At 57.2% G+C, this 54051-nt stretch carries 50 protein-coding genes, 2 pseudogenes and 1 other annotated feature; of the genes and pseudogenes, 37 read left to right on the top strand and 15 right to left on the bottom strand.

Translation table 11 applies throughout. The annotated features are described in order from the left end of the window. Positions 1 to 490: 490 nt before the first annotated feature. Positions 491 to 1459, top strand: a complete 969-nt coding sequence (locus tag G485_RS0109085) for an endo-1,4-beta-xylanase (protein WP_027092309.1) — start codon at positions 491 to 493, stop codon at positions 1457 to 1459. A gap of 279 nt (positions 1460 to 1738) precedes the next feature. On the opposite strand, the gene G485_RS0109075 is transcribed toward G485_RS0109085, so the two are convergent. Further along, complete coding sequence (locus G485_RS0109075; protein ID WP_027092308.1) at positions 1739 to 2383, bottom strand: cupin domain-containing protein; 645 nt, start codon at positions 2381 to 2383, stop codon at positions 1739 to 1741. Positions 2384 to 2567: 184 nt separating this feature from the next. Between G485_RS0109075 and G485_RS0109070 the strand changes: the two genes are divergently transcribed. From G485_RS0109070 to G485_RS0109045, 6 genes are all read left to right on the top strand, one after another. Further along, entirely contained in the window at positions 2568 to 3023 is a 456-nt protein-coding gene (locus G485_RS0109070) for an S-ribosylhomocysteine lyase (protein ID WP_027092307.1), read from the top strand. 19 nt (positions 3024 to 3042) lie between these two features. Continuing rightward, positions 3043 to 3813, top strand: a complete 771-nt coding sequence (locus G485_RS0109065; RefSeq protein WP_027092306.1) for an SDR family NAD(P)-dependent oxidoreductase — start codon at positions 3043 to 3045, stop codon at positions 3811 to 3813. Between the two features lie 52 nt (positions 3814 to 3865). After that, positions 3866 to 4696, top strand: coding sequence for a MetQ/NlpA family ABC transporter substrate-binding protein (locus G485_RS0109060; RefSeq protein WP_035155404.1), 831 nt, complete (start codon positions 3866 to 3868; stop codon positions 4694 to 4696). Between the two features lie 84 nt (positions 4697 to 4780). Then, a complete protein-coding gene (locus G485_RS0109055) occupies positions 4781 to 5956 on the top strand; it encodes an aminotransferase class I/II-fold pyridoxal phosphate-dependent enzyme (RefSeq protein WP_027092304.1) in 1176 nt (391 codons plus the stop codon). Further along, the gene (locus tag G485_RS0109050; protein ID WP_027092303.1) at positions 5953 to 6975 is read left to right on the top strand and encodes a methionine ABC transporter ATP-binding protein; all 1023 of its coding nucleotides are present in this window, start codon (positions 5953 to 5955) and stop codon (positions 6973 to 6975) included. Before G485_RS0109055 ends, G485_RS0109050 begins: the two co-directional genes overlap by 4 nt. A 53-nt stretch (positions 6976 to 7028) precedes the next feature. Continuing rightward, the gene (locus G485_RS0109045; protein WP_051318130.1) at positions 7029 to 7631 is read left to right on the top strand and encodes a methionine ABC transporter permease; all 603 of its coding nucleotides are present in this window, start codon (positions 7029 to 7031) and stop codon (positions 7629 to 7631) included. Positions 7632 to 8142: 511 nt separating this feature from the next. Here the strand turns inward: G485_RS0109045 and G485_RS0109035 are convergent. After that, positions 8143 to 9042, bottom strand: coding sequence for an AraC family transcriptional regulator (locus G485_RS0109035; RefSeq protein WP_240489103.1), 900 nt, complete (start codon positions 9040 to 9042; stop codon positions 8143 to 8145). 164 nt (positions 9043 to 9206) lie between these two features. Here G485_RS0109035 and G485_RS0109030 point away from each other — a divergent pair, with 164 nt between their 5' ends. The 6 genes from G485_RS0109030 (at position 9207) to G485_RS0109010 (ending at position 13758) form a co-directional block, all read left to right on the top strand. Continuing rightward, positions 9207 to 9533 carry a hypothetical protein gene (locus G485_RS0109030; RefSeq protein ID WP_027092300.1) on the top strand — a complete coding sequence of 109 codons (327 nt, stop codon included), beginning with the start codon at positions 9207 to 9209 and terminating at the stop codon, positions 9531 to 9533. A gap of 25 nt (positions 9534 to 9558) precedes the next feature. Further along, entirely contained in the window at positions 9559 to 10410 is an 852-nt protein-coding gene (locus G485_RS0109025) for a sugar phosphate isomerase/epimerase family protein (RefSeq protein WP_027092299.1), read from the top strand. Between the two features lie 36 nt (positions 10411 to 10446). Continuing rightward, the gene (locus G485_RS0109020) at positions 10447 to 11466 is read left to right on the top strand and encodes a Gfo/Idh/MocA family protein (RefSeq protein ID WP_027092298.1); all 1020 of its coding nucleotides are present in this window, start codon (positions 10447 to 10449) and stop codon (positions 11464 to 11466) included. A 24-nt stretch (positions 11467 to 11490) separates the two neighbouring features. Next, positions 11491 to 11622, top strand: a complete 132-nt coding sequence (locus tag G485_RS31220) for a hypothetical protein (RefSeq protein ID WP_276203345.1) — start codon at positions 11491 to 11493, stop codon at positions 11620 to 11622. Positions 11623 to 11790: 168 nt separating this feature from the next. After that, entirely contained in the window at positions 11791 to 12435 is a 645-nt protein-coding gene (locus tag G485_RS0109015) for a GntR family transcriptional regulator (protein ID WP_027092297.1), read from the top strand. Between the two features lie 144 nt (positions 12436 to 12579). Continuing rightward, positions 12580 to 13758 (top strand): helix-turn-helix domain-containing protein, encoded by a 1179-nt coding sequence (locus G485_RS0109010; RefSeq protein WP_027092296.1) that lies wholly within the window; start codon positions 12580 to 12582, stop codon positions 13756 to 13758. Between the two features lie 52 nt (positions 13759 to 13810). Here the strand turns inward: G485_RS0109010 and G485_RS0109005 are convergent, their stop codons facing one another. From G485_RS0109005 to G485_RS0108990, 4 genes are read right to left on the bottom strand one after another with little or no spacing between them, the layout of a single operon-like run. After that, positions 13811 to 14719: an RraA family protein gene (locus G485_RS0109005; RefSeq protein ID WP_027092295.1), complete on the bottom strand. Its 909-nt coding sequence runs from the start codon at positions 14717 to 14719 to the stop codon at positions 13811 to 13813. Between the two features lie 52 nt (positions 14720 to 14771). Further along, a complete protein-coding gene (locus tag G485_RS0109000) occupies positions 14772 to 16160 on the bottom strand; it encodes a mandelate racemase/muconate lactonizing enzyme family protein (RefSeq protein ID WP_027092294.1) in 1389 nt (462 codons plus the stop codon). A gap of 30 nt (positions 16161 to 16190) precedes the next feature. Continuing rightward, complete coding sequence (locus tag G485_RS0108995) at positions 16191 to 16973, bottom strand: SDR family NAD(P)-dependent oxidoreductase (RefSeq protein ID WP_027092293.1); 783 nt, start codon at positions 16971 to 16973, stop codon at positions 16191 to 16193. Beyond that, on the bottom strand, positions 16970 to 17770 hold the full coding sequence (locus G485_RS0108990) for an SDR family NAD(P)-dependent oxidoreductase (RefSeq protein WP_027092292.1): 801 nt from the start codon (positions 17768 to 17770) through the stop codon (positions 16970 to 16972). The genes G485_RS0108995 and G485_RS0108990 overlap by 4 nt, the downstream gene beginning before the upstream one ends. A 254-nt stretch (positions 17771 to 18024) precedes the next feature. Between G485_RS0108990 and G485_RS0108985 the strand changes: the two genes are divergently transcribed. The 8 genes from G485_RS0108985 (at position 18025) to G485_RS0108960 (ending at position 26308) form a co-directional block, all read left to right on the top strand. Continuing rightward, complete coding sequence (locus G485_RS0108985; RefSeq protein WP_027092291.1) at positions 18025 to 18951, top strand: carbohydrate ABC transporter permease; 927 nt, start codon at positions 18025 to 18027, stop codon at positions 18949 to 18951. Beyond that, positions 18948 to 19778 carry a carbohydrate ABC transporter permease gene (locus tag G485_RS0108980; protein WP_027092290.1) on the top strand — a complete coding sequence of 277 codons (831 nt, stop codon included), beginning with the start codon at positions 18948 to 18950 and terminating at the stop codon, positions 19776 to 19778. The genes G485_RS0108985 and G485_RS0108980 overlap by 4 nt, the downstream gene beginning before the upstream one ends. A 34-nt stretch (positions 19779 to 19812) precedes the next feature. Continuing rightward, a complete protein-coding gene (locus tag G485_RS0108975; RefSeq protein ID WP_027092289.1) occupies positions 19813 to 21141 on the top strand; it encodes an ABC transporter substrate-binding protein in 1329 nt (442 codons plus the stop codon). A 282-nt stretch (positions 21142 to 21423) separates the two neighbouring features. Beyond that, positions 21424 to 22398 (top strand): mannonate dehydratase, encoded by a 975-nt coding sequence (locus G485_RS0108970; protein ID WP_027092288.1) that lies wholly within the window; start codon positions 21424 to 21426, stop codon positions 22396 to 22398. Positions 22399 to 22887: 489 nt separating this feature from the next. Next, entirely contained in the window at positions 22888 to 23313 is a 426-nt protein-coding gene (locus tag G485_RS29800; protein WP_156922216.1) for a hypothetical protein, read from the top strand. A 313-nt stretch (positions 23314 to 23626) separates the two neighbouring features. After that, entirely contained in the window at positions 23627 to 24367 is a 741-nt protein-coding gene (locus tag G485_RS29795; RefSeq protein WP_156922214.1) for a hypothetical protein, read from the top strand. Then, the gene (locus tag G485_RS0108965; RefSeq protein WP_027092287.1) at positions 24364 to 25638 is read left to right on the top strand and encodes a hypothetical protein; all 1275 of its coding nucleotides are present in this window, start codon (positions 24364 to 24366) and stop codon (positions 25636 to 25638) included. The genes G485_RS29795 and G485_RS0108965 overlap by 4 nt, the downstream gene beginning before the upstream one ends. Positions 25639 to 25645: 7 nt before the next feature. After that, positions 25646 to 26308, top strand: coding sequence for an ABC transporter ATP-binding protein (locus G485_RS0108960; protein ID WP_027092286.1), 663 nt, complete (start codon positions 25646 to 25648; stop codon positions 26306 to 26308). 135 nt (positions 26309 to 26443) lie between these two features. Here G485_RS0108960 and G485_RS0108955 read toward each other — a convergent pair whose 3' ends face one another. Further along, a complete protein-coding gene (locus tag G485_RS0108955; protein ID WP_051318128.1) occupies positions 26444 to 27238 on the bottom strand; it encodes an AraC family transcriptional regulator in 795 nt (264 codons plus the stop codon). 118 nt (positions 27239 to 27356) lie between these two features. Between G485_RS0108955 and G485_RS0108950 the strand changes: the two genes are divergently transcribed. Beyond that, the gene (locus G485_RS0108950) at positions 27357 to 28703 is read left to right on the top strand and encodes a glycoside hydrolase family 30 protein (RefSeq protein WP_027092284.1); all 1347 of its coding nucleotides are present in this window, start codon (positions 27357 to 27359) and stop codon (positions 28701 to 28703) included. Positions 28704 to 28785: 82 nt separating this feature from the next. Here the strand turns inward: G485_RS0108950 and G485_RS0108945 are convergent, their stop codons facing one another. Next, a complete protein-coding gene (locus G485_RS0108945) occupies positions 28786 to 29010 on the bottom strand; it encodes a hypothetical protein (protein WP_156922212.1) in 225 nt (74 codons plus the stop codon). Between the two features lie 183 nt (positions 29011 to 29193). On the opposite strand from G485_RS0108945, the gene G485_RS31430 reads away from it, so the two are divergent. Continuing rightward, positions 29194 to 29301: an ABC transporter ATP-binding protein gene (locus G485_RS31430; protein ID WP_420805742.1), complete on the top strand. Its 108-nt coding sequence runs from the start codon at positions 29194 to 29196 to the stop codon at positions 29299 to 29301. Positions 29302 to 29394: 93 nt separating this feature from the next. On the opposite strand, the gene G485_RS25710 is transcribed toward G485_RS31430, so the two are convergent. Next, positions 29395 to 30345: a helix-turn-helix domain-containing protein gene (locus tag G485_RS25710; protein ID WP_051318127.1), complete on the bottom strand. Its 951-nt coding sequence runs from the start codon at positions 30343 to 30345 to the stop codon at positions 29395 to 29397. A gap of 122 nt (positions 30346 to 30467) precedes the next feature. Between G485_RS25710 and G485_RS0108930 the strand changes: the two genes are divergently transcribed. Beyond that, the gene (locus tag G485_RS0108930) at positions 30468 to 31826 is read left to right on the top strand and encodes a glycoside hydrolase family 30 protein (RefSeq protein WP_035155398.1); all 1359 of its coding nucleotides are present in this window, start codon (positions 30468 to 30470) and stop codon (positions 31824 to 31826) included. Between the two features lie 102 nt (positions 31827 to 31928). Here G485_RS0108930 and G485_RS0108925 read toward each other — a convergent pair whose 3' ends face one another. The 3 genes from G485_RS0108925 to G485_RS25705 all read right to left on the bottom strand — a co-directional run bounded on the left by G485_RS0108925 (position 31929) and on the right by G485_RS25705 (position 35074). Continuing rightward, positions 31929 to 32753, bottom strand: a complete 825-nt coding sequence (locus tag G485_RS0108925) for a carbohydrate ABC transporter permease (RefSeq protein WP_027092281.1) — start codon at positions 32751 to 32753, stop codon at positions 31929 to 31931. Between the two features lie 13 nt (positions 32754 to 32766). Continuing rightward, positions 32767 to 33657 carry a carbohydrate ABC transporter permease gene (locus G485_RS0108920; RefSeq protein ID WP_027092280.1) on the bottom strand — a complete coding sequence of 297 codons (891 nt, stop codon included), beginning with the start codon at positions 33655 to 33657 and terminating at the stop codon, positions 32767 to 32769. Between the two features lie 73 nt (positions 33658 to 33730). After that, on the bottom strand, positions 33731 to 35074 hold the full coding sequence (locus G485_RS25705; protein ID WP_051318126.1) for an ABC transporter substrate-binding protein: 1344 nt from the start codon (positions 35072 to 35074) through the stop codon (positions 33731 to 33733). A gap of 191 nt (positions 35075 to 35265) precedes the next feature. Between G485_RS25705 and G485_RS0108910 the strand changes: the two genes are divergently transcribed. The 8 genes from G485_RS0108910 (at position 35266) to G485_RS0108875 (ending at position 46233) form a co-directional block, all read left to right on the top strand. Beyond that, positions 35266 to 37098: a cache domain-containing sensor histidine kinase gene (locus G485_RS0108910; RefSeq protein ID WP_027092279.1), complete on the top strand. Its 1833-nt coding sequence runs from the start codon at positions 35266 to 35268 to the stop codon at positions 37096 to 37098. Further along, complete coding sequence (locus G485_RS0108905; RefSeq protein WP_027092278.1) at positions 37076 to 38674, top strand: response regulator; 1599 nt, start codon at positions 37076 to 37078, stop codon at positions 38672 to 38674. The genes G485_RS0108910 and G485_RS0108905 overlap by 23 nt, the downstream gene beginning before the upstream one ends. Before the next feature lie 18 nt (positions 38675 to 38692). After that, positions 38693 to 40699 (top strand): beta-galactosidase, encoded by a 2007-nt coding sequence (locus G485_RS0108900; protein WP_027092277.1) that lies wholly within the window; start codon positions 38693 to 38695, stop codon positions 40697 to 40699. A 494-nt stretch (positions 40700 to 41193) separates the two neighbouring features. Continuing rightward, positions 41194 to 41595 (top strand): Rrf2 family transcriptional regulator, encoded by a 402-nt coding sequence (locus G485_RS0108895; RefSeq protein WP_027092276.1) that lies wholly within the window; start codon positions 41194 to 41196, stop codon positions 41593 to 41595. A gap of 98 nt (positions 41596 to 41693) precedes the next feature. Beyond that, a complete protein-coding gene (locus G485_RS0108890) occupies positions 41694 to 42341 on the top strand; it encodes an MBL fold metallo-hydrolase (RefSeq protein WP_027092275.1) in 648 nt (215 codons plus the stop codon). 24 nt (positions 42342 to 42365) lie between these two features. Further along, positions 42366 to 43490 (top strand): AbrB family transcriptional regulator, encoded by a 1125-nt coding sequence (locus G485_RS0108885; protein ID WP_027092274.1) that lies wholly within the window; start codon positions 42366 to 42368, stop codon positions 43488 to 43490. 38 nt (positions 43491 to 43528) lie between these two features. Continuing rightward, positions 43529 to 44098: an isochorismatase family protein gene (locus tag G485_RS0108880; protein ID WP_027092273.1), complete on the top strand. Its 570-nt coding sequence runs from the start codon at positions 43529 to 43531 to the stop codon at positions 44096 to 44098. Positions 44099 to 44206: 108 nt separating this feature from the next. Beyond that, positions 44207 to 44438, top strand: a binding site (T-box leader). A gap of 262 nt (positions 44439 to 44700) precedes the next feature. After that, on the top strand, positions 44701 to 46233 hold the full coding sequence (locus tag G485_RS0108875) for a 2-isopropylmalate synthase (protein WP_027092272.1): 1533 nt from the start codon (positions 44701 to 44703) through the stop codon (positions 46231 to 46233). 233 nt (positions 46234 to 46466) lie between these two features. Here the strand turns inward: G485_RS0108875 and G485_RS28915 are convergent, their stop codons facing one another. Further along, positions 46467 to 46643, bottom strand: coding sequence for a YjfB family protein (locus tag G485_RS28915; RefSeq protein ID WP_084423218.1), 177 nt, complete (start codon positions 46641 to 46643; stop codon positions 46467 to 46469). A gap of 637 nt (positions 46644 to 47280) precedes the next feature. Here G485_RS28915 and G485_RS0108865 point away from each other — a divergent pair. From G485_RS0108865 to G485_RS25695, 4 genes and pseudogenes are all read left to right on the top strand, one after another. Continuing rightward, the gene (locus G485_RS0108865; protein ID WP_027092271.1) at positions 47281 to 48357 is read left to right on the top strand and encodes a bifunctional 3-deoxy-7-phosphoheptulonate synthase/chorismate mutase; all 1077 of its coding nucleotides are present in this window, start codon (positions 47281 to 47283) and stop codon (positions 48355 to 48357) included. A gap of 290 nt (positions 48358 to 48647) precedes the next feature. Beyond that, positions 48648 to 49556, top strand: a complete 909-nt coding sequence (locus tag G485_RS0108860; RefSeq protein ID WP_027092270.1) for a LysR family transcriptional regulator — start codon at positions 48648 to 48650, stop codon at positions 49554 to 49556. Positions 49557 to 49679: 123 nt separating this feature from the next. Further along, positions 49680 to 50676: pseudogene (locus tag G485_RS25700) on the top strand (5-methyltetrahydropteroyltriglutamate--homocysteine S-methyltransferase); the annotation flags it as partial. A gap of 161 nt (positions 50677 to 50837) precedes the next feature. Beyond that, a pseudogene (locus tag G485_RS25695) lies at positions 50838 to 50978 on the top strand (VOC family protein); the annotation flags it as partial. A gap of 157 nt (positions 50979 to 51135) precedes the next feature. Here G485_RS25695 and G485_RS0108845 read toward each other — a convergent pair. Further along, positions 51136 to 51348: an alpha/beta-type small acid-soluble spore protein gene (locus G485_RS0108845; protein WP_027092269.1), complete on the bottom strand. Its 213-nt coding sequence runs from the start codon at positions 51346 to 51348 to the stop codon at positions 51136 to 51138. 135 nt (positions 51349 to 51483) lie between these two features. Between G485_RS0108845 and G485_RS0108840 the strand changes: the two genes are divergently transcribed. Continuing rightward, positions 51484 to 52338 (top strand): ATP-dependent DNA ligase, encoded by an 855-nt coding sequence (locus G485_RS0108840; RefSeq protein ID WP_027092268.1) that lies wholly within the window; start codon positions 51484 to 51486, stop codon positions 52336 to 52338. Positions 52339 to 52408: 70 nt separating this feature from the next. Here G485_RS0108840 and fabV read toward each other — a convergent pair whose 3' ends face one another. Then, the gene (gene fabV, locus G485_RS0108835; RefSeq protein WP_027092267.1) at positions 52409 to 53599 is read right to left on the bottom strand and encodes an enoyl-ACP reductase FabV; all 1191 of its coding nucleotides are present in this window, start codon (positions 53597 to 53599) and stop codon (positions 52409 to 52411) included. Positions 53600 to 54051 lie beyond the last annotated feature (452 nt).

Genomic DNA, 54051 nt, shown 5'->3' with positions numbered 1-54051 from the left:
TTCTAAAGTAGAGTCGCGTCACTTTAGTAGAAATCATACCGTGGCTTCCCTTGTCAAGAAGCTCGGCGCAATTTTACACCACTACTTGAGACTATAACTCGGAATTTCGATGCGATGGATGATGGAGATCCAACCGTACCTCCGCAATTCAGCTGCGAAGAATGTGGAGGAGGCATGTACCCGGAATATTACGAGGGAATTCATGGTTACGAGTACAGGATTAGCGATGTAAGAAAATAGCCGGGTATAAGTTTTTCTCCCACACCCGGCCATTTTACACGTATGAACTCAGTTGAACGAACTTAAAAGGACGCCGCCAGGCGTTTTTCTTATCGAATTCGATGGAGAATTCCGCCAAACGCAGTCCATAAAGCTTTGTAAAACACCTATAGTTATCAAAGGAACAACTATAGTTTTTAAAATACAGTCCTCTCTCGCCTTATTCTATAATTGGAAATGTAAGCGATTAAAAAACAAAGGAGGAAAGATGATGTTCAGGTCTAAACTCATGATTTGGTGCAGCGCCATCGTGTTGCTCGGTTCCGTTCTCACGTCCGTGGCGGCGGGGACGGCGCATGCGGGGATCGCCACCGGCAGCAAGTTTCTCGGCAATATTATCGCCAGCAGCGTGCCTTCCAACTTCGCGACCTATTGGAATCAGGTGACGCCGGAGAACGGGACAAAGTGGGGAACCGTCGAAGGGACGCGGAACAGCATGAACTGGACCCAGGCGGACACGGCTTACAATTACGCGAGAAGCAACGGGTTCCCGTTCAAGTTCCATACGCTCGTATGGGGCAGCCAGGAACCGGGCTGGATCAGCGGACTGTCGTCGGCCGACCAGAAAGCCGAGGTGACGCAATGGATTCAGGCGGCCGGCCAGCGCTACGGCAACGCCGCTTTCGTCGACGTCGTCAACGAGCCTTTGCACGCCAAGCCTTCCTATCGCAACGCCATCGGCGGAGACGGATCGACCGGCTGGGACTGGGTAATCTGGTCGTTCCAGCAAGCCCGGCAGGCTTTTCCCAACTCGAAATTGCTCATCAACGAGTACGGCATTATCAGCGATCCGAACGCGGCGGCCAACTACGTTCAAATTATTAACCTGCTCAAGAGCAGGGGGCTGATCGACGGGATCGGCATTCAATGCCACCAGTTCAATATGGACACGGTGTCGGTCAGCACGATGAGATCCGTTCTGAGCACACTGGCTGCGACGGGCTTGCCCATCTACGTCTCGGAGCTCGACATGACCGGCGACGACAGCACGCAGCTGGCAAGGTACCAGGAGAAATTCCCGGTTCTGTGGGAAAACTCGGCGGTCAAAGGCGTTACGCTGTGGGGCTATATCGAAGGGCAGACGTGGAAATCCGGCACGCACCTGATCACGAGCTCGGGCGCCGAACGTCCCGCTCTGAAATGGCTGAAGCAATATTTGGGAGGCTCGGGCGGCGGCTGAGGTTCTGGCGGCGGCGTTTACGCCGACTTCGAATCGGGCACCGACGGCTGGAGCGGCAGCGATATCGTCGGCGGACCGTAGTCGACGACCGCCTGGAGCGCGAAAGGCTCCAGATCGCTGCAAGCGGACATTCAGATGTCGAGCGGCAGCCAGCATTATAATGCTTCGGGGCAAACCTCCGTTTACGCAGACAACGTCTATCTGTGGAGCTAAGGCCTTTCTCGAATTCAACCTTGCCAAAAAAGAGAGTTCCGCTGCTGAAGCGGAACTCTCTTGTCTTTAATACCAGCCGTTCCCGATCGTCGGCCATTGCGGGGCGCTCGGACTCGGGTAGTACCCTTGGTTCCCGTATGCCGGGGCGGCCGATGCGTCGCCGCGCGTCTGTCCCGGTTTGCAATCGGCCGGCGGACCGATGAAGACCGTGTCCTTGATCGGAGCCAGCGTATCCTTCACCTTGGCTTCATTCAGACAATACGTATGCGCGAACACGTTGGCCGGCGTTAAACGAAGCAGGTCCGAACCGCCGATAAATTCGGGAATCGGAGCGTCGAAGACGGCCAGCAAGTGCGTGTTGTCGACCGATGCGATCTCGTAGTGCCACCAGCCTTGGGGAACGTTCGCCACTTGGCCCGGCTGAATCGGGAAGCTGCGAAGCTCTCTGGTAAACGGGTTGATGAGGGAGACGACAGCCGCTCCGGATATGCAATAAACCAATTCGGATGCGTTCTGGTGGTAGTGAGGCTCGATGACGTTGGACTTGCTCAGGTAAATGTCCAGCAGCGACACGTTGCCGAGCGTATTCAACTGTTGAATGGACAAGGCGTTAATATAGTTGCGGCTATCTTTTCTAAAAAAGGTATTGTTGCTTAAGTCGTACGAAAATTGCGTGTAAGGCGACGTGTAATCCATGTAAGAGACAGCCAAAAGTGTTCCTTCCTTTCATCCGGGGGAATAGGCATTCATTTATGGCCATTCTATGTTCTCTTCCCCGAAAAGGTGTGCGGTTGCTCCGGCGCTTAATTATAATTAATCACATAAAATTAGTTTACTTATTATTCCGGGTGTGATACTGTGTATTAAAAAAGAGAAAAGGAAGGGTTGAGAATGGATGGCAAAGGTAGAGAGCTTCGAGCTGGACCATACGAAGGTTAAAGCGCCTTATGTCCGTTTGGCGGGAACCGAACGCAACGGGAAGGGCGGCACGATTCAGAAATACGATCTGCGCTTGCTGCAGCCGAACGAGGATGCGCTGCCGACGGCGGCCGTACATACGCTGGAGCATCTGCTCGCGACCTATTTAAGGGACGAGCTGGAAGGCATCATCGATATTTCCCCGATGGGCTGCCGAACCGGATTTTACATGATTATCTGGGACGAGCACGAGCCTGCCGACGTCGCGGCCGCGCTGACGAACGTTCTGAACAAGGTGCTCACTACCGACACCGTGCCGGCCGTGTCGCCGCTGGAATGCGGCAATTACAAGGATCACTCGCTGCATAGCGCGAAGGAATACGCCAAGCTGGTTCTGCGATCGGGCATAAGCGACGATCCTTTCCGTCCATGAGGCTGAGGAGGGGAACGGCGTGCTGACCATCGATTTTACGGGCCGGACGCTCGTCGTGACGGGCGGTCTGTCCGGCATCGGCAAAGGCATCGCGGACCTGTTCCTTCGGGCCGGAGCCAACGTCGTCGTCGGGGATTTGGCCGCCCCGGCGGAAACGCGGCGCGTTCATGAGAGGCTGGTGCATACGAGAACGGACGTTGCGTCGGAAGCGGATGCCAAGGAGCTCATTCGGACGGCGGTCGATTCGTTCGGCCAGGTCGATTTTCTCGTCAACAACAGCGGCATCTCGACGATGGATTACGCCGTCGACATCAAGGAAGCCGATTGGGACAAGGTGATGGACGTCAACGCGAAGGGCGTCTACCTCGTGTCGCAGGCGGGAGCCAGGCAAATGCTGCGGCAAGGGAAGGGCGGCCGGATTATCAACATCGCTTCGCAGGCGGGCAAGAACGGCTATCGCTGCATGGGCAATTACTGCGCCTCCAAGCATGCGGTAATCGGATTTACGAAGGTGATGGCGCTCGAGCTCGCTCGCGATGGAATTCTCGTCAACGCCGTCTGTCCCGGCATCGTCGAGACGGACATGAAGCGCCGCGAACGCGAGGAAGGGGCGCTTCTGCGAGGGATGACGGCCGAGGACATTCTGGCCGAAGACCGGTCCCAGATTCCGCTCGGCCGTACGGCGGAGCCGGAGGATGTCGCGAACGTCGTGCTTTTCCTGGCAAGCCCGCTCGCGTCTTACATGACTGGACAGGCCGTAAACGTGACGGGCGGCATGACGATGCATTAAGCCGTAAATCAAGCGAAGTCAGACAACAGAAGGGTAGAGGGAGAGAATCAGGATGAAAACAGGCAAATGGACTTATTCCGTATTGACGCTCGTAGCGGCCGCGCTGATCGTCGCCGGCTGCGGCGGCTCGAAGGACGCTGCCGGAGACGGCAAGACGCTACGCATCAGCTTCAACCCGGGGCCCTACAGCGACCAATTCAAGAAGGGCGTCGCGCCTTACCTGGAGAAGAAGGGCTACACGATCAAGTACACGGAATTCACGGACGGCATTCAACCCGACGTGGCGGTATCCAAGGGCGAGATCGACGCGAACGTGTTCCAGCATTCGCTCTATTTGCAATCGATCAACGAGCGGGAGAACATCGATCTCGTAGGGGTCGTGCAAGTGCCGACGCCGCCGATGGGGCTGTATTCGAAGAAGCATACGAGCCTCGAGGACGTGCCGGACGGGGCGACCGTCAACCTGCCCAACCAGCCGGTCAACGAGCTGCGCGCGCTCAACATCCTGAAGGCGGTCGGCTGGATCGAGCTCAAGGACAACATCGACCCGCTGAAGGCGTCCCTGAAGGACATCGTCTCCAATCCGCACCATCTGAAGTTTCTCGAGACGGACCCGGCGCAAGCCCCCCGGGCGCTGGAGGATGTCGATTTCGCCTTGATCCAGGGCAACTACGCGGTGGCCAACAACATCAAGATTACGTCCGCGCTGCAGCTTGAGGACATGACCGACCCGTTCATCAACGTCGTCGCGGTCGACAGGAAGAACAAGGACAAGCCTTTCGTGCAAGATTTGATCGATGGCTACCATTCGCAGGAGTTCCAGGACTACATTCGTTCGAACCCCGATTACGAGGGCTACAAGCTGCCGAGCTACTTTAAATGACGCCGGCCGGTCCGCCGATGAGCGCGATTCGCGCGGCGGCGGACCGATCGGCTTCTTGGCATCGTATGCGAAAGGAGACCCGAAGTGGATTTCAAACCTTCCGACATCGTAACCGCGCTTCCCGGCAACTTTTTTCATTCCATTAACGAGCGAATCGCCTACTACCGCGGACAGGGCGTCGACGTCATCGATATGGCCAGCGGCAATCCCGACCGGCCGACGCCGCAGCCGATCGTCGAAGCGTTGAAGGAGGCGGCGGATAAGCGGGAAAATCAGGGCTACACCCCGTTCCACGGCAAAGCGGAGACGAGGCGGGCCGTTGCCGCTTTCTACAAGCGCGAGTACGGCGTCGAGCTCGATCCGGAGACGGAAGTCGCCATCTTCAGCGGCTCCGCCATCGGCATCGTCGGCATCCCGCAAGCGCTGCTGAGCCCCGGCGACGTTCTGCTGACCGCCGATCCCGCTTACCCGGCGTATGCCGCCGCCGCCCAGCTGGCGCGCGCCCAGTTTTACGCCATTCCCGTGCGCGAAAGGGACGGTTATCTGCCCGACTACCGGACGGTGCCCGACGAGGTCGCGAAGCGAACGCGGCTGCTCGTGCTGAATTACCCCAACAATCCGACGGGGGCGATCGCGACGCCGGAATTTTTCGAGCGCAGCGTCGCCTTTGCGGCGGAGCATGCTTTTCCGGTGCTGCACGACTTCGCCTACGGGGCGTTCGGCTTCGATGGCCACAAGCCGCCGAGCCTGCTGCAAACGCCGCGGGGCAAGGAGTACGGCGTAGAGACGTATACGGCGTCGAAAACGTACAATATGGCCGGATGGCGGTTCGGCTTCGCGGTCGGGAACGCGTCCGTGATCGGCGCGTTCAAGCATTTTCACGCGCAAGCGTACAGCACGGTGTTCGGCGCGGTGCAGGACGCCGCCGTCTCGGCCATGCTGGGGTCGCAGGAAGCCGTGAAAGAGTTGGGCCGGCTATATGAAGCGCGGCGCGACTTGCTCGTGGCGGAGCTGCGTCGGATCGGCTGGAACGTGCGGCCTCCGGGCGGCTCCTTTTTCGCTTGGTTCCGGGTGCCGGAAGGCTATTCGTCCGCTTCCTTTGCCGATGCGCTGCTGGAGCGGGCGCACGTCGCCGTCGCCCCGGGAGAGGGCTTCGGCGCCTCGGGCTCCGACTACGTCAGAGTCAATTTGCTGAACGACGAGACGAGGATCAAGGAAGCGGCGGAGCGGATCGCCGCCTCGGGGGTGCTGCGGACATGATCGAACTGAGGGACGTATACAAAACCTTCGAACGCAAAGGGGTGTCCCACGAAGCGCTTCGCGGCGTCAATCTCAAGGCGGAGAAAGGCGATATCTTCGGCGTCATCGGCTTCAGCGGGGCCGGCAAGAGCACGCTGATCCGGCTGATCAACCATTTGGAGAAGCCGACGAGGGGCCATGTATTCGTGGACGGCGAGCCGCTCGACCGGTACGGTGTCAAGCAGCTTCGGGAAGCGAGGAAGAGGATTGGGATGATTTTCCAGCATTTCAATCTGCTTGAGACCCGGACGGTATTCGACAATGTCGCGATTCCGCTTGTTCTGCTGAAGAAGAGCAAGAAGGAGATCCGCGAGCGCGTCACAGAGCTATTGGAGTTTACCGGGCTGAGCGACAAAGCCCGCAACTACCCGAAGGAGCTGTCCGGCGGGCAGAAGCAGCGGGTCGGCATCGCCCGGGCGCTGGCGAGCAATCCCTCCATCTTGCTCTGCGACGAGGCGACCTCGGCGCTGGACCCCCAGACGACCCGTTCGATTCTGGATTTGCTGAAGCGGATCAACGAACAATACGGCATTACGATGCTGGTCGTTACGCACGAAATGTCCGTCATCCAGCAAATTTGCAACAAGGTCGCCGTCATGGAGAACGGGGAAATCGTCGAGCAGGGCAACGTGCTGGACGTGTTCGGCGATCCCCGCCATCCGACGACGCAAAATTTCGTGCGCACCGTCATTCATAACGAAGTTCCGGGAAGCGTGCTGCAGACGCTGAACGCCGAGCCGGAGAGCAGGCTGTTCAAGCTGAAGTTCGTCGGTCCGTCGGCTTCGGAGCCGATCATCGATGGCTTGATCCGGCGGCACGATCTGAAGGTCAACATTTTGTTCGCCAACATGACCGAGATTCAGAAGACGACGCTCGGCCATATGATCATCCAGCTTGACGGAGCCGCTCCGGTCATCGACCGGGCGGCCGAATATCTCGCCGGACAGGGCGTTCAAATCGAGGAGGTGAAGTCGCTGTGAACACGTCGATTACATCCGACCAACTGTTCCGCGCGCTTAAAGAGACGTTGACAATGGTGGGGTTCTCGCTGTTTTTCGCATCGCTCATCGGCATCCCGATCGGCATCCTGCTCGTCGTTACCCGTCCGGGCGGCATTCTGGCGAACAAGTGGGTGTACGGCATTCTGAATCCCGTCATCAACGTCGTCCGGTCGCTGCCGTTCATTATTTTGCTCGTCGCCATCATCCCGTTCACGAGGCTGATCGTGCATACGTCGGTCGGGACAAGCGCCGCGATCGTGCCGCTCATTCTGTATATCGCGCCGTACATCGGCAGGCTCGTCGAAAACTCGCTGCTGGAAGTGAACCCGGGCATTCTCGAAGCCGCGGAAGCGATGGGGGCGACGCCTTTCCAGGTCATTTGGTATTTTCTGCTGCCGGAAGCGTTCGGCTCGCTCATTCTGACGATGACGACCGCGACGATCGGCCTCATCGGCGCGACGGCGATGGCCGGGACGGTCGGCGGAGGCGGCATCGGCGATCTGGCGATCTCGTACGGCTATCAGCGCTTCGATACGTTCGTCATTCTCGTGACCGTCGCCATCCTGGTCGCGTTCGTGCAAGGCATTCAATCGGTCGGCAACCGGCTGGCCCGCAAGGCGCGCCGGGAATCGTAAGGACGGGCCGCCGCAAGCAGGCGCAAGACCTCCGGGCCTGAAGGGGAAATCCCGCAGGGCGAGGAGGTCTTTTCCGCCTCGTCGAGGGCTTGGCGGGAAAGTCCTTTTTTGCGGCTGCATAGCCGTTTGCACAGGAGATGCTCGAGTTCGTCGAACATCTCGCCGCAGCATCGCGCGCTCCGGGCGCCGTTGCTCGAATTGATCGAGCATCTCGCCGCGAAGGGCGCCGCTCTATCGTCTAGCGAAGAGAGCCGAATATTTCGGCTGCGGACGTTCGGCAAGCTCGCTCTCGGACAGCGACTCGAACTTGGACGGCAGAACGTCAATCCAATGATTTACGCGTTCCAATGCCGATTCCAAGGCCACTTTGCCCCACCTCGCTTATTTTCCTAGATCATAGCATGACGCGGCCGTCTCCGGAAGCGATTCCCAAGCAAGCCGGAGTTCGCTCGGGCGAGGCGCCATCCGGTTTTGCCGTGCCACTGCTGAGCCTACTCCTATGGCCGTGCGGCTACAGAATCCGCGACAGCTTCCGGTATTCCCGCGGAGAGATGCCCTCATGGCGGCGGAAAATCCGGCTGAAATAGTGAATGTCGCGATACCCGACCCGTTCCCCGACCGTCTCCACCGGCAGATCGGTTTCCCGCAGCAGCCTTCTCGCTTCCCGATGGCGGATCGAGCCGACGAATTCGCCCGGGGGCATTCCCGCTACCTGCTTGAACAGCTTCGCCATATGATCCTCGTTCATGCTCAGCCGTCGCGCCAGCTCCCGGTTCGTCCAGGCTTCCGCGGGATCGGCTTCGATTTGCTGCATCAACGCGGCGATTTTGGGGCCGTGAACGGAAGCGCCCTCCGCTGCCTCCCGCGCCGACCGGGAACGAAGCAGCAGGGACAGGACGTTCAGCATAAGCGCTTTGCACGCGAGCTCGTAGCCGGGAGGCCGCATCGTAAACTCGTGCACGATCTGTTCCATAAGCTGCACGCAGGCCAAAGAAGGCGTATAGACCGGCGTCTCGGACAACGGAGCGAACGACTCCGCCACCGCCTCCTCGCCGAATTTGTCCAGTTGCACAGCCTCCTCGTTCACGACCATGTCCGCCTCGGTCTGGATCGCGAGCTCGTCGAAAAAGTCGAAATGAATGCCGAGGAATTTGGCGTATGGCGACGAGACGACTTCGTTCCGGTGGTAGACGCCCGAAGGCAAGAAGACGAGCTGGCCGGCCGCCAGGGCATGGCGCTCGCCGTTCATCGTCGTCGCCGCTTCGCCCTGGCATACGTACAGCAGCTCGAAGTCGTAAAGCCGGCGAAGGTTGAGCGCTCCGGGAGGCAGCGTCTGGAACTGCGCGTAGTGAATGCTGGGCGACCATTCGCGGAATCCGGCGCGTCTCCGCCGCGGAAACGATTGATCGATGGAAGCCAGGACCGTCCCTCCCCTGCCCGTTCTTTCTCATCTAACCGGAATTGTGCAACTAAACTCTTTTTTTGCTAAATCTTTCATCGTTGTGAGTCATTATAATCTAAATTAAGCCAAAGGAAAAACCATTTTGGGCTCGCATGCGAAGTGGAGACGGAATAATGCAAAAAGATGCCGATCCGGCGATTTATTATTGCAGCTCCGTTCCGGCGGATTGGGACGGGGACGATCCGAACGCCTTGCCCTGGCATTCGTTCGGCGCGATCGAGCTGCGCGACACGGTGAACGGCAAGCCGCCGGAGGAAGCGGCGGCCGTTCGCGCCCGCTGGCGACCGGACGGGCTGTTCGTCCGGTTCGAATGCGAAGACGGGCATGTCGTGTCCGATTTCCGGCGCAGCGCGTGCGCGAATACCAGGCGCGGCGGCCGACGGGCGCGGTCAACTTTCATATCCCTTCCGCGTTCGGGACGTTCGTTTTCGTATAACTAAATTGGCGACAAGGAGCGTACAACACATGAAAAAAGGCATCAACATCTGGTCCTTCGGCGAAGGCAAGGCGATCGCGGATTGCATCCGCCTCGCGAAGGATGCCGGCTTCGAAGGCATCGAGCTGGCGCTGAACGAGTCGGGCGAGCTCGGCCTGCAGACGACGGAGAAGGAAGCGCGGGAGATCGCCGCGCGGCTGGAGGATGCCGGTCTGGACATTTGCGGGCTGGCGACGGGGCTGTATTGGTCGTATTCGATGACGAGCGAATCCGCCGCGATCCGCGACAAGGCGATGGATATTTGCAAGAAGCAGCTCGAGCTGGCGGCCGCCTTCGGCGTCGATGCGATTCTGGTCATCCCGGGCGCGGTTGGGGTCGACTTCATTCCGGACAGCGAAGTCGTCGATTACGACAAGGCTTATGACCGGGCGCTCGAAGCGATCCGCAAGCTCGCCCCGGAAGCGGAAGCCGCGGGCGTCTCCATCGCCATCGAGAACGTCTGGAACAAGTTTCTGTTGTCCCCGCTCGAGCTGAGAGCGTTTATCGACGCGGTCGGCTCCCCTTCCGTCGGCTCCTACTTCGACGTCGGGAACGTCGTCCACTCCGGCTATCCCGAGCAATGGATCCGCATTCTCGGACCGAGAATCAAGAAAGTGCACTTCAAGGACTACCGGAGACAGGCGGGAGGTCTGCACGGGTTCGTCGACTTGCTGGCCGGGGACGTCGATTATCCCGCGGTCGTGGCGGCGCTGCAGGACGTCGGCTACGACAAGTATGTCATCGCGGAGATGATTCCGGCGTACGCTCGCCATACGGAGCAGATCATCTACAACACTTCGGCGGCGATGGACGCCATTCTGGGCCGCGTTCAAAGGTCTTGATTCAATCCAATTCAACCGGGGGAGGACTTACCTTTTATGCTGAGAGTCGGCTTGATCGGATTCGGCTTCATGGGCCGCATGCATTTCGACAACTATGTGCGCTTGATGGAAGAGGGCTATCCGCTGCAGCTCGCGGCGATTTGCGACGTGCAGATCGAGCGGTTGAAAAACGGCAAGGCGGACGGCAATATGGCGACGGAGCGGGACGTTTACGACTTGTCGGCGTTCCGGTTGTACGACAAGATCGAGAATATGCTGGAGAGCGAAGAGCTGGACATGGTCGACATCACGCTCCCGACGCCGCTGCATGCCGATATTGCGTGCCAAATGCTTGAGCGGGGACTGCACGTTCTGTGCGAGAAGCCGGCGGCGCGCCGTTCGGCGGACGCATTCCGGATGGCGGAGACGGCGAAGCGGACGGGCAAGAAGCTGATGATCGGCCAATGCCTCCGCTTCTGGCCGGCTTACGAATTTTTGAAGGAATGCGTGGAGGACGGGCGTTACGGGCAAGTGAAGGCGGGCTATTTCTACCGCGGCTCCGGCGCGCCGAAAGGCTGGTTTCTGGATCGGGAGATGGGCGGCGGCTGTCTGCTCGACATGCACGTTCACGACGCGGACATCATCCATTGGCTGTTCGGCAAGCCGGAGAAGGTGTCGACGCTCGGACGCAATGTCATTCCGGGCAGCGGCTACGACATCGTGTCGACGAACTACAGCTACGGAGACGGCAAGGTGCTGAACGCGCAGGCGGACTGGACGCTCGAGGGCGACTACGAATTCGAGATGACGTACCGCGTCAATTTCGAGCGGGGCAATCTGCTGTTCGCGCGCAACGAAGTGAAGGTGAATCCGCAGGATGAACCCGGGTTCGTCGCCGAGCTGTCGCCGGATTCGGGCTATTACCGGCAAATCCGCTACTTCGCGGACGCGATCGTTCACGATCGGCCGATCGAAGTATGCACGCCGGAGAGCGCCGCCGGCACGCTGGAAATTATCGAAGCGGAGCAGCTGTCCGCCGATCGGGGCGGAGCGTGGGTCGAGCCGGCTCGTTCCTAGGTTGCGAGACGCTATTCCGCTAATGTGGCTCAACTTCTGAGCCACTTTCGCATGCTGCGCCGCGATCCCGCCAAAGTAGCTCAACTTCTGAGCCACATTCGCCAGCCGCGCCGCCATCCCGCCGCCAAGCGGGGGAAAAACCCGGCGCTCGCCTAAACGCGGCACGTAAGAGCTCGCCTCAAGCTCACCTCAACCGTCCGTCTTACGGACCATCGGAACGCTCGGGGATACGTTCTTGACGAACGGATTCCCGTTTCTTTAAGATGAACGTATTGAAAGCCCTTAACGGGCGGCGCGTTGGGAAAGGAGAGGTTCGAACCCCGAATGGATACCGTCGATTGGACCCGGAACCCCACTTCGTTGAGCGAGCACGTTTACTTGTCGTTGAAACGCAAAATTTTGAAGGGCGACCTGCCGCCCGGCCATCGGCTGCTCGTGCTGGACATCGCCAAGACGTTCGACGTCAGCCAGGCGCCCGTCCGGGAAGCGTTGGAGCGTCTGAAGCAGGAAGGCCTGATCGTGGGCAAGATGAACAAGGGGTCGGCCGTATCCGAAATTACGCTGAAGGAAATCCGCGACATTTACGAGCTGCGCCAGCTGATCGAAGGGCACGCGCTGCGGGCGGCGATGAGCAAGATGACGCCGGAAGATATCGGCTATCTGGAGCGCATTCTCGTCGATATGAAGCACGCGGTCGACGATAACGATTCGTACCGGCTGGTGGAGCTGGATATGCAGTTTCACGGTTTTTTTTACTTGCGCAGCGGCAACGACCTGTTCCTCGACATCTGGAACAGCATCAAGACGAAAATCATGCGCTTCATCTCGGTGACGAACCAGGACCATACGGGCTACAGCATCCCGAACTCCCATGCGGAACTGCTCGACGTCATCAAAACCGGCGATGTCGAACGGGCCGAGGAGAAGCTTGTCCGGGGGCTGGATTTTTATAAAAACTACACGGGTTAAAGGGTAAAAAAGTCCGTGTTCAAACGGGCGGCGCTCTCGTATAATATGGATTATCGATAATCGATAAAATTGCGGCAATCGGCTCGGCTTAGACTCATGCGATGCATCCTCGATTTTCATTTTTGCGAATAGGGGAAATGAAGCATGCAGGTTAGCGAACTGTTGTACAAGGACGATGTCATTCTGACGCTGGTCCGGAACCGGCTGCTGACGGAGCTGGTGTCCGAAGAGGAAGGAAGCGCGTCGTTGCCCAAGGAGCGGCTGAACGATTTGCGCGTGCATATGTCCTTCGCTTTTCCGACGCTGGCCGTCATCGAGCCGTCCGGCGCCTTCGCCGGCGAACGGGAGAGACGCAAGTACGCGGAGCAAATCGGCGACTACTTGCAGGAGGCGGCGGCGGAGGAATGCGACGTGTTCCTCGACGAAGAAGGCCGGGTCGGCCTGCTGTTCTCGTGGGTGTCCAAGGACGCGCTGGAACGGATCCATGCCCGGCTGAGCGGGCGGTTCGCCCGTCCGATCAGCTTCGGCGTGGGGCTGCCCTGCGGCAAGCTGCCCGACGTGCACGTCTCCTACCGTCAAGCGCTGCGGGCGTTGGAAGACCGCTTCTATAAAGGCGTCGGGAAAGTCGTCTATTACAACGAGCTGGGCAGCTACCGGCGGCTGGGCGAGTATCCGATCGCCAAGGAACGGGAGCTGTTCGAGCGAATCCGGAGCGGCGAGGGGCGTGCGGGCATCGGGGAGGCGGTGGAAGATTTTTACGATTTTCTGCTGCAAGACGGGCCGTTGGACCGGCAAAATGTCGACGAGATGACGATACGCCTGCTCATCGGCCTGGAGAAGCGAGGGGTTGCCGAGCTTCAAGAGGAAAGCGCATACAGAGGGTATAAAGGGTGCGACATTTTGCCGATCGTCAAGATGGAAACGCTTCACGAGATGAAGGCGTACGTATGCGAGCAGCTCGAGAGGCTGCGGGAACGACTGCTGCCCGGCCATGCGGAAAACCGCCGCGTCATTATTCAAAAAACGATCGAATACTTGAAGCAGGACTTCGAGGTCGCCACGCTTCACAATACGGCGCGCAAGGTGCATATGACGCCGACCTATTTGAGCTCGCTGTTCAAGAGCAGCACGGGCAAGACGTTCATCGAGCAGCTGACGGACATCCGGATCGAGAAGGCGAAGGATATGCTGAAGGGCACCCATCTGAAAAATTACGAGGTGGCGGAAAAGGTAGGCTACAAGGATTCGCGGTATTTCAGCCAGATTTTCAAGAAGAAGGTCGGGCTGTCGCCGAGCGAATACCGGGAATCGGCGGCGAAGTGAAGAGAGGAACTGGGTTCCTCTCTTTGCCCATCTCAGGTAAGCGCGGCCCGGCTTAAAGCCGCACGTCGTCGCCCGAAGGCCCGCGAAGGGCGGCCTTGCGCGCTTCCTCGAGCTCGCCCTCCCAAGTGAGGTGGCGGTAGCCGGCCGCCTCCGGGGCGCTGCCGAACCAGCCGAGGAAGTCCTCCCACAGAGGCACCGTCCAAGACGCGTCGATCTGCGCCGTCGTGTAGACGCCTTCCTTCAGGCGGATAAAGCCGAAGACGTCGCGCACCTGGGCTTTCTCGGCCTGCACGACGGTCAGCTCGGCCAGATGCGGCGGAATGAAGATGACGCCGGACGGCGTGCCGAGCACGACGTCGCCGGGCAGGCAGACGGCCCGGCCGATGCGGGCCGGCACGTTCATGCCGACCATCGTGCAGTCGGCGATCGCCGTCGGGTCGCTGCCTCGGTAGTAAACGTTGATGTTCTCGATGGAGACGATCTGCTGCAGGTCGCGCACACCGCCCCAGATGACCGCGCCGCCCCGCTTCGTGCGGGTGGAGATGGCGGTGGAGAGGTTGCCGCCGACGTACGTTCCCTGGAAAATTTTATCGAACATATCGACGACAACGACGTCGTCCTCGCCGATCGAGTCGATGACCCACTGGTTGAAAAAGCCTCGCCGCCCTTCCTCCTCGTGGCCGTACTTCATCAGCGTGTCGTGCAAATCCGGCCGCTTCGGAACCATGACGGCGGTCACGGCGCGCCCGACCATTACCTTGTTCGGATGGACGACCTTGAAGTCGCCTTCGAACTGGTTCGTATAGCCCCGGTTCCACAGCGGCCCCCAGGCTTCCTCCAGCGTAATGTTGCGCATCCGGCGCAAAATGTCGGCGGGCACCTTCGGCCGGCCGTTCGCGAACCGTTCGCCCTCCCACAACGGCGTAAGCTGCACGATGTCTTCCGCATGGTCGAATTTCATCCGGCTATCCCCTTTCATCTTGGATGGTTGGTTGCCGCGATCCGCCCTTCCGTCAGCTCCACAGGCGGTCGTTGCCCCAATAATCGTTCCAATCGTCGGTCGCTTCCCACAAGCCGGGAATGCGCGGGTGCAGATGCTGCGCGATCACTTCGTCGTTCAGCGCTTCGATGCCGAGGCCCGGGGCGTCCGGCACGGCGATGTAGCCGTTCGAGACGAGCGGCTTCGGCAGCTTGGAGACGATGAGATCGTCCCACCAGTCGACGTCGACGGAATGGTATTCCAGCGCGAGGAAGTTTTCCGTCGCGGCGGCGGCGTGAACGGCCGCCAGGCAGGCGATAGGGCTTTCCGCCATATGGATCGCCATCGCGACGCCGTATTCCTGCGCCATGTCGCCGATTTTTTTCGTCTCGAGAATACCGCCCGCGGTCAGCACGTCCGGATGGATGACCGAGACGCCGCCGGAGGCGAGCAAGGGGCGGAAATTTTCCTTCAGGTAAATATCCTCGCCCGTGCAGATCGGGGTCGTCACCGACCGCGCCAGCCGCACGTACTGCTCCGTGTACTGCCAAGGAATCATGTCTTCCATCCAGGCCAGGTTGAACTTGTCGATCCGCCGCCCGAGCTTGATGCAGTCCTCGACGCCGATATGGCCGAAATGGTCGATGGCGAGCGGCACTTCGTAGCCGATGACGGCCCGCACTTCCTCGACGTATTGCTCCAGCATGTCGAGCCCTTTCTCCGTCACATGAATGCCCGTGAACGGATGGGCGACGTTGTAAATGTCGTAAAGCCGGCTGCGCGCTTGCCGCAGCTCCCACTCGCTCAGGCCGCCGCTGCGCTGGCCTTCGTACCACGCTCTCGAGAGCGACCGCATCTCCTCCAGAAAGCCGAGAGGCGCGCTCAACGTGCCGGGCTCGTGAATGATCTGATTGATGCCGAGGTCCATTTTCAGAAACGTAAAGCCTTTGTTCATCCGCTCCTTCAGGGCTAGCCCCATGTGCGTCCCCGTGTCTTTGCCGCCGACGTCGGTATCGCAATACATCCGGATGCGGTCGCGGAACTTGCCGCCCAGCATCTGATGGATCGGGATGTTGTACGCCTTGCCGGCCAAATCCCAAAGCGCGATCTCGATGCCGCTGACGCCGCCTCCTTGGCGCGCATGGCCGCCGAACTGCTTGATGCGCCGGAACAGCTTGTCGATGCGGCACGGATTCTCGCCGAGCAGGCGGCTCTTGAGCATGAGGGCGTACTGTTTGTCCGCGCCGTCGCGCACTTCCCCGAAGCCGACCAGCCCCTGGTTCGTGTAGACCTTGATCAGGCTGCAATGCATGGGCGCCCCGGCGATGTCCGCGAAGCGGATGTCGGTAATCCGCAGCTCCGACGGGCTCGAATGCGTGTTCACATGGGCCAGCGTGCTCTCATAAGTCTCTGGACTCGACATGGCTCGAACTCCTTTGCTCGCGTTATTGGCTTACAGAAGCATGCTCCCGCCATCGAGCCGGATGGCGGCTCCGGTCAGAAAGACCGCCTCGTCGGAAACGATGTAGGCGACCAGACTCGCCACGTCCGACGGCAAACCGACCCGGCCGAGGGGAAATTTCCAGCGGACGTCGCGCTTCTCGCGCCTGGCCCGCTCGGCCAGCTCCGGCGGAACGAACGGCCTCGTCTCCTTCGTTCCTTGCCTGCCGACGTTCACCGCGCCCGGCTCGATCGCGTTGACCGTAATGCCGTACTTGCCCAGCTCGATCGCGGCCTCCCGGGTGAGCATTTTGATGCCGCCCTTCGTCATCGCGTAGACGGTATCGAAATCGGTCGGCCGCTTGGCGTGAACGGACGAGATGTTGACGATGCGCCCGGAGCCTCTCGCTTTCATGGACGGGATGACGGCTTGCATGCATTGCCAGTAGCCTTTCAAGTTGACGTTCATCTGCCGGTCGTAGCTGTCGTCGTCGTGCTCGAAATTGTAGTTGAGCTGCAGGGCGGCATTGTTCACGAGAATGTCGACGCCGCCGAAATGCCGCTCGACCTCCCGCGCCATCGCGTCGATCTCCGCCTTGACGGCCACGTCGGCCCGAACGATGATCGCTTCGCCGCCCAGCTCCTCGATTCGCCGCACCGTCTCCATGGCGCCCGAGGCGCTGGCGTGATAGGAGACGGCAACCTTCGCTCCGCGTTCCGCAAGACCGACGGCAACGCCCTGGCCGATGCCCGTTCCGGCGCCGGTTACGAGCGCGACCTTCCCCGCGAGGCTCATGATGCGTCTCCGGCGGTTTGCGGCTTGTTCGTTTTGAAGTCCAGGTAGTGCATCAGGAAGCCGCCGTCCATCCGAATGTCCGCTCCGTTCAGGTAGCGCGCGTCGTCCGATGAGAGGAACGTTACGAGCTCCGCCAGATCCTCGTGCGTGCCGAGGACGCCGCTCGGCACTTTGTAGCGGTACGAATCGTACAGCAGCGACAGCTCGCTGCGGAACGTCTCGTCGTCGCCTTCGACCGGGCCGAATTCGATCGAGTGAACGCTGATTCCGTGACGCCCCAGCACGACGGACGCTTCGCGCGCGAGCATTTTGACGGCGGCTTTGGACGCGCTGTACGCGAAGGAGGAGCCCGTCGGCTTCTCGGCATGAATGGAGCCGACGAAGACGATTTTGCCCGACCGTCTGGCCTCCATCCGTTTGCCCGCCGCCTTCGCGCAGACGAACGCCGTCTTCGCGTTCGCGTTCATCACGTCCAGGAACGCCGTCTCCTCGCCGGACTCGACGGAGATCGGTACAACGCGGTTGCCGTTGTGCACCAGCACATCGACGGGACCGAGCTCCCGCGCAGCCTCGTCCAGCATCCGCTCCGTCTCGGAGCTCCGGGTCAGGTCTGCGGCGGCGACGAACGCCTTCGTTCCCGCTTGCCGAACCCGCGCGAGCTGCGCCTCGATCCCCTTGCCGCCCGAAGCGCTGCTTAGCAGCAGCGAAGCGCCTTCCGCCGCCATCCGAAGCAGGAGCGCTTGGCCGCTCGGACTGTCGGCATCGGTAATCCAAACGACTTTGTCAGTGAGCCTCAAGATCGATCCTCCTTTTTCCCGATAGGGCCGCTTCTGATCGCATGTACATCATACCGACGGCCGAAGGGAGGCGGCGATGCGGTAAATTTACGATTTTGTTTGATTATTTTGCGAAAAAAACAAACAAAATCATAAATTTTTCTCCTTAAAACGTGAAAGCGCTTAATGTTATTTTATTGCCATGCTTCAAAACCAAATAAGGAAAGGGGGCCGAGGCGCATGGGGTAAATCGGACAGACGCCGGTACGGCCGCCGTGCCGCTGGCAAGCGCGGGAGCGGCGGCGAGGCGCGGCAAGCGATACGATTGGGCCGGCTATGTCTTCATCTCGCCCTGGCTGATCGGATTTCTGCTGCTGACGCTGTGGCCGATCGGGCAATCGTTCTATTTGTCCTTCACCGATTATTCGCTGCTCAGCGAGCCGGTCTGGGTCGGAACGGCCAACTATGCGAAAATGTTCGGCGGCGACCCGACGTTCGAGAAGTCGCTTAGCGTCACGTTCGCGTTCGTTCTGTTCTCCGTGCCGCTCAAGCTGCTGTTCTCGCTGCTCGTCGCGATGCTGCTCAGCCGCAACGTGCGCGGGATGAACGCGTACCGGACCGCGATCTACTTCCCGTCGCTGATCGGAGGCAGCATCGCCGTCGCCGCGCTGTGGCGGAACATGTTCGGCAAGGACGGCTACATCAATCATGTGCTTGCCTGGTTCGGCATCGAGGGCACCGGCTGGATCTCGAATCCGGACACGGCGCTCGGCACGCTCATTCTGCTCAACACGTGGCAGTTCGGCTCGACGATGGTCATTTTCCTGGCCGGGCTGAAGCAAATTCCTCAAGAGCTGTACGAATCCGCCGCCGTCGACGGGGCCAATCCGATCCGCAAATTTTTCCACATTACGCTGCCTATGCTCTCTCCCGTCATGTTCTTCAATCTCGTGCTCGGCATTATCGGCTCGTTCCAGATGTTTACCGCCTCCTTCGTCATTACGCCGCGGGGCGGTCCGATGCAATCGACTTATGTGTACGCCGTCTTCCTGTACGAGAAAGCGTTCAAGCACTACCAGATGGGCTACGCCTCCGCACTGGCGTGGGTGCTGCTGCTCATCGTCGCCGTTCTGACCGCGCTGAATTTCCTGGCATCCCGCTATTGGGTGTTCTACGAAACGGACGGGGGGAAGGGAAAATGACGATTCGCTCCTCGCGCCTGCTTCATCATCTGTTTCTCACCCTGTTCTCGCTCCTCATGTTGTACCCGGTCATCTGGTGGATCGGCGCTTCCTTGAAGGACACCGCGGAGCTCAGCCTTCCGACGCTGTGGCCCACCACTCCGAGATGGGAGAACTATTCGGAAGGATGGCGGTTCTCCAGCGACTACACGTTCGGCCACTTCTTCGCCAATACGCTGCTAATGGAAGCGGCCAATCTGGCCGGAGGCGTGCTGACGGCGGCGGCCGTGGCCTTCGGCTTCGCGCGTCTGAACTTTCCGCTCCGCGGCTTCTGGTTCTCGATCATGCTGCTGACGCTCATGCTGCCGGGGCAGGTGACGATCGTGCCGCAGTACATTCTGTACAACAAGCTAGGCTTCGTCGACAGCTATGTTCCGCTTATATTGCCGCACTTCTTCGGCGGCGGCGCGTTCTTCATCTTCCTGCTCGCGCAGTTCATCCGCGGCATTCCGCGCGATCTCGACGACGCGGCGAAGATCGACGGAGCTTCCGTGTACGGGATATTCGGACGGATCATTCTTCCGCTCATCAAGCCGGCGCTCGTAACGGTCGCGATTTTCACCTTCGTCTGGAGCTGGGACGATTTCTTCGCGCAGGTGCTCTATTTGAGCTCGGTCGAGAAGTTTACGGTCGGTCTTGCGCTGCGGATGTTCATCGACCAGTTCGAAATCGCCTGGGGCAAGCTGCTCGCCATGTCGCTGCTCTCGGTCGTTCCGTCGGTCGTCATCTTCTTCTTCGCGCAGAAGCATTTCGTCGAGGGCATCGCGACGACGGGCATGAAAGGCTGATCGATTCATTCCATCGAAAGGGGAGAAGGAAAGGATGAAATTGTGGGTCAAAGGTCTGCCTCTGCTGCTTGGTTGCATGCTCGTCTTCACGGCGTGCGGCGGCGGAGGCAACGGAGGGAACGCGTCGAACGGAGGGGCAAGTCCGGACTCCGGCGGCGACGGGCAAGCGTCCGGGGGCAAAACGGTCGAGCTCGGCATCACATGGTGGGGGCCCGACGAGCGGCATCAGGCGACGCAAGCGGCGCTGGACCTTTATACGAAGCAAAATCCGAACGTCAAGTTCAAGCCGGAGTATATGGCCTGGGACGCCTATTGGCAGAAGCTGCCGACGCTGGCGGCTTCCAAGTCGGTGCCGGACATTCTGCAGATGGACGCGGCCTACATTCAGGACTACGTCTCCCGCGGCATTATGGAGGACTTGTCGGACGTCGATCTCAAGGGCATCGTGCCGGACAACATTCTCGAGAACATCAAGATCGACGGCAAGCTGTACGGCATTCCGCTCAGCCACAACGCGCAAGGGCTCGCTTACAACAAGGCCGACCTGGAGGCGGCGGGCATTCCCCTGCCGAAGCAGGGCTGGACATGGGAGGAGTACTTCCAGTGGGCGCGCGACGCGAAGGCGAAGCTGCCGGCCGACAAGTACCCGATCGGCGATCCTGCGAACGCGTGGGACTGGTTCCAATGGTATCAGGCGTCGCAAGGCAAAGGGGCGATTATGTCCGACGGGGGCAAAACGTTCAATCTCGACAAGGAGCTGTTCGTGAAATTCCATACGGAGCTGTCCAAGCTGCGCCAGGAGAAAGTGCTGCCTCCGCCCGACATGTCGCTCGCGTTCCTCGAGAACGATCCGCAGGCGGACCCGATGGCGTCCGGCAAAGTGATGACGCGCGGGGCGACGGTCGGCTCCGTCTCGGCGCTGGAGCAGCTGATGCCGGGCAAGGTGGCCGTCGTGAACGTGCCGAACGGGCCTTCCGGCGGCGGCTGGGCGCAGTCGACGATCTTCCTGGGGGTCAGCGCGAACTCGAAGCATAAGGACGAAGCGAAGAAATTCGTCAAATGGTTCATCACCGATCCCGAAGCCGGCAAGGCGCTCGGCCTGACCCGAGGCATTCCGATCAACGAGGCGATCTACAAGGAGCTGGAGCCGAATCTTCAGCCAAAGGACAAAATCAGCAAGGAACTGGCCGAAGTCGCTTCGCCGAAGGCGATGCCGTTCTACCCGGCGGGCCCGGGCTTCACGGAGTGGGTCGACTTCTACAAGACGACGATGGAAGCCGTTATGTTCGGGCAGAATTCGATCGAGGACGCGTACAACGAGATCAACAAGCTGGGGCAGGATATCGCGGCGAAGCAAAAATAACGGCGTCGGCGGGAAGCGGGAAGGGGCCGTCCGGTGAATGAGCTGGGCGAACGGCGGAGCTTTGCCTGGCTGCTAACGCAGTGGAGTGCGGGGCCGCAGCTGCGCCGGGCAGCGCGGAATAGAGGCTGCGGGGCCATGCCGGGTTGCGAGACGTAGCGCGGTCTATACGATCTGGTTGCAGAGCCGCACCGGTCTGCAGAGCCACCCCCGGCTGTCCGGCCCTCGCGTCGGCCGGGCGGCCTCTTGTCCGCCTTATCACCAATTGGGGAGGGATTGAAGCGCATGCAATTGGCCGAATTTTTTCCGTCGCGTCCGAATCGTCTTTGGCACTTGGCCAAACAGATGGGGATCGGCTATGCCGTCGGGCCGCTGCCTTGGGAGGAGAAGGAGCCCTGGGGATTCGAAGCGTTGCTTCATATGAAGCGGAGGTTTGAGGATTTCGGCTTGCGGCTGACGGTCATCGAATCGATGCCGCCGTCCAACCATATCAAGCTCGGCACGCCGGAGCGGGACGCGGAGATCGAGACGTTCCAGCGGTTCGTCGAAAACATGGGCGCCCTCGGCATCGAAGTGCTCTGCTACAATTTCATGGCCCAGTTCAACTGGTTCCGCACGTCGACGACGACCCGCACCCGCGGCGGCGCGCTCGTGTCCAGCTACGACCATTCGCTCATGCGGGACGCTCCGCTGACGGAGGCCGGCATCGTGACCGAAGAGCGGCTTTGGGACAATTTGAAGTATTTTCTGGAGCGAATCGTGCCTGTCGCCGAGCAGGCGAAGGTGAAGCTCGCGCTTCATCCGGACGATCCGCCGATCTCCCCAATCCGCGGCGTCTCGCGGATTTTGCGCAGCGCGGACGCGTTGCAGCGGGCGATCGATCTCGTGCCGAGCCCGTACAGCGGCATTACGCTGTGCCAAGGCACGTTGGCGACGGCGGGGGAGGACATCCCCAGCGTCATTCGCCGGTTTGCGGGGCAGAACAAGCTGTTTTTCGTCCATTTCCGGGATGTGCGCGGAACGCCGGAGAAGTTCGAGGAGACGTTCCACGACGACGGCCAGACCGACATGCTGGAAGCGATGCGCACTTATTACGAGGTCGGCTTCGACGGGCCGGCCCGGCCCGATCACGTCCCGACGATGGAAGGTGAGGACAACGCCAACCCGGGGTACGAGCTGCTCGGGCGGCTGTACGGCGTCGGGTACATCAAAGGATTGGTGGAAGCGGCCTACGGTCGGGGACGGACGTTGGGCCGGTGAGCACGGTGGAGTTGTGAAAAGAGCGGCGTAGCGAGTTAATTTGGAGGGCTAACAGTAAGTAAAATAGCAAGATAAGCTGAACAGCAGCCTAGCCTAGGGTATTCAGGCGAAAGACAGCGTGGAAGTGGGGAGAGCAGTCCGAAATGCCTCGCAATTTATTGCAACTTAGACATGGCGAAGGCGAAAAAATGAAAAGGGGAGGCGATCTGATCGAGCGGGGGAAACAAGCAAACACTGGATTGGGTGAATAACGGTTTTTTAGCCGATGTTTTGAAAAGGGACTTTTTTAACTCTCACCCCTCTTCTTAATATTTTAGGTTAATTTTAACAAAACTAGTAATTTAGCACTATGGGTTCACGGTTTTCATTTGGTAGAATAAACATAAAAGTCTACATTTCTTTACCAAATGAGATATTGTTCCATTTAATTGATTTGAATAGCTGGCCAGCTTTCAAATATTAAAAATTGCGAAAGGAAGATCAGTAAGAATGAAAGTTAAGAAAACAATACCTTCTTTAGTTATTTCTTTTGGTCTTGTGTTTGGATTTTCATCGGCAATTTCTTTTGCTGCACCCCTTGATCGGGGAGTACAAGGTGGCTGGTCAGAAATTGATGGGTATTTTACCGTTGGCTCCTCGAACCATTTTGCAGCTTTGTCTTCTGACGAACCTGATTCTCACACTGGAACAGTTGAATCAAGAGAGAGAGGAAACGTAATTGAAGAACGTGTAGTCGGCGAAACCTATTGGGATGGAATTTACCATTATACTCGTGCAAGATTTGAAAATATTTTTACTGGATCTGCAAAAGCTGATAGTGGAAGGATCTATGGATGGGATCATACAATTGCTTACAGCAGTTGGTTAGGCGATCCAATAGAATTCGTAGGAAAAACATATTATGGAAAGGGATAAAGATTGAACAAAACGCAATAAATATCCTAATTGTATTGAAATTACTAGGCGAGGAGAAAGAGAGAGAGATAATTGCACAATTATCTCTCTCCTTGTGCAGTGCATGAAAAGATTCGTTTACAGGACCCCAAAACGCGTCAATGGATATTTAGTACTGCTAACCGGTTTAAATGTTCTATTTATTTTTTTGTTTTGGTGGAATTCTTATTCCGATTTTTTGAATATGATAAATAACGGATACATCAACAAAAAATCTATTTCATTTAGTATAGATGCTCTAAACTATCCCCTTAATAATGAAATCGGCAAGTTCATGTTAATTCAAAATGACGTAGAAAACCCCAATGTTAAGTATATTTGGTACAATGGAAATGTTAGATTTCCACCTTTAGAAAGAATACTAACGAGAAGTGATGACGAAGATGATTTCGCCATTATTGGAAAAAGAGCGAACATTGAGGATCTTCCTTCAGGATACAAAATATTGGGGTATTTTAACACCCCATATTCAAATAAATTAAGTTCTGCTATTTGGTTGGTATCAACGAAAAATAATATTGATTTACAAAATGGAAATAATTTTGTTTTTAATTCACCAAATATTGACGTGCGGAGTGCGTTTGAAAAATTCATTAATAATAATGTAGTAAAAGAAATAAAACCAGAATATTATGGGTCGTATCTTCTTCAGTCTAATAAAACATCAATTAAACTTACTAATATTTCACTTTGTTTAATTGGTCTTTTAAATATCGCCGTTAGTACCTTATGGATAATAAAAGATAAGAATTTAATATCTATTCTCTATTTTTACGGTTTTTCAATTAATCAATTATTTAGGATCGAAATATTAAGAAAGGTTTTTCCTATTATTTTTATTTCAACACTTCTAATATGTCTTGCTTGGGTGGTGCAATTCTTAATTTATCCCTTATGGGATCAAGAATGGATTCTCAAATTCATCATGGCGTTAATCGGAAACTCTTTGTTCTTATTGGCATTTGTTTTAAAAACAATACTTTATCTGGTGAAAAAAGGTGGTAATAAGATTTGAAGGCTTTCATCACAATGTTAAGACAAAATAAGTTTCTTAGTTTCGTAAATATAGCAACTACAGTTGTTTTCTCAATTTTGCTGTTAACTATGACAATAATTCTTAATCAATCGAACATTGAAATTAAAGCCTCTCGAAATTTCGAAGATAAGCACCTTTATAAACTCTCAGATACTCTTTTGAATGAAAAGGAAGCCGAATTCCTTTCCAAAAAAGATAACTTTACAACTTTGAATCACTTTGCAAATGATTTATTAACGACCGCGAAATTTACCTATTATTCCGCTATATGGCAACCTATCGAAGTAGCTGACTTCAAAGGCGATCAGATATTTGATCCATATTATGAATTCAATCAAGAACAGCCTCCCGTTGTGATTAAAAACCGGATTTATAAATCCGTTAAATCCATGCAGGTTAATGAAAATGTACTAAAATTAAATAATATTCAAATTCGAAATGGCAAGACATTCGATTCAAATGATTTTAATTACGATGAAGAAAAACAAACTATCCCGTTGATTTTGGGATATGAGTACAGTAAATATTATAAAGTTGGAGATATTGTTGATATTTATTATTATGCAAAGCCTTTTAAAGGTATTATCGTTGGCATTATAGATTCCTCTCAAAAAATTATGACCTACAGTGAACCTGAGGTTGTTTTAGATAGATACATACTCCTTCCCATTATGAAATTTACAGATAGACAAGTGCTTGCTAGTCTGAATGATATTTTTACTAGAGCATCCTTATTAAGTAGGATAAATGGCATTGTTATTTCAGATCTTTCTCCACTTGAAATACGCAGCACATTAAATGATATTTCTTCGACTCATAACTTTAGGGATTTCGATGTTATTGGAGCAAATAGTTTGGGGATAAACACCGTTGTAAAAATGACCCAAATCCATACAAGTAATTTATTGATATTTGTAATAAGTGTTTTAATAATCACGACTTTAATATTTATATTAACTTTAATCTTGACAATTAAAAACAATTTAGAAACCTACACCGTTTTATTGATAAGTGGTTTGAGCATCAATAAAATCAAGAATTTTATTAGTTTAAAAGTTTTGATTAATATTCTGTTGGGATTAATTTTTTCAAGTTTATCCTTCTTTATAGTTTTGGGTGATTTAATTAGGCTCTTACCTATATTTGTAGCAATTAATCTAAGTTGGGTAGTCATTGTTTTAATTGTAATTAACATAGCCTGTAGTAAAATTATGGAACGATTTGATATCATACAAAAGCTTAAAGGATGATGTGCTCATGACTCTTATACTAAAAAGTATTAAAAAGGAATATAAAGGGCGCTTGATTTTTGAAAATGTTAATTTGGTTACTGATAGAGATGGTGTAACCATCGCGATAAATGGGAAAAGTGGTATTGGTAAAACCACATTGCTTAATATTCTTGCAGGGATTGAGAAGCAAACGTCCGGAACCTATCAATTTAATGGTTTAGTTATTGATACAAAAAGTCTAAATGAGTTAGGCCGATTTAGAAGTTCAATCGTAGGCTATATACCTCAAACTAGTCCAATGATTCCGAAGTTAACAGTAAGGGAAAACATTTGTGTACCCTTATGGTATCAAAAAAATATTTCTAAAGAATTCGTTAACCAAAAAATAGTGGAACTAAGTCATCTCTTCGAAATCAGTCACCTTCTGAACGAAAAAATTGAACGTTTATCCGGCGGAGAAAGACAGCGCGTAGGTTTAGTTCGAGCTTTTTTAAAAAAATCTGAATTGATTGTCGCAGATGAACCTACAGCTGCATTAGATGACGAAACAGCATTAAAAGTATTCGATTATTTTAATTTGCTAAAAAAAGATGGTATAACGATTATTATTGCAACTCACAGCAGTTTGATAGCCGGTCAATGCGATATTACATACACATTAACCAAAAGCGGACTTATAGGAGTGTAAAGCTACTCGTTTTTAGGTGTTTCTCATGCTAAATAAACTCGTAAACTTGTTTGCTCATGACTACAATGTGTTCATAGCGCCTCTTACTCATCCGGCTGTCTCCAAGGTTGCAACCTTGGAGACAGCCTCTTCGCATTACGCCCTCCTCCGGTACTGGCCGGGGGAGATGCCGTAGCGTTCCCGGAACACCCGATGGAAATAGGTGTAGCTGCCGAACCCGGCATCCTCGGCGATGCGTTCCAGCGTGAACTGGCTGTTGTCCATGAGCCGGACGGCATGAGCCAGCCTGACCTGTTGCGCGTACTTCATGATGGACAGGCCGAATCTCGACTTGAACAGGTGCACCGCCCGTGTCACGCTAATGCCGGCCTGGGCGGCCACATCCTCCAGCCGCAGCGGCGATGTCGCGTGAGCCTCGATATAGCTTTTCATCTTCAGCGCGTGCAAGTCGGACGCCGAGGAGGAGCAGGGCGACTCCTCAATGGCCCGGTCGATCAGATTGCACAGCGCCTTGAACAGCGCCTCCGCAATTTCGGTACTCCCGCCGTCCAGTCTTCTTTTCTCCAGAATCAGCTGTTCCCAGACGCTCAGAATTTGGCCGTTGTCCGCAATCCGCGTCTTGTGGGGGCGTTCCCGCCGGTCCCACCATCCGTCGACCCAATGGCCGGTGCACATGACATAATAGTCCCCGCTCGGACCGAGCCGGCTCTCGGCCCCGCCGATCCGCAGGTCGTATATTTCGCCGGGACGGAAGAGCAGCAAGTCGCCGGGAACGACGGCTTCCAGGCGCCCGTCGATCAGCGCTTCGCATTCGCCCTCCAGCTGAAGGCGGATAATGTAGGTCTCGAGCCCATGGCGAAAAAGATGGCGGAACGACGTTTGATGCCGGGAAAACCCGCAGAGCTGGATGTCGACCTCCGTCGTTGCCACGTTCGGCCCCCTCTCGTTATGACCAGATTGTTGAGGTTATGAACCAAATTGTTTCTACAAAACACGGCGGTTCTTCTCCTATAATAAAGTAAATCGTACAGGGAGGAAACCGTTTATCATGTCTGCAGCCACGATACGAGTCATTCAATCCGCCAGGGATACGCAGGACCGATTGACGGAGAAACCGCCGCTAACGTTCGTCCCGGATACGGACGGCCGGGAAAATCAACTGATCAACCTCTACGAAGACGTCACCTACCAAGAGATCGAAGGCTTCGGAGGCGCGCTGACGGAAGCGTCCGCCGTGACGATCGCGCAAATGAGCGAAGAGAAGCAGCAAGAAATTATGGACGCCTACTTCCATCCGGAGAAGGGGATCGGCTATACGCTTTGCCGCACCCACATCCAGAGCTGCGACTTCTCGCTTGGCAATTACGCTTACGTTGAGAACGAAGACCCGAAGCTGGGCAGCTTCAACATCGACCGGGACCGCGAAGCGATCGTTCCGCTTATTCGGCGGGCGGCTGCGCTGGGCGGCAAGTCTTTCCGCCTGTTCTCCTCGCCGTGGAGCCCTCCGGCCTGGATGAAATCGAACGGACAAATGAACGGCGGAGGCAAGCTGTTGCCGGAATATCGGGAAGCCTGGGCCCGCATGTTCGTCAAATACATTCAGGCCTACAAGGAAGCGGGAATCGAGATCTGGGGCGTCAGCGTCCAGAATGAAGCGAAAGCCGTTCAACGGTGGGATTCCTGCGTGTATACGGCCGAAGAAGAGAAGGATTTCGTCCGCGACTTCCTCGGTCCGGAGCTGGAGCGGGCCGGGCTCTCCGACGTCAAAATTATGATCTGGGACCATAACAAGGAGCGCGTTTACGACCGGGCGAAGGTTGCGTTCGAAGACGAGGCGGCGTCCAAATACATCTGGGGCATCTGCTTCCACTGGTATTCGGGCGATCACTTCGAGGCGCTGTCCCTCGTTCACGACCGTTATCCCGACAAGAAGCTGATCTTCAGCGAAGGCTGCCAGGAAGGCGGCGTTCACCTCGGCTCCTGGCAGACGGGGGAGAGGTACGGGCACGACCTGATCGGCAACCTGAACAACTGGACCGCCGCTTGGACCGACTGGAACATCGTCCTGAACGAGCAAGGCGGACCGAACCATGTCGGCAATTATTGCGACGCCCCGATTATCGCGAACACGCAAACCGGTGAGGTCGTCTACGAGAGCTCTTACTACTACATCGGTCATTTCAGCAAATATATCCGCCCGGGCGCGCGGCGGATCGCCAGCACCAAGTATACGGACCTGCTGGAGACGACGGCGTTCAAGAACGTCGACGGCACGATCGCGGTCGTCGTCATGAACCGGACGGACCGCGAGCTGCCGTACGCGCTGCGCTGCCGCGATCAATTGGCGGAGACGTCGATTCCGGCTCACGCCATTCAAACGCTGCTGTTCAACTAATCGCCGCCGACACTGCCGTCGCTCTGCGGGGCAAGCCGTCCACGTATCAGGAAACCTGCTGACGTGGACGGCTTCTTTGTATTTAGACGATATTCGCTCCGTAAATTCCCATAAAAGAGAGTTGGTGTCGCGCGCATTGGCCCGAAAACAGTTTGTGAGCATTCGTTCCAAATTCATGCTTTTCGCGTTCGTTCTGACCTTGTTTCCATTGCTGATCGTTGGCGGATTTTCTTATTTCGAGTCCACCAAAGGGATCCGGAGCCAGACGATCGACCTGAATTTGATTTCTCCAGGTCGCTTCCGGCATTCTCGCCGAGGCTTCCATCTCGATGCTTGGGCACCTCGATGATCGACGCCTGCTCGCGGTCCACGATTCTCGATATGCTGCTGAAGCTGCGGGAAGAGAACCATGTGACGATTATCTACGCACGATGTCGGCCTCGCCTATTATATCAGCGATACGCTGTACATTATGGAGAAGGGGCGCATCGTGGAGCGGGGGCCGGCGGAGACGGTCCTTCTTCGCCCGACGCACGCGTACACCCGGCAGTTGATCGAAGACGTGCCCAAAATTCACGAGCGCTGGAACTTGGCATGACGCTGACGCTCCCGGCCGTTGCGATGCGGACCGGGGGAGCCGCTTCGCGAAGTCCGGCCCGGCGCCGGTGCGGCAGGCCGGAGACGGCAGCGTTCAGGGCCGCAGAAGGAACGGCTCCGGTTCTCCGGAACCGTCCGCCTTCCGCTCCATGACGCTGCGGCGGTATTGAAGCGGGCTTTGGCCGGTCCAACGCTTGAACTGGCGGCTGAAGTGGGAGAGATCGGCGTACCCGAGACGGGAGGCAATGTCTTGAAGCGCGAGGCCGGGCTGCTGCATCAGCACCTTGGCCTCGTGCAGCTTCAGCTCGGACAAGTAACGCCGCGGAGAAATCTGATAGACGCTGCGGAACACCTCTTGGGCGTAACCCGGCGAGATGCCGAGCATGGAAGCGATCTCCTCGATCTTCACCGAACACGGCCCGCCGGCTTCGGCCGTTGACGTGGCGAGACGCGACTTCATCGCCTCCGCCATCGCTTTGGCATAATGAACCGCCGCCGGCGGAACGTTCGGGTCCGGCTTGCCCCCGGGCGGCTCCGAGACGATTCTCGCCAGCGCTCCGAGCAGTTCGAACAGAAGCGCCTGCACCCGGAAGCGGTCTTCCGCCGTATTGCCTCCGTCCCGGCGCAGCATGGCGATCCATTGGCCGGCGATGCCGCGAACAACCGCATTGTCGGTCGTGCCCGCCGGGAACAGCATGCGGCCGTGCTTGATCATGCTCCGGCAAAACTCCGGCTCGTCCACGTTGAAATGCGCGCAGAAATACCGCATGCCGCCCTCCGACGCGCAGCGGTTCACATGCCGGAAGCCGGGCGGGATGACCAGAATGTCGCCCTCGCGCAGCTCGTAACGGCTTCCCTCCATGACCGTCTCCTGCACGCCCTCCAGAATGAGAATCAGTTCGAATCCGACATGCGACTCCTTCGGCATGCGCCAGTCCCGCCGAACGGCTTGCTCGTGCGCGCCGAAAAATTTCACGCTTCCGTCGATCGTGGGAATCCATCGGACATCGCGGGACCATTCGGCATAAGGCGGCAGTTTGTCCATGAGGGAGCCTCCCTTCGGTTTGGGTAAAATGTTCTTGGCTTAGCCCCATTACGCGCGTCTGTATTCTCTTTATACTGGTTGGGGAAAAGCAACTCAAGTGTCAAGGGAAAGGATGCGCAGCGATGACGAACGATACGACGATTCAGACGATTCAATGGATATCGAGCACGGAGCACGAGCGCTGGACGAGCAAGAAGGCAAGCGCAAGCGAGGCCGCGTCGGTCAGAGCCGATCTCGCCGTTACCGAGGACCGGCATCAGCTCGTGGAAGGCTTCGGCGGCTGCTTTAACGAGCTGGGGCATGTCGCGCTTCAGAAGCTGCCGGAGGAGGAGAGGGCCGCCGTTCTGCACTCGTTGTTCCACCCGGAAGGCGACCAACGGTTCGCCATCTGCCGGCTTCCGATCGGAGCCAGCGATTACGCGCTGGATTGGTACAGCCACAACGAGACGGACGGCGACTACGCCATGGAGCGCTTCTCCATCGAGCGGGACCGCAAGCATCTCATTCCTTATATCAAGGAAGCGCTCGCGCTCAACCCGGACCTGAAGCTGTTCGCTTCGCCGTGGAGCCCGCCGACCTGGATGAAGCATCCGAAAGCGTACAACTACGGAACGCTCCGTTGGGAGAAGGAAGTTCTCGAAGCCTACGCGCTTTATTTCGTCAAGTTCGTCCAAGCCTATCGGGAAGAAGGCATCACGATTCATCAGATTCACGTTCAGAACGAAGTCGTGGCCGATCAGAAGTTCCCTTCTTGTGTCTGGACGGGAGAGCAGCTTCGCGACTTTATACGGGACTATTTGGGGCCCGCCTTCGAGCGCCACGGTCTCGACACCGAAATTTGGCTGGGTACGATCAATGCGCCCGAGCCGTGGGACGAATGGCTGAAGAAGAAGGTTCAGGATCACGACGCTTACGCGCATACCGTCCTGAGCGATCCCGAAGCCTACAAGTACGTCAAGGGCGTCGGCTACCAATGGGCGGGCAAATACGCCATCCAGCGCACCGTTCTCAGCTATCCGGAGCTGCGGTACATGCAGACGGAGAACGAATGCGGCGACGGCGAGAACACCTGGTTTTACGCCAAATACGTGTTCAACCTGTACCAGCATTACTTTACGAACGGCGTGAACGCTTATATTTATTGGAACATGATTCTCGAACCTAGAGGGCGCAGCACCTGGGGTTGGGAGCAGAACGCCATGCTGACCTCCGATCCGGCTTCCCCGGAGGCGATCCGCAATCCGGAATATTACGTCATGAAGCATTTCTCCCACTTCGTCGTTCCGGGCTCCCGCCGTCTAGGGCTGAAGGGTCCCTGGACGGGCAACGCGGTCGCCTTCGAGACGCCGGCGGGCGATAAGATCGTCGTCATCGCCAATCCGTTCCGGGAGACGCGCGCCGTTCGGATCGCCTTCGGTTCCGACGTTTATTCGTTCGAGCTCGAACCGGAATCGTTCAACACGATCGTTTGCCGTTCCTAACCGAATGCCGGCCGTCATCGGCAATGACGCAAGGGGCTATACGCCGAAGCGGGTCATCCGCTCCGGCCGTATAGCCCCTTTGCCGCGATCGGCGGCCAACCGTTACCCTTTGACGGCGCCGGCGGTAACGCCTTTCGTAATTTGCTCGTTGAACAGCGCGTAGATGATAATCGCCGGTACGGACGTCAGCACCATGACGGCGAACTGGGAGCCGTAATCGGAAGAGTACTGCCCGGCGAAATTCATGACGGAGAACGGAAGCGTCTTGAGCGAATCCTTGCTCAGGAACGTCGCGGCCATGATGAATTCGTTCCAGCAGTTCAGGAACGTCGTCACAATGACGGTGACGAGCGCAGGCATGAGCAGCGGCGCGATAATTTGGAACACGATGCGGTAGATGCTGCAGCCGTCCATCAAAGCCGACTCTTCCATCGCTTTCGGGATGCTTCGCAGAAATCCGGTCAGCATAAACGTGCCGAGCGGAACGGATACGGCCGTATACGGCAAAATCAATCCTAGGTACGAATTCGTGAGGCCGAGCGTTTTGAAAATGGCGAAGTTCGGAAGCAAGGTGGCGTGAATCGGAATCATAATGCCCAGCAGAATGATCGTGAAGAAGAACGACCGAAACTTCCACTGCATCCGGGTAAAGGCGTAAGAAAGCGTCAGCGACAAAATGACGGTCAAGGCGATCGTCACGGCGGACACAAGCAGACTGTTGAGAAAATATTTTAAAAATTTCCCGTCCACCCAGGCATTGACGTAGTTTTGCCACTGCGGGGAACTGGGCCATTTCAGAATGCGGTCGGAATAGAAATCGGCGCTCGTATTGAAGGAGAAGTCCACCAGCCAAATGAGGGGGAACAGTTGCAAGAAGGCGACGATCAGAAAGAAAATCCAAATGCCCGTTTTATTTCTCGTTTTCATGATGCCGCCCTCCTTAATATTCCGTCGCATCGCTGCGAGTGAGCCGGTTGCTTAAATAAGTCGCAATGAGACAGACGACGATGAACAGGATGGAAATGGCGTTGGCGTATCCGTACTGGCTTGCCGAGAACGCCTTGTTGTACAAGTAAACGGCCAGAAACTGCGTGGAATCGCCGGGACCGCCGTTGGTCGTCAGGAACACCGTCTCCATCTGCTTCAGCGCCGTAATCATCGCCAGCGTGACCTGTACCGTGATGACCGGCGACAGCAGCGGAACCGTAATGCGCCAGTGCAGTTTCAAGCCGGAGGCGCCGTCCAGTTGCGCCGCTTCGTACAGATCCTCGGGGATGCCCTTGACGCCGGCATAGTAGAAGAGAAGCCCCCAGCCGAAGCCGGCCCAGATCAGAATGAACAGCATGGAGCCGAGCGCCGTGCTGCTCTCGCCCAGCCAGGCATGCTTCAGCATGTCCAGCCCGAGGACATCCAGCACTTTGTTCACGAGGCCGAACGTCGGATCGAGAAGGGAGAGCCACATCTTCGAAATGACGACGACGGAGATGACGCAGGGAATGAAGAAAATCGTGCGGAACACTTTCTCCGCCTTGCCTCCGATGCGGTCCAGCAAAACCGCGAAGAAAATACAGATCGGATGCTGAATGACGATAAAGCCGATGCCCAGCAGGACGGCGTTCCGCAAAGCGAGCCAAAATTTCGAATCGTGAAACAGCAGATTGGTGTAATTGTCCAAGCCGACCATCGTCACCTTCGTTCCGGGTCCGAGCGTATCGGTGAGCGAATAGTAGCCGCTCAGAACGATCGGCGCCAGGAACGTGAGCGCAAAGAGCAGCATTCCCGGAAATACGAAGAGGAAGATGGCCGTTTTGTTTCTAAACACTCTATGCATGGTTATCCGCTCCATCCTTTAGAACGGGATAAGATCAGGAGCTACCTGATCTCATCCGTTCCTTTCTGCCCGATTACTGGCTGTCGGCCGCCGCCTGAAGGTCCGCAAGCAGCTGTTCCGGCTTCTCGTTGCTCGAGAAGAACTTGCCGAACGCGTTCTGCGTATCGTCCTTATACTTGGGCGTGCCGTAATCGATAAAGGAAGCGCCCGCCGTCGAGGTCGCATTGACGAGAATGTCCGTCAGCGTCTTCTGCACTTCGCTCTCCTTGCCGGTCAGCTCGTATTTCTGCGCCGGCACGGCTGCGCCCGTATCCCAGGCGGTCTTCGCCCACTGGTCCGCGCTCATCAGGTAATCGAAGAACTTCTTCGCTTCTTCCGGGTGCTTCGAGCTGCTGACCAGCGCATAGCCGCCGCCGTTCCAGGCGAGCAGGTCGTCGATCTTGCCTTTGCCGTCTTCCGCAACCGGGAATTGGATCACGCCCAGGTTGTTGCGGAAATCTTCCGGGAGGCTCTCGTTGGTCGCCATGCCGGCTTCCCAGGAGCCCATGTACCACATGGCCGCTTTGCCTTGGGTGAACAGGTTTTGGGAAGCGCCGTAATCGGCGGTCATGAAGGAATCCTGGAACATCTTGACGTCCCGAAGCTGCTGCAGGAATTGAGCGGCTTTGAGGAAGTTCTCGTCTTCCGTAAACTTCTTCTTCTTGTCGACCGCGTCCAGAATCAGGTTCTGATCGCCGCTGTACCGCTGCACGACGTTTTGGAACATTTCGCCGAAGCTCCACAAGTCTTTGCCGTTAATGGACATCGGAGCGATGCCTTTGTCGCGGAACGCTTTGGCGGCGTCCAGCAGCTCGGTGAACGTCGTCGGCACTTTGACGCCGTTGTCCTCGAACAGCTTCTTGTTGTAGTAGATCACTTCGTAGTCGCTGTTGCGGGGCAAGCCGTACAGCTTGCCGTTGAAGGAGAACGACTTGTACACGCCCGGAAGGAAGTTGTACTTCTCGCCCTCGTATTCTTTGGGGTCGAGCTCCCTCACGTAGCCGGCCTGAACGAGCGTATTCAACTCGGCGCCGCCGTGCACCATCGTGATGTCGAGCGGTTCGTTGGAGGACATATAGGCTTTCAGCTTGTTTTTGAACGGCTCTTCCGCCAACGTCTCCACATCGATTTTGACATTCGGGTTTTCTGCCATGTAGTGGTCGATAACGGTCTGTTCGGCAAGGCCTTGACCCGATTTGCGGTCGGGCAGGTTGGAGAAAAATCGGAGCGTCACTTTGCCCGATCCGCTGTCTCCGCCGCTGCCGCCGTCCGATGCCGTATTCGAGCTGTTCGAGCCGCCGCAAGCGGACAGCGCCCCTACGGATGCAATCGCTAAGGTCAGTATGGACGCGCGCGCCCATTTGGAATGTTTCACCATGTTTAATCCCCCTGATCGTCGATTCGGACCTGACAAGGTTCCAGTTAGAATCATAGCAAGGCGCCGCGGGGCGGTCAGTAGAGAAAAAAAGGGGAAGGTTGAAGATTGTCGAATCCTTCGCCAAAGACGTTGTGAATGTCGGGCGGGAAGACTAGAATAACAAAAAAGCGATCGGAAAGGCTTGTGATCCGGTGCTGCGCGCCTACCTGAATCTGAGTCTCAAATATAAAATCATCATTTTGTTCGCGCTGCTGATGACGATCTTCTCCACGGCTCTCGGCTACTATGCTTTCCAAACGTCCAGAACCCAAATCGTCAACAAAGTGAGCTCGACCAATCTCGGCGTCATACGCGTCGTGGAGAACAACATGCTGTCGATGCAGCGGGCGATGTCCAACTGGGTGACCGTGTTCACCATGGATCCGGTCATCCAGAAGACGATCCAGCAGGACAAGCGTCCGGCGGGCTCGCTCGATCCGATGCTCTATTCGGGTTCGACCGCATCGCTCATGAATCAGATGCTGCTCACGGGCAATTTCGACTATGTCGCCTTGTACGGCAAGGAAGGGCCTCCGCTGTTCCAGGTAGCTACCGACGACAGCAGCGGGGCGAGCACGATCCAGCAGATCGCGTCTAGCCGGATTTACGCCCAGACCGCCGCTTTGCGCGGGGCGCCCTTCTGGTTTCCGCTGACGGAGGACAACAACGTGTTCATTCAGAACAACCGGAAGGACAAGATCGGAATGACCCGCATCGTGCGCGACGTAAACAACGGAAGCACGATCGGCTTTATATTCGTAGGCGTCAACATGGAGACGATATTGGGCCAATACTTGAAAAATTTGTACGACAAAGATCACGGCATCGTCATCCTCGACTCGAACGGCGCTCCGCTTCTTGAAGCCGGCAAAGCCTTCTACAAGGGAGACGGCGCCGATTGGGCCAAACTCCGCTCCGCGGGGCAGGGGGCCGGTTCGAAAGTCGTCGAGCTGGACGGCGAGAAATTGCTGCTGTCCTACAGCAAAGGGGAGAACGGCTGGGAATACCTCTACGCGGTGCCGCTCAGCACGCTCACCAAGGAATTGAATTCCATCAAGCTGTTCGTCGTGTTGCTCATCGCGGGGTGGCTGCTCATGAGCATCCCCATCATGCTGCTCCTGACCTCGTTCCTGACCGCGCCGATCAAGAAATTGCTTCTCTCGATGCGCCGCTTCCAGAACGGCCAATTCGACGAGAAGGTCGACATTAAATACAGCGACGAGATCGGCTATTTAAGCCAGGGCTACAACAACATGGTGGCGAACATCAAGGCGCTGGTCGACGACGTCTATGTGCTCCGGCTTCGGGAGCAGGAAGCGGAATTGAAGGCGCTGCAGGCGCAAATCAACCCTCATTTTCTTTACAACATGCTCGATACGATCTTCTGGGAGGCGGAAGCCGCAGGACAGGAGCGGATCAGCGAAATGATCGTCAACCTGTCCCGCCTGTTCCGCCTGAGCCTGAACCGGGGCAAAAGCTTCACGAGCGTCTCCAAGGAGCGGGAGCTGCTCGAGCTCTATTTGTCGCTGCAGAAAATGCGGTTCAAGGATGTGCTGGATTACCGGATCGACATTCCGAGCGAGCTGGACGACTACGTTATCCTGAAGCTGATTCTGCAGCCGTTCGTGGAGAACGCCATCGTACACGGCATCGAGCGCAAGCGCGGGGGCGGCTTCGTTCGGGTCTCGGGCGTCCGGGAAGGGGACAGTCTCCGGTTCGTCATCGAAGACGACGGCTCCGGGATGGAGCCCGAGGAGCTGGCCAAGCTGACCGAGATTCGGAGCGAAAGCGACGTGCACGTCGCCCGTGAGACAGGCGGGTACGCCGTCCGCAACGTGAACGAGCGGCTGAGGCACTATTACAAGGACGATTATCGGCTCCGCTACGACAGCGAACCGGGCAAGGGCACGCGGGTGGAAATTCGCATTCCCGCGGTCAGGGAACGAGAAGGGAGTGAAGCGCATGTTCCGTCTGCTGATCGTTGACGACGAGGAGCGCGCCCGGACGGGGATCCGGACGCTGATCGACTGGGCGGCGCATCGGATCGAGATCGTCGGAGAAGCGCGCGACGGCGCGGAGGCGCTGGAGATGATGAAGACGAACCGGGTCGATATTCTGCTGACGGATATCCGGATGCCGGTCATGGACGGGCTGGAGCTGATCGGACGCGTCTCGGAGGCTTATCCGCATACGAAGTGCGTCATCATGAGCGGGTACGACGATTTCACCTACGCCCAGAAAGCGATGGCGGCCGGCGCCGGCCACTACTTGCTCAAGCCGAGCCGCCGGAAGGAAATTCTCGATCTGGTGCTGAAGCTGACCGAGGAGATCGCCGCGGAGAGACGGGAGGAGGAACGGCTGGAGAAGCTGAGAAGCGGCTTCCGCGAAAGCTTTCCCTTCCTGAAGGAGAATGCGCTGAGCCGGCTTGCGCTCACGGACAATCCGCCCTACGAGCGGCTTCTCGCCAACCTGAAGCTGAACGATATTGTGTTTCCGTATCCTTTTTTCGGCGCGATGGCCGTTCAAATCGACAATTTGCACACGATTCAGCAGAAATACGGCAGCGTCGATATCGAGCTGTTCAAGTACGCCCTGAAAAATATCGCCGAGGAAACGTTCGCTCCCTTGTGCCGCTGCGCAGCTTTCGAGCACAACGACGACCTCTTCCTCATTCTGAACGCGGAGGAGTGGCTCGATGCGAAGGCGATCGTTCCGTACGCCCGCGACATTCAGCACAATTCGGAGCGATACCTCAAGTTCACGGTATCCGTCGGCATCGGCAGTTTCGACAAGGACATCCGGCACCTGAGGACGTCCTGCCGGGAAGCGGTGAAGGCGCTGAACGCCAGGTTCTGCGGCGGCAACGGGAGAATCGCCGACTATGTGGAAGCGGCCGAGGAAGAGGACTTTTCCAATACCTCTTATCCGCTAGCGGACGAAAAAGCGGTGCTCCAGGCGGTTGCGAAGGGGGAGGAGGAGGCGATCCGGGACAGCTTGCAGGCGTTCCTGGCGTCGTTAAAGCCGGAGAGCGCCTCGAAGGACAACGTCGTCAACTCGATTTTCGCCTTGTATTTTGCGCTGTACCGTTATTGCATCGAGAAAAACGTCAACGTCCAAGAGGTTTTCGGCAGCCAGCTGACCGAAATCACCCGCATGCTGGCGCGTTCCAGCCTGGAACATATTATGGCCTCGCTCACCGATACGGCGCTTCGGGTCGGCGAGCATCTGAACGCCCGCAAGAACAACAACAAGCTGTTCGAATCCGTTCTCGCGTATATCCGGGACAATTTCCGCAAGGACATCAGCCGGGAGTCCGTCGCGCGCGAGGTTTACGTTACGCCGGGTTATATCAGCTATTTGTTCAAGCAGCAGATGCAGACGAGCTTCGTCGATTATCTTCACCGCATCCGCATCGAGCACGCTTCCCGGCTGCTGGAGGACAACAGCCTGCGGATTTCCGATATCGCGCACGAAGTCGGCTACCAGGACGAGAAATATTTTTTCCAGGTGTTCAAGAAGTACACCGGAATGACGCCGAATCAATACCGGAACAACTTGTAGACAGGGGAGAGACGGACGATGAAAAAGTTGCTTTACGGGGTTGCCTACTACGACGAATATATGCCATACGAGCGATTGGACACCGACATCGCCATGATGAAGGCGGCCGGCATCAATCTCGTCCGCATCGCGGAATCGACGTGGAGCACCCACGAGCCGCAGAACGGCGTATTCGATTTTTCGAGCGTGGACCGCGTGCTTGACGCCATGCACCGGGCGGGGATTCACGTCATTGTCGGAACGCCCACGTACGCGGTGCCGACGTGGATGGTCAAGGAGCATCCCGACGTGCTGGCGGAGACGCCGGACGGTCCCGGCCGTTACGGAGCCCGGCAAATTATGGACATTGCCAATCCGACCTATCTCTTCTACGCCGAACGCATCATCCGCAAGCTGATCGGGCACGTCTGCGGCCATCCCGCCGTCATCGGCTACCAGGTCGACAACGAGACGAAGCATTACCGGACGAGCGGACCGAACGTGCAGCACCGGTTCGTGAAATACGTCAAGGACAAATTCGGCACGGTGGAGCGGTTGAACCGGGAGTTCGGACTCGATTACTGGAGCAACCGGATCAACAGCTGGGAGGACTTCCCGTCCGTCGTCGGCACGATCAACGGCAGCCTGGGCGCGGAGTTCGCCCGCTTTCAGCGGCAGCTCGTCACCGAGTTTCTGGCGTGGCAGGCTTCGATCGTGAACGAATACAAGCGTCCGGATCAATTCGTGACGCACAATTTCGATTTCGAGTGGCGGGGCTATTCGTTCGGCGTCCAGCCGGACGTCGATCACTTCGAAGCGGCCAAGGCGCTCGACATCGCGGGGGTCGACATTTATCATCCTTCGCAGGACGAGCTGACCGGGAAGGAAATCTCGTTCGGCGGCGACTCCACCCGTTCGCTCAAGGGGACGAACTACTTCGTTCTGGAGACGCAGGCGCAAGCTTTTCCCCATTGGACGCCCTATCCCGGACAACTGCGGCTTCAGGCATTCAGCCATCTGGCCTCCGGCGCCAACATGGTCGAATACTGGCATTGGCATTCGATTCACAATTCGTTCGAGACGTACTGGAAAGGCTTGCTCAGCCACGACCTGGGAACGAATCCGACTTATGAAGAGGCGGCCACGATCGGCCGCGATTTCGCGCGGCTGTCGCCGAAGCTGGTCAACTTGAAGAAGATGTGCCGCGCCGCCGTGCTTGTCAGCAACGAAGCGTTGACGGCGCTGGAATGGTTCCCGCTCCCCGGCGGGAGCGTCCGCTACAACGACATCGTCCGTCTCCTGTACGACCGGCTGTACGAGATGAACGTCGGCTGCGATATTTTGCATCCTGGCTCCTCCGGTTCGTTCGCGCAATACGACTTGATCGTGGTGCCGGCGCTTTACGCGGCGTCGGACGAGCTGCTCGAGCGGCTGAACCGGTATGTGGAAAACGGCGGCCACGTCGTTTACACGTTCAAGAGCGGATTCGCCGACGAGCACGTCAAGGTCCGGACCGGCGTCCAGCCCGGCCTCATCGGGGAGGCGTGCGGCGTCCGCTACAGCCAGTTTGTGGAGCCGAAGTCGGTATCGCTCAAGGGAGATCCGTTCGGTGTCGGGGCGGAGCTGAACGGCGTCAGCGTCTGGATGGAGCTGCTTACGCCGACGACGGCGGAGGTGCTCGCCTGGTACGACCATCCGCATTGGGGGGCGTACGCGGCCATCACCGAGAACCGGTACGGCAAAGGCACGGCGACCTATATCGGCTGTCTGCCGAGCGCCGCCGTCATCGGGAAAGTGCTGGAGCGTGCTTGTAAAACCGCAGGGCTGTGGGGCGCCGACCAGGAGTTGCGGTTCCCGCTGATCGTCAAATCGGGAACGAACGAGCGGGGCAAGACGGTGCGGTATTATTTCAACTATTCGGACGAGCCGAGGTCGTTCGATTACCCTCATGAAGATGGATTGGAGCTGCTGGCCGACCGGCCGGTGCGCTCCGGCGAGCGGATCGAGCTGGACCGCTGGGGCGTCGCGATTATCGAGACGGCATAAGGGGCGGCAGGCGTGCGGGAGGCCGCGGGCGCAAGGGCGGAAGCGCCAGCGTGTCGGGCCCGCGCGGGCTTAGTGGGCTGAAGAGAGGAACTGGGTTCCTCTCTTGGCCGATCCGCAGGGATTGTGGGCTGAAGAGTAACGGACCGTCGATCCGTTATATCGCCGTCCGAAGCCCAATCGGGAGTCCTAGCGGACTCTAGATCCGTTATTTGTTTGAAGTGGGGCTCCATTCAACGAAAATTCGAGGAATAACGGAACGAGGGTCCGTTAGGCAGTCAAGAACGAGATAATGGCACCAAATAACGGATCCAGTGTCCGTTACGACCGCGCTCGGTCAGGGAGAGACGCTACAGGTAACTTTTCTGCAAAACCGCATTCGCAGTCCAAGGACGCCGAAAGCGGTTTTGCTTTTCCCCCGCAAAGTTGCGCCTCCGAATAAAGTGTGCTAAAATGTGCACATATTGTTACGGAAGCGGGAGGCTCGCGATTCGGTTATGGCGCAATTGAAACGGTTTGGTTTCGGCCTGCAGGCTTTGATCGTGCTGGCGACGAACGCGGAGCTCCGGTCCAGCGCGGAGATCGCCGAACAGATTCGTTGCGAACCGACCGCTCTCCGCAAAATATTGGCCCAACTGGGCGAAGCCGGCATCGTGGAGGTGAGGCAGGGCCGGGCCGGGGGCTATCAGTTGGCCCGCAAGCCCGAGGACATTACGCTGTTCGACGTTTACACGTCCTTGCACGACGAGGAGCCGATCTGGGATCGAATGCTCGATACGACCGGCAACCATTTGTTCGGAAGGAAGGTGCACGACTCTTTCAAGAAGATTATGGGCGACATCAACGCGCATGTCGTTCAAGTGCTGGGGACGTACACGGTTGCGGATATGCTGGATTAGTCGCGGCTGCGACGCTTTTTTGCGTCCTAAAATGTGCAAAATAATGCACATTATTTTCATCCCGCAACAACATTCCGTTTTAAAGGTGATGACATTCGTTGATTATCAAATGGTTCGGGCACTCTTCCTTTCTGCTTACGACGCAAGGCGGAACTCGCGTGCTCATCGATCCCTACGATCGCTTTCTCGGTTACCGGATGCCTCGCGTGGAGGCGGACATCGTCGTCGTCACCCACGACCACCGGGATCACAATCAGCTTCAGGTCGCCACCGGCTCTTACATGATCGCGAACCAGCCGCTGGACTACGAGAAGAACGACGTGTCCATCCAGGGGATCCGAACGTATCACGACAAGAAGGAAGGCGCGAAGAGAGGCGCCAACACCGTCTTTGTCCTGCGGGCGGACGGCTTGTCCGTATGCCATTGCGGCGATTTGGGCCATCTGCTCACCCCCTCGCAAATAAGCGAGATCGGGAAAGTGGACATCCTGATCGTACCAGTCGGCGGCAAAATGACGCTCAACGGAGAAGAGGCGGCGCAGGTCATGCGCCAACTGCAGCCGACTGTCGCCATTCCGATGCACTACAGGACGAAGGCGCTGGGGCTGCCGGGAAGGCTTCTTTTCGACAAAGAGGACAAATTTGTGGAGGCGGCCGGACAGCGAGCGATTACGGTGAAGGAACTGGACGTCTCTCGGGAAAATCTGGCGGATTATGCAGGCGTCGTGACCTTCCGGTATGACTAAATAACGCAAGGGAGGCTTCGACTCTTGAAAAAGGATCTACACGGAAGCCGTCCATGGACCCGGTTCGTGCTGACGCTGGCGACGGCGGTCGTGGGCGGTTTCGTTTTCAAACTGCTGCATCTGCCGATCCCGTGGCTGCTCGGTCCGATGATCGCGGCGCTCATCGGATCGAACCTGCTCCAGGGCCGCTACGCGTGGCCGGGACGAATCCGCAACGGCGGCATGATCGTCGTCGGCTATACGATCGGCCTCGCGATGACGTCCACGGCGCTGCGGGAGATGTTGCACCAGTTGCCTTCCATGCTGCTGATGACCGTGCTTCTGCTGCTGTTTTGCGCGTGCATGGCGTTCGTCGTCTCGAAGCTGTCGGATACGGATTACCGGACGGCTCTGCTCGGAAGCATCCCGGGCGGATTGACGCAAGTCGTGACGCTCGCGGAGGAGACGGAAGGCATCAATTTGACGGTCGTGACAGTGACGCAGGTCATCCGGCTTATGATGATCATCATCTGCGTTCCGCTGCTCGTCTTCAGCCCGATTTTCGATGCGACGGGGAACGCCGCGACGGATACGGCTTCGGCTGTCGTCCGGACGGCGGCGGCCAGTTGGAGCGGCTTGTGGCCGAACGGCCTCGTTTTTGCCGCAGTCTGCGTCGTATTGGCGCTCCTCGGCAACAAGATCAAATTCCCGACCGCGTTCCTGCTGGGACCGGCGATCGGCACGGCGATTTTGCAGCTGTCATCCGGCCTGCACGGACCGGCGCTGCCAACCGCGCTGATTAACGCCGCGCAGCTCGCCATCGGCACGAACGTCGGCCTCATGCTGAAGCCGGGCCGGTTAACGCACAAAGTCCGCACGTTCTCGCTGGCGATCGGAAGCGCGCTCGTGCTGATCATCGGAGCGCTTGGCCTCGCCTATTTGCTGACGAAGCTCCAATCGGTGTCCGCGGCGACCGGCCTGCTCAGCCTCGCTCCCGGCGGGATGGACCAGATGGGCATCATCGCCCACGAGATCGGCGCCGACCTGTCGATGGTGGCGGGATATCAGTTGTTCCGCACTTTCTTTATCTTCTTGGCCGTGCCGCCGTTGATCCGGCTTCTGTTCCGGCTCTCGGACGGACGCGCCGCGCAAAGGCAAGGCTCACGGTAAAGCGCAGGCAACCATCTTAGTTCACGGAGGAATGGACCATGAGCAAGCTGCAACTCGATTTTCAAAAAACGGCGCTCGTTCTCATCGACCTTCAGCAGGGCATCGTGCGGATGGCGAACGGTCAAGAGACGGTGGAGAAGGCGGCCCGACTTGTCCGGCTTTTCCGGGAGAAGGGCGGATTTATCGCGTTCGTGAACGTCTCGTTCCTTGACGGCAAAGACCGGTTGAATCCCCCTACGGATCATCCGGCGCCCGCAAGCGGGGGATCGATGCCGGCGGATTGGGCGACACTCGTTCCCGAGCTCGGCGTCGGGCCGAACGATTATGTGGTGACCAAGCGGCAATGGGGCGCTTTTTTCGGCACAGACCTGGATCTCCAGCTTCGCCGCAGAGGGATCGACACGATCGTGCTGGGCGGAATCTCGACGAACATCGGGGTCGAGGGCACGGCTCGCGAAGCGTTCCAGCTCGGCTACAGCCAGGTGTTCGTCACGGACGCCATGAAAGCTTCGAGCGAGGAGGAGCATAATTATACGTGCCGTTATATTTTTCCGCGGATCGGCAAGCTTCGGACGACGGAGCAATTCCTCGCCGAGGTCCAAGGGTAAATTGCACGCATGCGGATCGACCGAACGGGATAAAATGGGATCATGCGCTTGACGATCCGGTGTTGACATTTCCGGAGACGTGCCATATAATGGCCAGTAACTTCATATCGAAATGTAATGATTAGAAATAGTAGAAGTGACATGACCTTGCAGAGAGCCGTTGGCCGGTGCGAAACGGCAGCGTCGTTCATTTCGAACTCGTCTATGAACAGCTGCCCGACAATGTAGGGTAAGACGGAATTCCACCGTTACAGGGATAGATGGTGATGGCCATCGAATGAGCTCATTCCGCATGCGGAATGAATTAGAGTGGTACCGCGGGTTCAACCTCGTCTCTAGAACAGAGACGGGGTTTTTTTGTTGGTTAAATTCCGGGTTTAACCGACCCCGCTTCACATATAGATAGACCGCGGACCAGAGGTCCGGCGGTGGTGGGTCGGCCGCGCGAGCCGAGTTGGCGGCTGTAAGATCGAAAATCGATCTTATAAGCTCCGTGGGAGCGCCTAAAGGGCCTCCCGTCTGCAAGTTCGCAAGCAAAACAAATCAAGTACGCGCTGAGCTCAGCCTGACTTTTTGTAAAAACTACAGAGGAGGAAAAACGAATGAGCCGCAAAATCATCGTGTTGGATACGACGCTGCGTGACGGCGAGCAGGTGCCGGGCGCCAAATTGAACGTGCAACAAAAAATGGAGGTCGCCCAGCAACTGAAGCGGCTGAACGTCGACATTATCGAAGCCGGATTTCCCGCGTCTTCCGCCGGGGACTTCCAGGCCGTGCGGGAGATCGCCCGCACCGTAGGCGACAGCGTCTCGATCACGGCGCTCGCCCGCGCGGTCAAGAGCGACATCGACGCCGTCTACGAGAGCGTCAAAATCGCGCAAAATCCGCTCATCCATATCGTGCTCGGCACGTCGAACATTCACGTGGAGAAGAAGTTCAACCGCTCCAAGGACGCGGTCATGCAAATGGGCGTCGACGCCGTCAAGTACGCCAAGACGCTGCTGCCCAACGTGCAATATTCCACGGAGGACGCCTCAAGATCGGACTTCGAATATTTGTGGCGGACGATCGAAGCCGTCGTCAAAGCCGGCGCCACGATGATCAACGTGCCGGACACGGTGGGCTTCGCCGTCCCGGAGGAATTCGGCGACCTCATCCGCCGCATCAACGAGCGGCTGAAGAACTTGAACGAGAACGTCGTGCTCAGCGTTCATTGCCACAACGATCTCGGCTTGGCGACGGCCAATACGCTGAGCGCGATCAAGAACGGGGCCGAGAAGGTCGAGTGCACGATCAACGGATTGGGCGAACGGGCGGGCAACGCCTCGCTCGAGGAAGTCGTCATGGGCATCAAAGTGCGGGAGAGCCATTACAATTGCTACACCGACATCCGCACGCAAGAGATCATGCGCACTTCCAGGCTGGTCAGCCATATGACAGGTCTGGACGTGCAGGTGAACAAGGCGATTACGGGCGAGAACGCCTTCGCGCATTCCTCCGGCATCCATCAGGACGGCTTGCTGAAGGATAAGCGGGTGTACGAGATTTTGTCGCCGGAGGAGGTCGGAGCGGAGAGCATGGAGCTCATCCTGACGGCCCGGTCGGGACGCCACGCCTTCAAGAACGCGGTCGAGAAAATGGGCTTCGAGGCGGGCGAAGGCGAAGACTTCGAGGCGTTGTTCCAAAAATTCCTTACGCTGGCTGACGCCAAGAAGGAAGTGTACGATCACGACGTTTTCTACTTGGTGACGAATCACCGCACGATCGATCAAAGCGACAAGCAGCTTTTCGAGCTCGAATCGTTCCAGGTCGTCAGCAACGACCGGCATCCGACGGCGACGGTCTCCTTGAAGAAAGGCTCCGAGATTGTGACGGACAGCGCCGTCGGTGACGGTCCGATCGACGCCTTGTATAGCGTCATCAAGTCGCTGGTCGGGCTTGACGTGGAGCTCAAGGACTACAAAATCAACAGTCTGTCGCGTGGCAAGGAAGCAATCGGGCGGGTCAACATCCGGATCGAGCACCAAGGGAAAATGTACTCCGGACGCGCGATGGACACGGACATTATTAAAGCGAGCGCGCTTGCCTTCCTGAATGGCGTGAATGCCGCCTTGCTGGACGTTGTCCACGCTTGACCGGCGACACTGCCTGAAGAGAGGGGATAGAACGAGCAAGCGCGCGGTTAATCCAAAGCCTGTTGCGGGAGATGGGCTGCGCGAAACGGGTAATCGATACGATATGGGCGGCCGCCGGCCATCCCAAGGCCGTGTTCGATAAATGAAGAGAACGAAGCATGATACCTCTCGCATGCATCGCCAAGAGGCTAAACGGCAGGAATACGCCGTTTAGCCTCTCGGCTTGTCCGGGACTATACGCGAATGTCGAGCGTTCTCCCCAGGTTCGGATCCAGGCTTTGACTTATCATTTGCACGAGATTTTGCCCTTGCTGCTCCATCTGGCCTTTGGCCATCGCCAATACTTTTATCCCGACCGCCTGCGACAGCGACGATTGGCTCATGGATGTTGACAGCGACGCGATATCCAAAGCTTACCACCTCCCCATCCCTAATATCGGCACCGGACGCCGATTTATGAAATTCCGCAAAGTCCGCCGCATCTGAGGGCCTCGAATATACACGGTCCGCGGCAACAGGCGGCTTTGGATATGCGCGACTGCAGCATCCAGCCGATTCTGAGCCGTGCCGCCGCGATAGCGATCTGATCGCTATTCGGCGCGTACGCCGGTCAGTTCGAAAATTTGCTCGCATGACGCCCCCCTTCCCCCACGGACCGGACCCGCCGCTTGCCGCTTTACCGCGGCATAGCTTTGGCGTTGTCCGGTTTCGCCGCGCATGCTTGCGCGAATTCGGTGCGTTTCCTATACTTGGAGCAAGTCCTTTGAATATGTGAGCGACGATGACGAAGAAGAGTAAGCCGATCGCGCCCCGACAGGGACGGCTCGCCGGAGATTGAGAGCGTGCCGCGGGAGATGTCCGGCCGAAGTTCGCTTCCGAGTCGCCTCCTGAACATGGCGTTGAAACAGTAGGGAGAGCCGGTTCACGCGCCGTTATCGCGTTCGAGCGAGAAGCTTGTTTGTTCGAAGCTGTCTAACAAGGCTGGTACCGCGGGATTTCCCGTGCCTTGGCGGACGGCTTTTTTATTTTGATCCCAAAAAAGGAGTGATGGTTATGGACCGTTTGGAGACGCTCAGGGGCAAGCTGGACGAAGTCAACTTGAAGCTGCTGGAGCTGCTCAACGAACGCGCGGGCATCGTGCGGGAGATCGGGGAGTGGAAGGAAGAGAAGGGAATGGCCAAGTTCGACCCGATCCGCGAGCGAGAGATGCTGGAGACGCTGGTCAAGCATAATCGCGGGCCGTTCACCGACGATCAGGTCAAGCATCTGTTCAAGCAAATTTTCAACGTCTCGCTCGGTTTGCAGGAGGCGGGGCGCAAGAAAGAGCTGCTCGTCAGCCGCAAGCGCAGGCAAGAGGACACCGTCGTCCACGCCAAGCACGTCGCCATCGGCGGCCCGGCCCGGACGCTTATCGCCGGCCCCTGCTCGGTGGAATCGTACGAGCAACTTCGGGCTGTTGCGGCAGCGTTAAAGGCTGTCGGAGTGCAAGTGATGCGCGGAGGCGCGTTTAAGCCTCGCACTTCGCCTTACGATTTTCAGGGTCTCGGCGTCGAAGGGTTGCAAATGTTGAAGGAGGTTGCGGACGAGTTCGGGCTCGTGACGATTAGCGAGATCGTCCACCCGGCCCATATGGAGCTTGCGGAGCGGTACATCGACATGATCCAGATCGGCGCCCGCAACATGCAAAACTTCGAGCTGCTCAAGGCGGCGGGGGAGACGCGAATGCCGGTCGTGCTGAAGCGGGGCATATCGGCGACGATGGAAGAGTTCGTGCTGGCGGCGGAATACATCGTCTCGCGCGGCAACGAACAGGTCGTCCTCATCGAACGCGGCATCCGCACCTACGAGAGATGGACGCGCAACACGCTCGACATTTCCGTCGTGCCGATTCTGAAGCAGGAGACGCACCTTCCGGTGCTTGTCGACGTCAGCCATTCCACCGGGCGCAAAGACATTCTCGTACCGTGCGCCAAAGCGGCGTTGGCGGCCGGCGCGGACGGCATCATGGTCGAGACGCATCCCGATCCCCAAACGGCGTTAAGCGACGCGGACCAACAGATCGACCTGGAGCAATTCCGGGCGTTCTGCGACGCCGTCCAGCAATCGGGGCTGCTGCGCAAATAGACCTCGTTCGATTGACAGATTCGTTCCCATTGAACATAATAAATGAAAACAAGTACGGGGAAGCACCTCACAAAGCCGAACACATGATGTGGACGTTTGCGGGGTGCTCTTTTTCTATGCGCGCGCCTCTCGACGTCATTTTGAGCGATCGTGACGGAGCGGGGAATGCTGAATTTGTTCATCGGAGGATACGGCCTTTTCGGGCAAGCTGCCCTGTGTGCCGTTTACGCTGAGCGATATTTTTCAAGAGATGGTGCAATAAAGCAGCCGGTTAAAGAGAGGGAACGACATTGACGTTGCAGCAATTGAAATACGTAATCGAAGTCGCGCGAAGAGGCTCGATGAACGAAGCCGCCAAGCGGCTGTTCATCTCCCAGCCGAGCCTGTCGAACGCGATCAAGGATTTGGAGGAAGAGCTGGGGATTACGATTTTCGAGCGGACGAACAAAGGCATCTCGCTGTCGACGGAAGGAGCGGAATTTCTCGCTTACGCGCGGCAGGTGGTCGAGCAGGCGGAGCTGCTGGAGAGCCGCTACCTGAATGCGAAGCCTTCGCCTCAGCGCTTCTCGGTGTCCACCCAGCATTATGCCTTCGCCGTGAACGCGTTCGTTCATCTGGTGAACGAGCACGGCCAGGACGAATACGAATTGGCGCTGCGCGAGACGAAAACGTATGAAATTATCGAAGACGTCCGGACGATGCGCAGCGAGATCGGCATCCTATATTTGAACGAGTTCAATTCCAAGGTGATCAACAAGCTGCTGCATTCGGCGAATTTGCAATTCAACAGCCTGTTTACGGCCAAGCCGCACATTTTCATCAGCATCCATAATCCGCTGGCGAAGCAATCCGAGGTGACGATCGACCAGCTCCAGCATTATCCATACCTGTCGTTCGAGCAGGGCGAGTACAACTCCTTTCATTTCGCCGAGGAAATTTTGAGCACGCTCTCCCATCCCAAGAGCATCCGCGTCAACGACCGGGCTACGCTTTTCAATCTGCTCATCGGCTTGAACGGTTATACGATCTCGACCGGGGTGCTGAGCGCCGACCTGAACGGCAATGAGATCATTCCTGTCCCGCTCGTCTGCGACGAATCGATCCATGTCGGTTGGATTTGCCATAAGAACACCGCGCTCTCCAAGCTGGGGGTCGCTTATGTCGAAGCGCTCAAGCGGGCCGTTGAAGAGAGCAGGTGACGTTTGCTCGAGCGGGGGCGTTATAGCTTTTGATCTATAGCTGACTATAGTTTATTGGAGTTGCTTCATAACGAGAGTGGCTGGTATCTTTCTTTTATCGAACGCGATAAGGAGAGAGTTTCCATGTGCCAAATGTTTGTTCATGCAACAACGAGAGAGGCGACGCCGTATCGGTTCGACGTAGTCGGCAGCTTTTTGCGCCCGCAAGCGCTCAAGGAGGCCCGGCTCCGGTTTCAACTGGGCGAGATATCCGCCGATGAGCTGCGGAGGGTCGAGGACGAAGAGATCGTCAAGCTGGTGGCATCTCGATTTTATGTGGGGCCTGGACGGTGTGGAAAAGGCTGCGTCGGAACGCGGCTATCCGTTCCAGGGTATGGAGACGAGAACGGAAACCGCGCGGCTGTGCGGGAAGATCGGCTTCTCCGGCCATCCTTTCGTCGAGCACTTCAAGTTTCTGAAGCGGGTCGCCGGGGAAGGCGCCGTCGCCCGCCAAACGCTGCCGGCTCCCGCGCAATTTCTGGCCGAGCTGCAGCGCGGGGACAATGCGGCGATTACGCGGGCTTTTTACCCCGACCTGGATGAATTGATCGCCGACATCGCAAGCGCCTACCGGACCGCAATTCTCGCTTTCTACGACGCGGGCTGCCGCAGCGTGCAGTTGGACGATTGCACATGGGGAATGCTGTGCGACCGAGACTACTGGCAAGCGAGGCAGCGGGACGGCGAAGATGTCGCCGCGACGGCGAAGCTGTTCGCCCGGGTCAATCGGGAAGCGATCGCCGGTTTGCCGGACGATCTGATCGTCACCACCCATGTGTGCCGGGGGAATTACCACTCGACCTGGGCTTCCTCGGGCGGCTACGAGCCGGTTGCGGAGACGTTGTTCGGCATCGAAGGGCTGGACGCGTTCTATCTGGAGTTCGACACGGATCGGGCGGGCGATTTTACGCCGCTTCGGCATTTGCAGGGCGGGCAGGTCGTGCTCGGCCTGTTCTCCTCCAAGACGGGCGAGCTGGAGGACAAGGAGACGATTCTCGGCCGCATTCGGGAAGCCGCGGAGATTGTGGACATCAACCGCATTTGTTTGAGCCCGCAATGCGGATTCGCTTCGACGGAGAAGCGTCTGCGATCATTCGCTCCCCCGATTGGCGACGGCTTTCGCGACCGCCGGCGCCGATTTGCCGCCGGAGAAAGAAGACGCCGTTTCCAACTTGATCATGCCGATCACCTTGACGGAACGGAGCAGCTTCAGCGCTTCCTCGATCTGCTCGTCGGTAATAGGAGATCGATCGCGCGTTTGCCCGGCTGTCCGAAGGCGGCCAGGTGATGATGCCGCTCGAGGCTTCGCCGTGGAGCGCCAAGTTCGGCTGGGTCGCGGACCGCTTCGGCGTAAATTGGCAGTTGAATTTGGACAAAGCGTAGGACTCAAGGACAAATATATAGTTGGAAAACTTAAGCTCCGGCGGGATTGGCCCTCCGGAGCTTTTTTCGATCGGACGTTTCTGATGTTAGCCATGGGGCAGTCCCGGTCCATAGAAGGAGGGGTTGCCCCGATTTGTTTCGGCCGGCCCGATTGCCGTTAGAAGCGGCGGCCTGCGAGCTGCTGCTCCGCCATTTGCACGAGCCGCCGGGTAATATTGCCCCCGAGGCGTCCGGCATCCCGGGTGAGCATATTGCCGTAATACCCGTCCTGCGGAATTTCGATGCCAAGCTCCTGCGCAATCTCGAACTTCATCTGTTCCAGCGCCGCGCGCGCGTTTTGCACCACTATCTGGTTCCGGTTGTTCGCCATGCCATTCACCTCCATGATTTGCCACTTAATATGCGACGGGGCGTTTCCTTTTATTCAAACATTTACCGGGCCCTTCGCGGCTTGCGAAGTGCTACAATCGGTATATTGAAAATGATATACGGACGGTGTACGGCTATGTTTCTTCCCCCGACGCTGCTCGAACGCACGGAGCTGCCTTTTGACGACGACAGTTACATATTCGAACCGAAGATCGACGGGCACCGCCTCCTTCTGTCCATGGAGAACGGCGTTCCGAGGCTCTACACCCGCCATGGCTTCGACGTAACCGGGCAGTATCCGGAATTGCACCGGGTACCGGTAAGCGACGGTACCGACGTCGTCCTTGACGGCGAAGTGGCCGCGGTGGACCCGGCATCCGGCGAGATCCGCTTCGATACGCTGATGGAGCGCTACCGGCTGAAGAAGGGAATCGACATTCGGGAAGCCTCGGTGACTCGTCCGGTCGTTTATTTCGTGTTCGACGTCCTGCGGTACGGAGGAGAAGATTGGCGCGGAAAACCTCTGATGGAACGCAGAAAGTGTCTGGAACGGATCCTGGAGCCGAACGGACGGTTTCTTCTCGTTCCGGCGGTGGAAGGAGAGGGCAAGCGGCTGTACGAAGCGATTCGTGACGGAATGGCGGAAGGCATCGTGGCCAAGTGCAAGGACAGCGTCTACGCGGGACGCCGCGATCCCAACTGGCTGAAGATCGACCGTTATCGCTTTAAGACGGTTCCCATTATAGGTTATCGGAAAAACGGCTTCGGCTGGCTGATCCGCTACGAGGAGGGGGGGACGGACGTCTTGCAGGAGAGCGTGCCGCTTCCGTACCGACAGGCGCTGCTGGGCGTAGCCGGGGCGATCGCCGCGGGTGAGGATCGGAACTTCGTCTACGTCGAACCCGTGCTGAAGGCGAGAATTCGCTATCGGCGGCGGGCGGCGGACGGAACGCCGCGGTCCCCGGAATTCGTCGGGTTCGCCAACGGCTGAAGACTGCGCTTCCTCCAATAGCAAAGGCCGGGAACGCGGAGTTTCCGGCCTTTGAACGTTGGTGGGCACGTTATCGCAAGTTCGGAATGTCCACGGCCGGATCGACGTCCGCCTCGTAATCGACGCCGTCGGTCTCGAATCCGAACAATTGGAAAAATTCGCGGCGATAGCCGGCGATATCCGACAGCTCGTTAATGTTGTCCGTGGAGAGCTCGGTCCAGATCCGGTCCACTTCCTTCTGCACGTCGGCGAGCATCTCCCGGTCGTCCAGCCGGATGCGGCCTTTGTCGTCGACCGGCGTCTCGCCGGGGGCGTACAGGCGATCGGCGAACAAGCGGTACATTTGCTCGATGCAGCCTTCGTGGATGCCCTTCTCCTTCATTACTTTATACAAGGCGGAGATGTACAGGGGCACGACCGGAATCGCGGAGCTCGATTGCGTCACCACCGCCTTGTTAACCGATACGAAGGCGCGGCCTCCGATCGGAGACAACTTCTCCTTCAACCGAAGAGCGGTCGCTTCGAGGTCGTCCTTGGCCCGGCCGATCGTGCCTTCGCGGTAAACGGCGTGGGTAATTTCCGGGCCTATGTAAGAGTAGGCGACGGTCGTGGCGCCTTCGCTCAACACGCCGGCTTCGAGCAGCGCGTCGATCCACATTTGCCAATCTTCGCCGCCCATGACGGCGATCGTCTGCCGGACTTCGTCTTCGGTCGCCGGTTCGATCGTGGCGACGGAGACTTCGCCCGTGTGGAAGTTGACCGTCTTGTTCGAATAAGCGGGGCCGATCGGCTTGATGACCGAGGAGAACGTTTCGCCCGTTCGCGGATGCGTGCGGCGCGGCGAGGCCACACTATAGACGACCAGATCGACCTGCCCGAACTCGGTCTTGATCAGGTCGATCGTCTTCGCCTTGATCTCGTCGGAGAAGGCGTCTCCCACGATGCTGAACGATTTGCGGCCGGCTTCGTTGGCGGCTTGCTCGAACGCGGCGGAATTGTACCAGCCGGCCGTCGCGGTCCGCGAGCCTTCCGCGGCTTTGTCGAAGTAGACGCCGATCGTATCGGCTCCGGCCGCGAAAGCGGCGACGATGCGGGAGGCGAGGCCGTAGCCCGTCGAAGCTCCGACGACGAGCGCCTTCTTCGGGCCTCGTACGGCCGGCCGGGCTTTCGCGTATTCCACTTGGCGCCTAACCTGGCGGGCGCAACCGACCGGATGGGCGGTCGTGCAGATGAAGCCGCGTGTTTTCGGTTGAATGATCATAGGATAGTTTGTCCTTTCATCATTAAATGGCGATGCAGGCTACGCTAATGATTTTACCGAATTTTGGGCCGATAGGAAACGGGATGCGGAAGAATGAAGTGGAATAAAGCTAATTGCGATGTCCGGGAAACCGGACGCGACAAAGGTTGAAAGATGAGCGAAAATAAATTTTACCCCAAAAACAAGCGGAAAAATGCGGGGCTATGGGCGTAAAAAGAGAGGCGGAGCGAAATTCCACCCCAGCCTCCCGATGTGGTAATAAATAGTAAACAGGCGAGTCCATCCATGGTAAAATTGTAATTGACGAGAAAACAATTTTCACTATGAGAGGGGTCGCCTGCTATGGCTATTATACCACAACTGAAACTGTTTGAGTGGAATGAAATTCAAACGCTTGGAGACTTGGATCGTCTGCGTCTGGTGCTGGACTACATGCCGGACGAGGAATTGAT

The sequence above is a fragment of the Cohnella thermotolerans DSM 17683 genome (assembly GCF_000429825.1).
Taxonomy (GTDB): domain Bacteria; phylum Bacillota; class Bacilli; order Paenibacillales; family Paenibacillaceae; genus Cohnella; species Cohnella thermotolerans.
The sequence above is the reverse complement of the archived record's forward strand: the minus strand, read 5'-3'. Positions and strand labels throughout refer to the sequence as shown.

Coding starts and splice junctions, on each gene's coding strand:
- G485_RS0109050 (WP_027092303.1), top strand. CDS start 5,953: ATGATCGAACTGAGGGACGTATACAAAACCTTCGAACGCAAAGGGGTG.
- G485_RS0108925 (WP_027092281.1), bottom strand. CDS start 32,753: ATGAAAACGAGAAATAAAACGGGCATTTGGATTTTCTTTCTGATCGTC.
- G485_RS0108980 (WP_027092290.1), top strand. CDS start 18,948: ATGACGATTCGCTCCTCGCGCCTGCTTCATCATCTGTTTCTCACCCTG.
- G485_RS0108840 (WP_027092268.1), top strand. CDS start 51,484: ATGTTTCTTCCCCCGACGCTGCTCGAACGCACGGAGCTGCCTTTTGAC.
- G485_RS0108895 (WP_027092276.1), top strand. CDS start 41,194: ATGGCGCAATTGAAACGGTTTGGTTTCGGCCTGCAGGCTTTGATCGTG.
- G485_RS0109000 (WP_027092294.1), bottom strand. CDS start 16,160: ATGTCGAGTCCAGAGACTTATGAGAGCACGCTGGCCCATGTGAACACG.
- G485_RS0108950 (WP_027092284.1), top strand. CDS start 27,357: ATGTCTGCAGCCACGATACGAGTCATTCAATCCGCCAGGGATACGCAG.
- G485_RS0108930 (WP_035155398.1), top strand. CDS start 30,468: ATGACGAACGATACGACGATTCAGACGATTCAATGGATATCGAGCACG.
- G485_RS0108945 (WP_156922212.1), bottom strand. CDS start 29,010: ATGCCGGAAGCGACCTGGAGAAATCAAATTCAGGTCGATCGTCTGGCT.
- G485_RS0108875 (WP_027092272.1), top strand. CDS start 44,701: ATGAGCCGCAAAATCATCGTGTTGGATACGACGCTGCGTGACGGCGAG.
- G485_RS0108900 (WP_027092277.1), top strand. CDS start 38,693: ATGAAAAAGTTGCTTTACGGGGTTGCCTACTACGACGAATATATGCCA.
- G485_RS0109025 (WP_027092299.1), top strand. CDS start 9,559: ATGAAAAAAGGCATCAACATCTGGTCCTTCGGCGAAGGCAAGGCGATC.
- G485_RS0109085 (WP_027092309.1), top strand. CDS start 491: ATGTTCAGGTCTAAACTCATGATTTGGTGCAGCGCCATCGTGTTGCTC.
- G485_RS0109030 (WP_027092300.1), top strand. CDS start 9,207: ATGCAAAAAGATGCCGATCCGGCGATTTATTATTGCAGCTCCGTTCCG.
- G485_RS0108845 (WP_027092269.1), bottom strand. CDS start 51,348: ATGGCGAACAACCGGAACCAGATAGTGGTGCAAAACGCGCGCGCGGCG.
- G485_RS0108960 (WP_027092286.1), top strand. CDS start 25,646: ATGACTCTTATACTAAAAAGTATTAAAAAGGAATATAAAGGGCGCTTG.
- G485_RS0109070 (WP_027092307.1), top strand. CDS start 2,568: ATGGCAAAGGTAGAGAGCTTCGAGCTGGACCATACGAAGGTTAAAGCG.
- G485_RS25705 (WP_051318126.1), bottom strand. CDS start 35,074: ATGGTGAAACATTCCAAATGGGCGCGCGCGTCCATACTGACCTTAGCG.
- G485_RS0108905 (WP_027092278.1), top strand. CDS start 37,076: ATGTTCCGTCTGCTGATCGTTGACGACGAGGAGCGCGCCCGGACGGGG.
- fabV (WP_027092267.1), bottom strand. CDS start 53,599: ATGATCATTCAACCGAAAACACGCGGCTTCATCTGCACGACCGCCCAT.
- G485_RS0109015 (WP_027092297.1), top strand. CDS start 11,791: ATGGATACCGTCGATTGGACCCGGAACCCCACTTCGTTGAGCGAGCAC.
- G485_RS29795 (WP_156922214.1), top strand. CDS start 23,627: ATGTTAATTCAAAATGACGTAGAAAACCCCAATGTTAAGTATATTTGG.
- G485_RS0109020 (WP_027092298.1), top strand. CDS start 10,447: ATGCTGAGAGTCGGCTTGATCGGATTCGGCTTCATGGGCCGCATGCAT.
- G485_RS0109060 (WP_035155404.1), top strand. CDS start 3,866: ATGAAAACAGGCAAATGGACTTATTCCGTATTGACGCTCGTAGCGGCC.
- G485_RS0109010 (WP_027092296.1), top strand. CDS start 12,580: ATGCAGGTTAGCGAACTGTTGTACAAGGACGATGTCATTCTGACGCTG.
- G485_RS0108920 (WP_027092280.1), bottom strand. CDS start 33,657: ATGCATAGAGTGTTTAGAAACAAAACGGCCATCTTCCTCTTCGTATTT.
- G485_RS25710 (WP_051318127.1), bottom strand. CDS start 30,345: ATGGACAAACTGCCGCCTTATGCCGAATGGTCCCGCGATGTCCGATGG.
- G485_RS0108995 (WP_027092293.1), bottom strand. CDS start 16,973: ATGAGCCTCGCGGGGAAGGTCGCGCTCGTAACCGGCGCCGGAACGGGC.
- G485_RS0109045 (WP_051318130.1), top strand. CDS start 7,029: ATGGTGGGGTTCTCGCTGTTTTTCGCATCGCTCATCGGCATCCCGATC.
- G485_RS0108975 (WP_027092289.1), top strand. CDS start 19,813: ATGAAATTGTGGGTCAAAGGTCTGCCTCTGCTGCTTGGTTGCATGCTC.
- G485_RS0108880 (WP_027092273.1), top strand. CDS start 43,529: ATGAGCAAGCTGCAACTCGATTTTCAAAAAACGGCGCTCGTTCTCATC.
- G485_RS0109005 (WP_027092295.1), bottom strand. CDS start 14,719: ATGAAATTCGACCATGCGGAAGACATCGTGCAGCTTACGCCGTTGTGG.
- G485_RS0108865 (WP_027092271.1), top strand. CDS start 47,281: ATGGTTATGGACCGTTTGGAGACGCTCAGGGGCAAGCTGGACGAAGTC.
- G485_RS29800 (WP_156922216.1), top strand. CDS start 22,888: ATGAAAGTTAAGAAAACAATACCTTCTTTAGTTATTTCTTTTGGTCTT.
- G485_RS0108970 (WP_027092288.1), top strand. CDS start 21,424: ATGCAATTGGCCGAATTTTTTCCGTCGCGTCCGAATCGTCTTTGGCAC.